At 68.4% G+C, this 57,513-nt stretch carries 51 protein-coding genes, 1 pseudogene and 1 riboswitch (1 of these 53 only partly in view); of the genes and pseudogenes, 24 read left to right on the top strand and 28 right to left on the bottom strand.

Going from position 1 to position 57,513, the window contains the following annotated elements; all coding sequences use genetic code 11:
* The 7 genes from DIE23_RS30610 to DIE23_RS30580 form a co-directional block, all read left to right on the top strand.
* Window positions 1-443 carry the final stretch of a substrate-binding domain-containing protein gene (locus DIE23_RS30610; RefSeq protein WP_124615538.1) on the top strand. Its footprint begins 583 nt before the window's first position, so 443 of the gene's 1,026 nt are visible here — the last part of the coding sequence; the start codon falls outside the window, past its left edge; its stop codon occupies window positions 441-443.
* Between the two features lie 64 nt (window positions 444-507).
* Window positions 508-1,536, top strand: a complete 1,029-nt coding sequence (locus DIE23_RS30605) for an ABC transporter substrate-binding protein (protein ID WP_124615537.1) — start codon at window positions 508-510, stop codon at window positions 1,534-1,536.
* Between the two features lie 16 nt (window positions 1,537-1,552).
* A complete protein-coding gene (locus tag DIE23_RS30600) occupies window positions 1,553-2,377 on the top strand; it encodes an ABC transporter permease (RefSeq protein WP_124615536.1) in 825 nt (274 codons plus the stop codon).
* A gap of 10 nt (window positions 2,378-2,387) precedes the next feature.
* Window positions 2,388-3,284: an ABC transporter permease gene (locus DIE23_RS30595; protein WP_124615535.1), complete on the top strand. Its 897-nt coding sequence runs from the start codon at window positions 2,388-2,390 to the stop codon at window positions 3,282-3,284.
* Between the two features lie 13 nt (window positions 3,285-3,297).
* On the top strand, window positions 3,298-4,329 hold the full coding sequence (locus tag DIE23_RS30590; protein WP_124615534.1) for an ABC transporter ATP-binding protein: 1,032 nt from the start codon (window positions 3,298-3,300) through the stop codon (window positions 4,327-4,329).
* Between the two features lie 38 nt (window positions 4,330-4,367).
* Window positions 4,368-5,192, top strand: a complete 825-nt coding sequence (locus DIE23_RS30585; RefSeq protein ID WP_124615533.1) for a phosphodiesterase — start codon at window positions 4,368-4,370, stop codon at window positions 5,190-5,192.
* A gap of 230 nt (window positions 5,193-5,422) precedes the next feature.
* Window positions 5,423-6,622: an MFS transporter gene (locus DIE23_RS30580; protein ID WP_124615532.1), complete on the top strand. Its 1,200-nt coding sequence runs from the start codon at window positions 5,423-5,425 to the stop codon at window positions 6,620-6,622.
* A gap of 21 nt (window positions 6,623-6,643) precedes the next feature.
* Here DIE23_RS30580 and DIE23_RS30575 read toward each other — a convergent pair whose 3' ends face one another.
* Entirely contained in the window at window positions 6,644-7,834 is a 1,191-nt protein-coding gene (locus DIE23_RS30575; protein WP_124615531.1) for an EamA family transporter, read from the bottom strand.
* A 471-nt stretch (window positions 7,835-8,305) separates the two neighbouring features.
* On the opposite strand from DIE23_RS30575, the pseudogene DIE23_RS30570 reads away from it, so the two are divergent.
* Window positions 8,306-8,542, top strand: a pseudogene (locus DIE23_RS30570) (helix-turn-helix domain-containing protein); the annotation flags it as partial.
* Window positions 8,543-8,588: 46 nt separating this feature from the next.
* Here the strand turns inward: DIE23_RS30570 and DIE23_RS30565 are convergent.
* The 3 genes from DIE23_RS30565 to DIE23_RS30555 all read right to left on the bottom strand — a co-directional run bounded on the left by DIE23_RS30565 (window position 8,589) and on the right by DIE23_RS30555 (window position 10,421).
* Window positions 8,589-9,377, bottom strand: a complete 789-nt coding sequence (locus DIE23_RS30565) for a molybdopterin-dependent oxidoreductase (RefSeq protein ID WP_124615530.1) — start codon at window positions 9,375-9,377, stop codon at window positions 8,589-8,591.
* A gap of 29 nt (window positions 9,378-9,406) precedes the next feature.
* Window positions 9,407-10,039, bottom strand: a complete 633-nt coding sequence (locus DIE23_RS30560) for a cytochrome b/b6 domain-containing protein (protein ID WP_124615529.1) — start codon at window positions 10,037-10,039, stop codon at window positions 9,407-9,409.
* Window positions 10,040-10,142: 103 nt separating this feature from the next.
* Window positions 10,143-10,421 (bottom strand): pentapeptide MXKDX repeat protein, encoded by a 279-nt coding sequence (locus DIE23_RS30555; RefSeq protein WP_124615528.1) that lies wholly within the window; start codon window positions 10,419-10,421, stop codon window positions 10,143-10,145.
* A 268-nt stretch (window positions 10,422-10,689) separates the two neighbouring features.
* A riboswitch (TPP riboswitch) is annotated at window positions 10,690-10,806 on the top strand.
* A gap of 123 nt (window positions 10,807-10,929) precedes the next feature.
* On the opposite strand from DIE23_RS30555, the gene thiC reads away from it, so the two are divergent.
* The 6 genes from thiC (at window position 10,930) to DIE23_RS30525 (ending at window position 16,600) form a co-directional block, all read left to right on the top strand.
* Entirely contained in the window at window positions 10,930-12,861 is a 1,932-nt protein-coding gene (thiC, locus tag DIE23_RS30550; protein WP_124615527.1) for a phosphomethylpyrimidine synthase ThiC, read from the top strand.
* 253 nt (window positions 12,862-13,114) lie between these two features.
* Window positions 13,115-13,330: a glycine zipper 2TM domain-containing protein gene (locus DIE23_RS30545; protein ID WP_124615526.1), complete on the top strand. Its 216-nt coding sequence runs from the start codon at window positions 13,115-13,117 to the stop codon at window positions 13,328-13,330.
* A 63-nt stretch (window positions 13,331-13,393) separates the two neighbouring features.
* Entirely contained in the window at window positions 13,394-13,552 is a 159-nt protein-coding gene (locus tag DIE23_RS39740; protein ID WP_185646566.1) for a hypothetical protein, read from the top strand.
* Window positions 13,549-13,797: a hypothetical protein gene (locus tag DIE23_RS30540; protein ID WP_124615525.1), complete on the top strand. Its 249-nt coding sequence runs from the start codon at window positions 13,549-13,551 to the stop codon at window positions 13,795-13,797. The genes DIE23_RS39740 and DIE23_RS30540 overlap by 4 nt, the downstream gene beginning before the upstream one ends.
* A gap of 142 nt (window positions 13,798-13,939) precedes the next feature.
* Window positions 13,940-14,869, top strand: a complete 930-nt coding sequence (locus tag DIE23_RS30535; RefSeq protein WP_124615524.1) for a DMT family transporter — start codon at window positions 13,940-13,942, stop codon at window positions 14,867-14,869.
* Window positions 14,870-15,319: 450 nt separating this feature from the next.
* Window positions 15,320-16,600, top strand: a complete 1,281-nt coding sequence (locus DIE23_RS30525) for an EAL domain-containing protein (protein WP_124615523.1) — start codon at window positions 15,320-15,322, stop codon at window positions 16,598-16,600.
* A gap of 51 nt (window positions 16,601-16,651) precedes the next feature.
* On the opposite strand, the gene arfB is transcribed toward DIE23_RS30525, so the two are convergent.
* Genes arfB through recC form a run of 4 tightly spaced genes read right to left on the bottom strand, consistent with a single transcriptional unit; the run spans window position 16,652 to window position 26,392 of the window.
* The gene (gene arfB / locus DIE23_RS30520) at window positions 16,652-17,056 is read right to left on the bottom strand and encodes an alternative ribosome rescue aminoacyl-tRNA hydrolase ArfB (protein WP_124615522.1); all 405 of its coding nucleotides are present in this window, start codon (window positions 17,054-17,056) and stop codon (window positions 16,652-16,654) included.
* Complete coding sequence (locus DIE23_RS30515; protein WP_124615521.1) at window positions 17,053-19,356, bottom strand: AAA family ATPase; 2,304 nt, start codon at window positions 19,354-19,356, stop codon at window positions 17,053-17,055. Before DIE23_RS30515 ends, arfB begins: the two co-directional genes overlap by 4 nt.
* Window positions 19,353-23,057, bottom strand: a complete 3,705-nt coding sequence (gene recB / locus DIE23_RS30510) for an exodeoxyribonuclease V subunit beta (RefSeq protein WP_124615520.1) — start codon at window positions 23,055-23,057, stop codon at window positions 19,353-19,355. Before recB ends, DIE23_RS30515 begins: the two co-directional genes overlap by 4 nt.
* A complete protein-coding gene (gene recC, locus DIE23_RS30505) occupies window positions 23,054-26,392 on the bottom strand; it encodes an exodeoxyribonuclease V subunit gamma (protein ID WP_124615519.1) in 3,339 nt (1,112 codons plus the stop codon). Before recC ends, recB begins: the two co-directional genes overlap by 4 nt.
* A 181-nt stretch (window positions 26,393-26,573) precedes the next feature.
* Here recC and DIE23_RS30500 point away from each other — a divergent pair, with 181 nt between their 5' ends.
* Both DIE23_RS30500 and DIE23_RS30495 read left to right on the top strand, forming a co-directional pair.
* Window positions 26,574-28,865 carry an FUSC family membrane protein gene (locus tag DIE23_RS30500; RefSeq protein ID WP_124615518.1) on the top strand — a complete coding sequence of 764 codons (2,292 nt, stop codon included), beginning with the start codon at window positions 26,574-26,576 and terminating at the stop codon, window positions 28,863-28,865.
* Between the two features lie 302 nt (window positions 28,866-29,167).
* Window positions 29,168-30,535, top strand: coding sequence for an amino acid permease (locus tag DIE23_RS30495; protein WP_124615517.1), 1,368 nt, complete (start codon window positions 29,168-29,170; stop codon window positions 30,533-30,535).
* Between the two features lie 170 nt (window positions 30,536-30,705).
* On the opposite strand, the gene DIE23_RS30490 is transcribed toward DIE23_RS30495, so the two are convergent.
* Window positions 30,706-30,867 (bottom strand): hypothetical protein, encoded by a 162-nt coding sequence (locus DIE23_RS30490; RefSeq protein WP_006476417.1) that lies wholly within the window; start codon window positions 30,865-30,867, stop codon window positions 30,706-30,708.
* A 241-nt stretch (window positions 30,868-31,108) separates the two neighbouring features.
* Between DIE23_RS30490 and DIE23_RS30485 the strand changes: the two genes are divergently transcribed.
* From DIE23_RS30485 to DIE23_RS30475, 3 genes are read left to right on the top strand one after another with little or no spacing between them, the layout of a single operon-like run.
* Window positions 31,109-32,152, top strand: a complete 1,044-nt coding sequence (locus DIE23_RS30485) for a Fe(3+) ABC transporter substrate-binding protein (RefSeq protein WP_124615516.1) — start codon at window positions 31,109-31,111, stop codon at window positions 32,150-32,152.
* Window positions 32,142-33,818: an iron ABC transporter permease gene (locus DIE23_RS30480; protein ID WP_124615515.1), complete on the top strand. Its 1,677-nt coding sequence runs from the start codon at window positions 32,142-32,144 to the stop codon at window positions 33,816-33,818. Before DIE23_RS30485 ends, DIE23_RS30480 begins: the two co-directional genes overlap by 11 nt.
* A gap of 4 nt (window positions 33,819-33,822) precedes the next feature.
* Complete coding sequence (locus DIE23_RS30475) at window positions 33,823-34,596, top strand: ABC transporter ATP-binding protein (RefSeq protein ID WP_124615514.1); 774 nt, start codon at window positions 33,823-33,825, stop codon at window positions 34,594-34,596.
* Window positions 34,597-34,682: 86 nt separating this feature from the next.
* Here the strand turns inward: DIE23_RS30475 and DIE23_RS30470 are convergent, their stop codons facing one another.
* The 4 genes from DIE23_RS30470 to DIE23_RS30455 form a co-directional block, all read right to left on the bottom strand.
* Window positions 34,683-35,153: an Lrp/AsnC family transcriptional regulator gene (locus DIE23_RS30470; RefSeq protein WP_124615513.1), complete on the bottom strand. Its 471-nt coding sequence runs from the start codon at window positions 35,151-35,153 to the stop codon at window positions 34,683-34,685.
* Between the two features lie 288 nt (window positions 35,154-35,441).
* Window positions 35,442-36,083 carry an NAD(P)-dependent oxidoreductase gene (locus DIE23_RS30465; RefSeq protein ID WP_124615512.1) on the bottom strand — a complete coding sequence of 214 codons (642 nt, stop codon included), beginning with the start codon at window positions 36,081-36,083 and terminating at the stop codon, window positions 35,442-35,444.
* 138 nt (window positions 36,084-36,221) lie between these two features.
* Window positions 36,222-36,677 (bottom strand): Rrf2 family transcriptional regulator, encoded by a 456-nt coding sequence (locus DIE23_RS30460; protein ID WP_124615511.1) that lies wholly within the window; start codon window positions 36,675-36,677, stop codon window positions 36,222-36,224.
* Between the two features lie 102 nt (window positions 36,678-36,779).
* Window positions 36,780-37,208: a hypothetical protein gene (locus tag DIE23_RS30455; protein ID WP_124615510.1), complete on the bottom strand. Its 429-nt coding sequence runs from the start codon at window positions 37,206-37,208 to the stop codon at window positions 36,780-36,782.
* A gap of 192 nt (window positions 37,209-37,400) precedes the next feature.
* Between DIE23_RS30455 and DIE23_RS30450 the strand changes: the two genes are divergently transcribed.
* The 3 genes from DIE23_RS30450 to DIE23_RS30440 all read left to right on the top strand — a co-directional run bounded on the left by DIE23_RS30450 (window position 37,401) and on the right by DIE23_RS30440 (window position 41,343).
* Window positions 37,401-37,736 (top strand): hypothetical protein, encoded by a 336-nt coding sequence (locus tag DIE23_RS30450; RefSeq protein WP_124615509.1) that lies wholly within the window; start codon window positions 37,401-37,403, stop codon window positions 37,734-37,736.
* A gap of 263 nt (window positions 37,737-37,999) precedes the next feature.
* Complete coding sequence (locus DIE23_RS30445; RefSeq protein ID WP_124615508.1) at window positions 38,000-39,193, top strand: ammonium transporter; 1,194 nt, start codon at window positions 38,000-38,002, stop codon at window positions 39,191-39,193.
* A gap of 191 nt (window positions 39,194-39,384) precedes the next feature.
* A complete protein-coding gene (locus tag DIE23_RS30440; protein ID WP_124615507.1) occupies window positions 39,385-41,343 on the top strand; it encodes a PhoX family phosphatase in 1,959 nt (652 codons plus the stop codon).
* Between the two features lie 191 nt (window positions 41,344-41,534).
* Here the strand turns inward: DIE23_RS30440 and DIE23_RS30435 are convergent, their stop codons facing one another.
* From DIE23_RS30435 to DIE23_RS30375, 13 genes are all read right to left on the bottom strand, one after another.
* Window positions 41,535-42,146 (bottom strand): type II secretion system protein, encoded by a 612-nt coding sequence (locus DIE23_RS30435; RefSeq protein ID WP_124615506.1) that lies wholly within the window; start codon window positions 42,144-42,146, stop codon window positions 41,535-41,537.
* Window positions 42,143-42,550 carry a type IV pilin protein gene (locus DIE23_RS30430; protein ID WP_124615505.1) on the bottom strand — a complete coding sequence of 136 codons (408 nt, stop codon included), beginning with the start codon at window positions 42,548-42,550 and terminating at the stop codon, window positions 42,143-42,145. Before DIE23_RS30430 ends, DIE23_RS30435 begins: the two co-directional genes overlap by 4 nt.
* Before the next feature lie 9 nt (window positions 42,551-42,559).
* Window positions 42,560-43,093 carry a type II secretion system protein gene (locus tag DIE23_RS30425; protein WP_124615504.1) on the bottom strand — a complete coding sequence of 178 codons (534 nt, stop codon included), beginning with the start codon at window positions 43,091-43,093 and terminating at the stop codon, window positions 42,560-42,562.
* Window positions 43,094-43,096: 3 nt separating this feature from the next.
* Window positions 43,097-45,454: a type IV pilus secretin PilQ gene (locus DIE23_RS30420; RefSeq protein WP_260436213.1), complete on the bottom strand. Its 2,358-nt coding sequence runs from the start codon at window positions 45,452-45,454 to the stop codon at window positions 43,097-43,099.
* Window positions 45,455-46,054 carry a hypothetical protein gene (locus tag DIE23_RS30415; RefSeq protein WP_124615503.1) on the bottom strand — a complete coding sequence of 200 codons (600 nt, stop codon included), beginning with the start codon at window positions 46,052-46,054 and terminating at the stop codon, window positions 45,455-45,457. It abuts the gene before it with no gap.
* Window positions 46,051-46,617: a hypothetical protein gene (locus DIE23_RS30410; protein ID WP_124615502.1), complete on the bottom strand. Its 567-nt coding sequence runs from the start codon at window positions 46,615-46,617 to the stop codon at window positions 46,051-46,053. Before DIE23_RS30410 ends, DIE23_RS30415 begins: the two co-directional genes overlap by 4 nt.
* Window positions 46,614-47,144, bottom strand: a complete 531-nt coding sequence (locus DIE23_RS30405) for a hypothetical protein (RefSeq protein ID WP_124615501.1) — start codon at window positions 47,142-47,144, stop codon at window positions 46,614-46,616. The genes DIE23_RS30410 and DIE23_RS30405 overlap by 4 nt, the downstream gene beginning before the upstream one ends.
* On the bottom strand, window positions 47,141-48,007 hold the full coding sequence (locus tag DIE23_RS30400) for a hypothetical protein (protein ID WP_124615500.1): 867 nt from the start codon (window positions 48,005-48,007) through the stop codon (window positions 47,141-47,143). Before DIE23_RS30400 ends, DIE23_RS30405 begins: the two co-directional genes overlap by 4 nt.
* Window positions 47,988-49,706: a GspE/PulE family protein gene (locus tag DIE23_RS30395; protein ID WP_124615499.1), complete on the bottom strand. Its 1,719-nt coding sequence runs from the start codon at window positions 49,704-49,706 to the stop codon at window positions 47,988-47,990. The genes DIE23_RS30400 and DIE23_RS30395 overlap by 20 nt, the downstream gene beginning before the upstream one ends.
* Before the next feature lie 18 nt (window positions 49,707-49,724).
* Window positions 49,725-50,927, bottom strand: a complete 1,203-nt coding sequence (locus tag DIE23_RS30390; RefSeq protein WP_124615498.1) for a type II secretion system F family protein — start codon at window positions 50,925-50,927, stop codon at window positions 49,725-49,727.
* A 48-nt stretch (window positions 50,928-50,975) separates the two neighbouring features.
* Window positions 50,976-51,392, bottom strand: a complete 417-nt coding sequence (gspG, locus tag DIE23_RS30385) for a type II secretion system major pseudopilin GspG (protein WP_185640619.1) — start codon at window positions 51,390-51,392, stop codon at window positions 50,976-50,978.
* A gap of 213 nt (window positions 51,393-51,605) precedes the next feature.
* Window positions 51,606-52,280, bottom strand: a complete 675-nt coding sequence (locus DIE23_RS30380) for a response regulator transcription factor (protein ID WP_124615497.1) — start codon at window positions 52,278-52,280, stop codon at window positions 51,606-51,608.
* A gap of 30 nt (window positions 52,281-52,310) precedes the next feature.
* Window positions 52,311-52,883, bottom strand: coding sequence for an SCO family protein (locus DIE23_RS30375; RefSeq protein WP_260436215.1), 573 nt, complete (start codon window positions 52,881-52,883; stop codon window positions 52,311-52,313).
* Window positions 52,884-53,583: 700 nt separating this feature from the next.
* Here DIE23_RS30375 and DIE23_RS30370 point away from each other — a divergent pair.
* Window positions 53,584-54,702, top strand: coding sequence for an ATP-binding protein (locus DIE23_RS30370; protein ID WP_124615496.1), 1,119 nt, complete (start codon window positions 53,584-53,586; stop codon window positions 54,700-54,702).
* Window positions 54,703-54,715: 13 nt separating this feature from the next.
* Here the strand turns inward: DIE23_RS30370 and DIE23_RS30365 are convergent, their stop codons facing one another.
* On the bottom strand, window positions 54,716-55,489 hold the full coding sequence (locus DIE23_RS30365) for a response regulator transcription factor (protein ID WP_124615495.1): 774 nt from the start codon (window positions 55,487-55,489) through the stop codon (window positions 54,716-54,718).
* 539 nt (window positions 55,490-56,028) lie between these two features.
* Between DIE23_RS30365 and DIE23_RS30360 the strand changes: the two genes are divergently transcribed.
* On the top strand, window positions 56,029-56,652 hold the full coding sequence (locus tag DIE23_RS30360; protein WP_124615542.1) for a lytic transglycosylase domain-containing protein: 624 nt from the start codon (window positions 56,029-56,031) through the stop codon (window positions 56,650-56,652).
* 129 nt (window positions 56,653-56,781) lie between these two features.
* On the opposite strand, the gene DIE23_RS30355 is transcribed toward DIE23_RS30360, so the two are convergent.
* Window positions 56,782-57,291, bottom strand: coding sequence for a DUF1269 domain-containing protein (locus DIE23_RS30355; RefSeq protein WP_124615494.1), 510 nt, complete (start codon window positions 57,289-57,291; stop codon window positions 56,782-56,784).
* Window positions 57,292-57,513 lie beyond the last annotated feature (222 nt).

Genomic DNA, 57,513 nt, shown 5'->3' with positions numbered 1-57,513 from the left:
GTCACCTCGGCTACGCACAGGCACTCGAGGAAGCCGGTGTCGCGACGCTGCCGCCGGTCGAAGTCGACTTCAACGCAGCCGAACTGCCCGACGCGGTGCTCGCGCATCTCACCGCGCAAGCCACGCGCCCGACCGCCCTCTTCTGCAGCAACGACCTGCTCGCGATGGTCGTGATGCGCGGCCTGCGCCGCGCGGGCTTCTCGATTCCCGACGACCTGTCGGTGCTCGGCTTCGACGGCATCGCGATCGGCGAGCTGCTCGCGCCGCCGCTCGCGAGCGTCGCGACGCCGAACCAGGACATCGGCCGCCATGCATGGCGGCGCCTCGTCGAATGCATCGGCGGCGCGACGATCGAGCGCACGTCGCTGATCCTGCCGCACACGGTGCGCGACGGCGCGACGGTCGCGTCGCCGGCCGCCGACCTGCAGTTGCGCCACGCCTGAACGCACGCGCCGCGCCATCGTGCGCGGCGCGGCGAAATACCCACACCCCGCCCGGAGACCCACCGTGTCCTTTCGCCTGACCTCGCTGCTGCGCGTGCTCGCAGCACCCGTCGCCTGCGCCGCGCTCGTCGCGTTCGCGCCTGCCGCCCATGCCGACGAAACCGCGATCTGCTACAACTGCCCGCCCGAATGGGCCGACTGGGCCGCGCAAATCGCGGCGATCAAGCAGAAGACCGGCATCCGCGTGCCGTTCGACAACAAGAACTCGGGCCAGGCGATCGCGCAGCTGATCGCCGAACAGAAGAGCCCGGTCGCCGACGTCGTCTATCTCGGCGTGTCATCCGCATTCCAGGCGAAGGACAAGGGCGTGATCGCACCGTACAAGCCCGCGCACTGGAACGACATCCCCGCGAACCTGAAGGACCCGCAAGGCTACTGGTTCGCGATCCACTCGGGCACGCTCGGCTTCTTCGTGAACAAGGACGCGCTCGAAGGCAAGCCGGTCCCGCGCTCGTGGTCCGATCTGCTCAAGCCCGAATACAAGGGCATGGTCGGCTACCTCGATCCGTCTAGCGCGTTCGTCGGCTATGCAGGCGCGGTCGCCGTCAACCAGGCGCTCGGCGGCAGCCTCGACGACTTCAAGCCGGGGCTCGACTGGTTCCGCAAGCTGAAGGCGAACGCACCGATCGTGCCGAAGCAGACCGCGTATGCGCGCGTGCTGTCCGGCGAGATTCCGATCCTGCTCGACTACGACTTCGATGCGTATCGCGCGAAGTACAAGGATCACGCGAACGTCGAGTTCGTGATTCCGAAGGAAGGCACGATCGCGGTGCCCTACGTGATGAGCCTCGTGAAGGGCGCGCCGCACGACGCGAACGGCAGGAAGGTGCTCGACTTCGTGCTGTCCGACGAAGGCCAGAAGCTGTGGGCCAACGCGTACCTGCGTCCGGTGCGCGCGCAGACGCTCGGCGCCGACGTCGCCGCGAAGTTCCTGCCGGCGAGCGAATACGCCCGGGCGAAACCGGTCGACTTCGGCAAGATGGCGGCCGGCCAGCAAGCGTTCGGCCAGCAATACCTGCAGGTGATGCAGTAAGCGCCGGACCCACGCCATGCTCGACCTGACTTTCCCGCTGCGCTGGCGTGTCGCGCTCGTCGCGCCGGCGCTCGCGATGTTCGCCGCGTTCTGGCTACTGCCGATGGCGGCACTCGTGCAGGTGTCCGCCGACGGCGCGTTCTTCACGCAGTACGCGGCGCTGCTCGGCAACGCGCGCTACATGAAGAGCCTCGGCGAGACAGTCGCGTTGTCGGCCGGCGTCACGCTCGCGACGCTCGCGCTGTCGACGATCTCGGGCCTGCTGCTCGCACGCCGTGAGTTCGCGGGCAAACGCGTGCTGCTCGCGCTGCTCACCTTTCCGCTCGCGTTCCCGGGTGTCGTGGTCGGCTTCATGGTGATCATGCTCGCGGGCCGGCAGGGGCTGATCGGGATGCTGTCCGCGAAGCTGACCGGCGACAAGTGGGTGTTCGCGTATTCGGTTGCCGGGCTGTTCGTCGGCTACCTGTACTTCTCGATTCCGCGCGTGATCGTCACCGTGATCGCGGCTGCGTCGAAGCTCGACGCGTCGCTCGAGGAAGCCGCACGCTCGCTCGGCGCGTCGCCGTGGCGCATCTTCATCGACATCGTGCTGCCGGCGCTCGCGCCGGGCCTGATCGCGGCCGGCGCGATCTGCTTCGCGACCGCGATGGGCGCGTTCGGCACCGCATTCACGCTCGCCACCGACCTGAACGTGCTGCCGATGACGATCTACACCGAGTTCACGCTGAACGCGAACATCGCGACGGCGGCCGGCCTGTCGATCGTGCTCGGCATCGTCACGTGGGCCGTGCTCGCGCTCGCGCGCCGGTTCACCGGCCATACCGCCGCCGCCGCGGCCTGAGGATTCCTACATGCAATCGCTTTCCGGTTCGTCCACGCCGTCGCCGGCGCCCGCTCCGTCACATGCGAACGGAGCCGCACGACGCGCGCCGCGTGTGTCGGGCGCGCGCGCGATCGCCACGCTGCAATGGGGCGTCACGCTGCTGCTGTGCGCGTTCCTGATCGTGCCCGTCGTGATGTCGGTGCTCGCGGGCCTCACCGTCAACTATTTCCGCGGGCTGTCGAGCGGCCTCACGCTGCGCTGGCTCGAACAGGTGTGGCAGCAGTACCAGGGCTCGGTCGCGCTGTCGCTCGGCGTCGCGTTCGCGACGCTCGCGATCGTGCTCGTCGTCGGCGTGCCGGCCGGCTATGCGCTCGCGCGCAGCAAGAGCCGCATCGCCCGCGTGATCGAGGAAGCGCTCGTGCTGCCGGTCGCGCTGCCGGGCCTCGCGTCGGCGCTCGCGCTGCTGGTCGTGTACGGCGGTTTCACCGCGTTCCGGATGAGCCTGTGGTTCATCGTCGTCGGCCACGTCGTGTTCACGCTGCCGTTCATGGTGCGCGCGGTCGCGGCCGTCGCCGCCGGGGCCGACCTGCGCACGCTCGAGGAAGGTGCGGCGAGCCTCGGCGCGTCGTTCGTCACGCGCTTCGTCACGATCGTGCTGCCGAACCTGCGCCCCGGCATCGTCGCGGGCGCGCTCGCGGTGCTCACGCTGTCGATCGGCGAATTCAACCTGACGTGGATGCTGCATACGCCCGACACGAAAACACTGCCCGTCGGGCTCGCCGATACCTATGCGTCGCTGCGTCTCGAAGTCGGCAGCGCGTACACGATCGTGTTCCTGCTGATGACGCTGCCGCTCCTCGTCGCGATGCAGTGGCTCGGCGTCGATCCGTCCGGCACGCGCGCGTTGAAGCGCCGGCCGCGCTGAACCTACCGCTCCCATGAAACTCGATTCCACTCCCATCACCCTGACCCGCTGCGCGAAGACGTTCCGCGGCACACGCGTGCTCGAACCGCTCGACCTGTCGATCGGCGCGGGCGAGACGCTCGTGCTGCTCGGCCCGTCGGGCTGCGGCAAGACGACGACGCTGCGCCTGATCGCCGGCCTCGACACGCCGGACGCCGGCGGCACGATCCTGTTCGGCGGCGACGACGTGACGCTGCTTCCGATCGAGCGCCGCCAGGTCGGCATGGTGTTCCAGAACTACGCGCTGTTCCCGAACCTGACGGTACGCGGCAACGTCGGCTACGGGCTGAAGATTCGCAAGACCGAGCCGCGCGCGCTGCGCGAACGCGTCGACGAATTGCTCGCGATGATGCGGCTCGACGCGCATGCGGACAAACCGGTCGATCAGCTGTCGGGCGGCCAGCGCCAGCGTGTCGCGCTGGCGCGCGCGCTCGCGGTGCGCCCGCGCGTGCTGCTGCTCGACGAGCCGCTGACCGCGCTCGACGCGAAGCTGCGCGACGTGCTGCGCCGCGAGATGAATGCGCTGTTGCGCGAACTCGGCGTGACGACCGTGTACGTGACGCACGACCAGGCCGAGGCGATGGAACTGGGCGACCGGATCGTCGTGATGGGCGCGGGCCGCATCGAGCAGATCGGCACGCCGCGCGACATCTACTACCGGCCGGCGAACCGCACGGTCGCGCAGTTCATCGGCACGCTGAACCGGCTTGCGGGACAATGGCGTGACGGCGCGCTCGTGACGACGGGTGGCTCGATCGTCACGCCGCATGCCGCCGACGAGTGGTTCTTCCGCCCGGAGGACGCGCAGCTCGCCGATCCCGCGCATGCGCCGCTGCGCGGCGCGATCGGCGCGTGCGCGTTCCTCGGCGAGCGCACGCGGCTCACGATCGAGCATGCGGCGCCCGACGCGCTCGTGATCGACGTGCCGGGCCGCATCGAGCTCGCGCGCGGCACGGCGGTCGGCCTCACGATCGCGGCGGAAGGCCTGATCGCACTCGCCGCGTAACACCGCCCCACAATAATCAGACATTCCGAGGAACGACGATGCTGCTTGCTCAAATCAGCGATCTTCACATCAAACGTCCGGGCCAGCTCGCGTACCGGCGCGTCGACACCGCCGCCGCGCTCGCGCGCTGCATCGCAAAGCTGAACGCGCTGGTGCCGCGCCCCGACGCGGTGCTCGTCACGGGCGACCTGACGGACTTCGGCCACGACGACGAATACCGCCACCTGCGCGACCTGCTCGCGCCGCTCGAGATTCCGTACTACCTGATGGTCGGCAATCACGACGATCGTGCGGGGCTGCGCCGCGTGTTCGCCGACCGCCCCGAATTGCAGGACGGCGAGTTCGTGCAGTACGCGCTCGACCTCGGCGCCGTGCGCGTGCTCGCGCTCGATTCGCAGGTGCCCGGCACGAGCCACGGCGACCTGTGCGATGCAAGGCTGGCGTGGCTCGCCGCGCAGCTCGACGCCGCGCACGACCGGCCGGTGATCGTCGCGCTGCATCATCCGCCGTTCGCGTCCGGAATCGGGCACATGGACGCGCTGCGCCTCGCACCCGCCGCCGCCGAAAAACTCGATGCGCTGCTGCGCGGCTATCCGAACGTCGAACGCGTGCTGTGCGGCCACGTGCACCGGACGATGTTCACGCGCTTCGGCGGCACGCTCGCGTCGGCCGTGCCGGCGCCCGCGCACCAGGTTGCGTTCGACCTGCGCGCGGACGCGCCGTCCGCGTTCCGGCTCGAGCCGCCCGCGTTCGCGGTGCACGCCCATACGCCTGAAACGGGGATGACGTCCCATCACGTGTACGTGGACGAAGGCGACGGGCCTTATCCGTTCTATGAACCGAACGGGAACCTGGTCGACTGACGGCGCGCAGCGCGGGCGAATGACGGGCGACAGCGGCCGATCGGAACCCGTCGCGGCCGAGCGGCACAGCCGGCATCCCGTCATGCCCCGATCGCGCCGGCTGCCTGGCCGCCCGGCCGGCAGGATTCACGGTGCTCCGGTATGATCGGCACCCTCGATCGGCGCCCGGCCGCCTGCGCAACCGATGCCGCGCCGCGCGCCATGCCGCCCAACTCCGTTCCGTTGCCGCCATGTCCGTCGCCTCCACCGACCGTCCGACCGACGCCGCCTCGCCCCACTACTCGCGCAGCCTGCTGTTGCTGCTCGCGACGATCGCGGGCGTGTCGGTCGCGAACATCTATTACAACCAGCCGCTGCTCGACAGCTTCCGCTCGGCCTTTCCCGACGGCGCGTCGTGGATCGGCGCAGTGCCGACCGCGACGCAGCTCGGCTATGCGGCCGGCATGTTCCTGCTCGCGCCGCTCGGCGACCGTTTCGATCGTCGCCGACTGATCCTGCTGCAGATCGCGGGCCTGTCGATCGCGCTGATCGTCGCCGCGACCGCGCCGTCGCTGGCGGTGCTCGCCGCGGCGAGCCTCGGGATCGGCGTGCTCGCGACGATCGCGCAGCAGGCCGTGCCGTTCGCGGCCGAAATCGCGCCGCCGGCCGAGCGCGGGCATGCGGTCGGCACCGTGATGAGCGGCCTGCTGCTCGGCATCCTGCTGGCGCGCACGGCAGCCGGCTTCGTCGCCGAATATTTCGGGTGGCGGGCGGTGTTCGGCGCGTCGGTCGCGGCGCTCGTCGCGCTGGCCGCGGTGATCGTGCTGCGGCTGCCGCGCAGTTCGCCGACGTCGACGCTGTCGTACGGCAAGCTGCTCGGCTCGATGTGGCACCTGGCGGTCGAACTGCGCGGGCTGCGCGAGGCGTCGCTGACGGGCGCCGCGCTGTTCGCCGCGTTCAGTGCGTTCTGGCCGGTGCTCACGCTGCTGCTCGCCGGCGCGCCGTTCCATCTCGGCCCGCAGGCCGCAGGTCTGTTCGGCATCGTCGGCGCGGCCGGTGCGCTGGCCGCGCCGTACGCGGGCCGTTTCGCGGACAAGCGCGGCCCGCGCGCGATCATCTCGCTCGCGATCGCCCTGCTCGCGGTGTCGTTCGTGATTTTCGCTGTGTCGGGGACGAGCCTCGTCGGGCTCGTGATCGGCGTGATCGTGCTGGATGTCGGCGTGCAGGCCGCGCAGATCTCGAACCAGTCGCGCATCTACGCGCTGAAGCCCGAGGCGCGCAGCCGCGTGAATACCGTGTACATGGTGTGCTATTTCATCGGCGGCGCGCTCGGCTCGTCGGCCGGTGTCGCCGCGTGGCGCGCGTTCGGCTGGACCGGCATGTGCGCGGCCGGGCTGTTGTTTACCGCGCTCGCCGGCTGGTTCCATCATCGCGGCGCACGGCGCGGCTGAACGCCGCCGCGCGCGCCGGCATCATGCGTCGGCGCGCGATGCGGCCGGTTCGCCGGCAGGCGGCGGCGCGAATGCCTGCACGGGATCCATGACCGCGGCCGGGGCCACGACGGCCGCCGGTGCCGGCACCGCAAGCGGTACCGCGGACGGCGCGAGGATCGGCGCCGGCTCCGGCATCGCGGCCTGATCCGGTGCGGACGCCGCACCCGCCGCCGATTCGGCGGCTACGGTTGCCGCGGTCGCCACGACCGGCGAAGCATCGGCTGCCGCGCGCGTCACGGGCCGGCGCGCCGGATCGAACAGGAACGACAGCCCGACGCTGCCGAGGATCGCGACCGTCGCGATCACGGTCGCCATCGTCACGGGCTCGCCGAGCATCAGCGCGCCGAGCGCGACCGCGACGATCGGGTTCACGTACATGCAGCTGCTCGCGATGATCGGGCTCGTGTGGCGAATCAGGTAGCCGTAAGCGACGTACGCGGCCATCGTGCAGAACACCATCAGGTACACGAACGCGAACACCGGCACGACCGCGACCTGTTCGATGCGCTCGCCCATCAGCCACGCGGCGATCGTGGACATCAACCCGCCCAGGCCGATCTGCAGTGACGTCGACAGGAACAGGTCCGACGGCAGCTTGAGCCGCGTCGCGAGATGCGCGCCGCCCGCCCAGAACAGCGCGCCGGCCAGTACGCAGACCGTGCCGAGCGCCGAGTTCGCGGCGGCCGCGCCACCCGAATTCAGCACGACGATGCCGACCATCCCGAGCGCGACGGCCGACCACTCTCCTTTCGCCACCGGGCGCCCCGCGACCGCCGCGATCACGGTCGCGAACAGCGGCACCGTGGCGACCATCACCGCGGCCGAGCCGCTGCCGACCGTGCGCATCCCGAGCGCGATCGTGCCGGACGACAGCGCGACCAGCATCGTACCGACGATCGCCGAGTTGCGGATTTCCAGCAGCGTCGGCCATTCGGGCTTGCGTCGCAGCGCGAAGATGAACAGGCCCATCCCGCCGAGCAGGTTGCGCAGCCCCGACAGCAGCAGCGGCGGGAACGACTGCAGCGCGAAATGCAGGCCGCTGTAGGTCGAACCCCAGACGAAATAGATGAATACGAGGGCCAGCGCGACGCGGCCGCCGCGGCTTTGCGGCAGGCGGATCCGGATCGGCAGGCGAGCGAGGAAATCGAGGAGGCGGTCGAGCGGTGTCATTGTTCAGCCCGCCCGCACGACGTGGCGCGTGCTCCGCTGAAAGACGCCGGAGAGGCCGGCAAACGGCCCTGACGGGACCGGGAAGGCGGAGACGGACGTGCGGAACGACATGGCAGTGCGAACGGCGACGAATAAGAACCGGCAAGCGGCGGCAGAGGGTCAGTGCGCAAACGGCTTCGTCAACGCACGCTCGGCATTATGGCATCAAGGATTCGAAAGCATCGTCAGACCAGACTGAAAGGATATCGACTGACGTTTCGGCGCGACATTTTTCGGCATCCGCCCGAACGGAATCCGGGGCCGGATACTCGCCGCACGGGCTCCGCGAGCCCCTATTCAAGCCCCTCCCGCACATCGAGATCGGTACCTCGGCCTGATGGCCGGTCATGCGCTTCAGGTGCCGCTTCGCGCTTAGCGCGGCAGTCGGCCGGCCCTCCGGCCGCCGACGCTCCGCTCGTCCGACCCGCACGCCAGCCGGCCGAGGCCGAGAACATGAAGCTGCGCTCCGAACTGATGATGGCGCTCAAGCAGCGCATCGCGCAGCTCGAACTCAGCCAGGCCCAGGCCGCGAAACAGCTGGGTGTCACGCAGCCGCGCGTGTCCGATCTGCTGCGTGGCAAGATCAACCTGTTCGGGCTCGACGCGCTCGTGAACATGGCGGCGGCGGTCGGCCTGCGCGTCGACCTGCAGGTGCGCGAATCCGCGTAAGGCGCCGTGAATCAGGGCAACGCGCGCTTGCGTGTGCCCCCGCCGTTCACGATCCGCCGAACCAGTTGTACCCCTGATCGACCCAGTAGCCGCCCGGGAAAGTATCGGTCACGAAGATTTCCATGATGTGCTTCGGATTCTTGTAGCCGAGCTTGGTCGGCATCCGCAGCTTCATCGGAAAGCCGAATTCGGGCGGCAGGCGATGGCCGTCGTAGTCGAACGCGAGCAGCGTCTGCGGATGCAGCGCGGTCGGCATGTCGATGCTTTCGTAGTAGTCGTCCGCGCATTTGAAACCGACGTATTTCGCGTGCGTGTCGGCACCGGCGCGTGCCAGAAACGCGCCGAACGGCGTGCCGCCCCAGCGGCCGATCGCGCTCCACCCTTCCACGCAGATGTGCCGCGTGATCTGCTCCGCGTGCGGCAGCGCATACAGTTCGTCGAGCGTCCACACGCGCTTGCCCGTCACGCGGCCCGACAGCATGAGCCGGTAGGTCGACGCATCGACGTGCGGCACGTCGTCGATGCCGTAATACGCATTGAACGGGAACGGCCGCGTGATGTCGGCTTCGGTATAGGTCGGCGCGAGCCGCTCGCCGCTGAACAGCCAGGCCTGCACGCGATCGTTCATGCGCGACACCTTCTCGAGGAACGTATTGACCGACGCGTCGTCGTGCAGCGTGCAGCCGGTCAGCATCGTCAACCCGCCGAGCGTCAGGATGCGCCGGTTGAACAGCCGCCGCGACGGCATCTCCAGCTCGCGGCGCACGTCGAGCTCGAGCGACTTGCGGTCGAGCGTCCAGCGCGAACCATCGCGCTTGTATTCGGATTCCGACATGATGATTTCCTTCACCCGGAGTTGACCGGTCAGCGCCCGCGCAGCATCGCGAGCAGCGAACGCGGCACCAGCAGCGCCATCGCGACGTGCACGACGAAGAACGCGACGAGCAGCGACATCGCCCAGAAATGCACGACGCGCGCATTGTCGTAACCGCCGAACAGTTCGCGCAGCAGCGGAAACTGCACCGACTTCCAGATCGTCAGCCCGGACAGCACCAGCACGATCAGATCGACGATCGCGACCAGGTACGCGGCACGCTGCACCGCGTTGTAGACGCTCAAGTCGTCGTGCGCGAGCCGGCCGCGCAGCGCGGCGCGCACGTCGCGCCACACGGACGCCGGCGTGACGGGCAGCATCTTGCGCGCGAGGCGTCCCGTCGCGATCGACATCGTCAGGTAGAACAGCCCGTTGCCAACGAGCAGCCACATCGCCGCGAAATGCCATAACAGCGCGCCGCCGAGCCAGCCGCCGAGCGTGATGCCGTGCGGAAACACGAATGGCGGATAAATCGGCGACGCATCGTAGATGCGCCAGCCGGACAGCACCATCAGGATGGCCGCGAGCGCGTTGAGCCAGTGGCTCACCCGCACCCACAGCGGATGGATCGGGCGCGCGGGCGGCGTGGCGGCCGCGCGCCCGGTGGCGGGAACGGTTTGCATGATGAGGACTCCCGGAACGCGTCGACGAGACGAGACAACACGAGACACGGGCGGGCGGCCGTCGTCCAGCACACGCGCCGGCCGCGCCCCTTGCACGGCTCCGTCAGTTCGACGGCGCCATCTTGTCGCCCGACGACTTGCCCATCGCGTCGTGCGACATCGCGTCCTTCTTCATCGGATGTTTCTTCATGGCGCCCTTCTTCATCGCGCCATCCTTCGCCATTGCGTCGTGGCCCATCGCGTCCTTCGCCATCGCGTCGTGGCCCATCGCGTCCTTCGACATCGACGCACCGTTTTGCGACATCGCGTCGTTCTGCGCATACGCGCCCGCTGCAAAGGTGGCGAAAGCAGCAACACAGGTGGCGATCAGTACGTTTTTCATGACATCTCTCCAAAACACGGGTTTAAGGAGCCGAATAGACGGACGACGTCGCGTGAAATGACAGCCGCTGCGAAATTTTTTTTTAGGCTGCGCGAAGGCGCGCCATGTTGCACCGCTTCGCCGCTGTCGGCCGAGCCATGGGGCCGTGCGGCGGCGACGCGCGCTGCCATTTCGACGGGCCATCGTACCGCCCGCCATGCTGCGGTCGCACCGGGGTGGCCGATCCCCTCCCGGTTGAAACCGCCGCCAAGCCAGTGTATCGTGTGCGCTGCTAACGCGGGGGTCCTGCAATGCGCCCGGTCAAACAACCGGCATTGCGGGTGAGAAATACCCTTTGAACCTGATCTGGATAATGCCAGCGCAGGGAAGCGTACGGATTTCACGCCATCCTTCTGACGAAATCCGCCGCCTCACCAAGCCTCGTCTCCTGCTTAGCGCGAGCCCCACATTCGTCAAGGGCTCCGGGCAAGCGCCGAAGCGCCTGTCCGGCGCTCACACAGGAGATTGCATGAACGCCAATCCGAAGTTTCTGTCTGCCGACGCCCACGTCGACGCCGCTGCCGTCGCGCCGCTGCCCAATTCGCGAAAGGTTTATGTAACCGGCTCGCAGCCCGACATCCGCGTGCCGATGCGTGAAATCACGCAGGCCGACACCCCGACCGGCTTCGGCGGCGAAAAGAATCCGCCGATCTACGTGTACGACACGTCGGGCCCCTACACCGATCCGGACGCGAAGATCGACATCCGTGCGGGCCTGCCCGCGCTGCGCCAGCGCTGGATCGAAGCGCGCGGCGACACCGAAGTGCTCGACGGCCTGTCGAGCCAGTACGGCCTCGAGCGCGCAGCCGACCCGGCCACCGCCGACCTGCGCTTCCCGGGCCTGCACCGCAACCCGCGCCGCGCGCAGGCCGGCAAGAACGTCACGCAGATGCACTATGCGCGCCAAGGCATCATCACCCCGGAAATGGAATACATCGCGATCCGCGAGAACCAGCGCCGCGCCGAGTACATCGAGAGCCTGAAGTCGAGCGGCCCGAACGGCGCGAAGCTGGCCGCGATGATGGGCCGCCAGCACCCGGGCCAGGCGTTCGGCGCTGCGGCCTTCGGCGCGAACGCGCTCGCCGAGATCACCCCCGAGTTCGTGCGCGACGAAATCGCGCGCGGCCGCGCGATCATCCCCGCGAACATCAACCACCCGGAATCCGAGCCGATGATCATCGGCCGCAACTTCCTCGTGAAGATCAACGCGAACATCGGCAACTCGGCCGTCACGTCGTCGATCGGCGAGGAAGTCGACAAGATGACGTGGGCGATCCGCTGGGGCGGCGACACGGTGATGGACCTGTCGACCGGCAAGCACATCCATGAAACGCGCGAGTGGATCATCCGCAACAGCCCGGTGCCGATCGGCACGGTGCCGATCTACCAGGCACTCGAAAAGGTCAACGGCAAGGCCGAGGACCTGACCTGGGAAATCTTCCGCGACACGCTGATCGAACAGGCCGAGCAAGGCGTCGACTACTTCACGATCCACGCGGGCGTGCGCCTGCAGTACGTGCCGCTCACCGCGAACCGGATGACGGGCATCGTGTCGCGCGGCGGCTCGATCATGGCGAAGTGGTGCCTCGCGCATCACAAGGAAAGCTTCCTGTACGAACACTTCGAAGAGATCTGCGAGATCATGAAGGCGTACGACGTGAGCTTCTCGCTCGGCGACGGCCTGCGTCCCGGCTCGATCTACGACGCGAACGACGAAGCGCAGCTCGGCGAACTGAAGACGCTCGGCGAGCTCACGCAGATCGCGTGGAAGCACGACGTGCAGGTGATGATCGAAGGCCCCGGCCACGTGCCGATGCAGTTGATCAAGGAGAACATGGATCTCCAGCTCGACTGGTGCAAGGAAGCGCCGTTCTACACGCTCGGGCCGCTGACCACCGACATCGCGCCGGGCTACGACCACATCACGTCGGGCATCGGCGCCGCGATGATCGGCTGGTTCGGCACCGCGATGCTGTGCTACGTGACGCCGAAGGAGCACCTTGGCCTGCCGAACAAGGACGACGTGAAGGAAGGGATCATCACGTACAAGCTCGCCGCGCACGCAGCCGACCTCGCCAAGGGTCATCCCGGCGCGCAGGTGCGCGACAACGCGCTGTCGAAGGCGCGTTTCGAGTTCCGCTGGGAAGACCAGTTCAACATCGGTCTCGATCCGGACAAGGCGCGCGAATTCCACGACGAGACGCTGCCGAAGGATTCCGCGAAGGTCGCGCACTTCTGCTCGATGTGCGGCCCGCACTTCTGCTCGATGAAGATCACGCAGGACGTGCGCGAGTTCGCGGCGCAGCAGGGCGTGTCGGAAAGCGAAGCGCTGAAAAAGGGGATGGAAGTCAAGGCGGTCGAGTTCGTGAAGACCGGCGCCGAGATCTATCACCGTCAGTAAGCCAGCAAGCGAACGCGGCGGTCCGCACGGACCGCATCGTGGCCCACTGCACGAAGCCCGCTTTCGAGCGGGCTTCTTTTTTGTGCTCGCGCATGCGTTGTGCCTGCCGGCGCAAGGGAAACAATTGATTACGAAACCGTCCGCGCCTTAACAAGTCCTTACAGCAGCCCCACGGGACGGCAGGTAGATTGGTTTCATGCACGGCCGCCATGCGGTCACGCGATCTCTGTTCACTACCACAAGGACAACGATCATGAATGCTTCGATTCGGCGTTTTGGGGTATGCGCGCTGCTCGTCACGACGGTGGCCAGCCTGTCGGCTTGCGATTCGATGACACGGCGCCAGCGCGATACGGCAATCGGTGCGGGTGTCGGCGGCGTCGCCGGCGCGGCGATCGGCGGCAACGCGCTGTCGACGCTGGGCGGCGCGGCAGCCGGCGGCATCATCGGCAACCAGATCGGCAAGTAAGCCGGCCCGGCGCCCGCCTGCCGCGCGACGCGCGGCACGTTTCGACCAGACGGCGCTTCCGCGATGCGGAAGCGCCGTTTTCGCATCCGGCGGCGGCGTTCGCCGGGCGTGCCGGATCCGTATGCGGAAATGATCCGTTACCGTTTTGCGCATCTTGTCATCACCGCGCGGCCTAAGCTTAAGCATCTGCCGATTGCCGGCGCCGCCGGAGAAACATCATGAACAGGACCCTCGTCGCCGCGACGCTCGCGTGCGCGACACTCGCCGGCTGTTACTACCCTTACGGCTACTATCCGTCCGGCTATTACGCGGCGGCGCCGGTGCAGCCCGCGCCCGTGTACGTCGACCCCGGCCCCGTGTATTACTATCCGGCCCCCGCCTATGCCCCGGCCTGGGGCGGTTACTGGGGCCCCGCGGTGTCACTGAACTTCGGCTTCGGCGGACGCGGCGGCCGGCGCCATCATTGAACGGCCGCGCCGGCCGCCCGGCCGGTTCGCGGCGACGGAGAACGGATTTCCCGTTTCTTGTCGTTTCATCCGATCGTGAAACGACGGCGCGGTCACGCGGTGTAAGATCCTTCGCATCCCGTCCCCTCGCCCGCCACGCTCGATGTCGCCCAAGAACGCCTTTCTGCTGACCATCCTCGCCGCCCTGTGGGGCGCGTCGTTCCTGTTCATCCGGATCGGCGTCGCCGACTTCGGCGTCGCGCCGCTGATGGCGCTGCGGGTGGGTATCGGCGCACTGTTCCTGACGGGCCTCGCGCTCACGCGCTTCAAGCCAGCCGACCTCGGCGCGCGGCTGCGCCGGCACGCGTGGCCATTGTTCGTCGTCGGCGTACTGAACTCGGGCGCACCGTTCTGCCTGTTCGCCTATGCCGAACTGACGCTGTCGGCCGGCGTGACATCGGTGATCAACGCGACGACGCCGCTGTGGGGCGCGCTCGTCGCGTACCTGTGGCTGAAGGACAAGCTGTCGCTGCCGCGCGCACTCGGCCTCGTGATCGGCTTTGCCGGCGTGCTCACGCTCGTGTGGGATCAGATCGCCCACGCACACGGCAGCACCGGTGCCAGTGCGACCGCGCTGGCCGCCGCCGCCGCCGCGCTCGGCGCGACGCTGCTGTACGGCATCGCGGCCAACTATACGAAACGCAAGCTCAGCGGCGTCGATCCGCTCGTCAACGCGACCGGCAGCATGATCGGCTCGACCGTGCTGCTGCTGCCGTTCGCGATCGCGACCTGGCCCGCGGCAGCCGTCAGCACGCATGCGTGGGGCGCCGTGCTCGCGCTCGGCATCGCGTGCACCGGCATCGCATATTTCATCTTCTTCTATCTGATCGCGCATGTCGGGCCGGCTCGCGCGATTACGGTGACGTTCGTGATCCCGGTGTTCGGCCTGCTGTGGGGCGCGCTGTTCCTCGGCGAACATGTATCGGTCGTGATGATCGAAGGCTGCGCGATCGTGCTCGTCGGCACCGCGCTTGCGACCGGCGTGATCAAGCGAATTCCGGGGCTCCGTCCGCGCGGCGGCGAAGCGGCCTGAGCGGCGGTCGGGGCCGGCACCCCGCCAGCCCGGGTTCCCCGCGACGCGCCGGCCGCCGATCCGCATGCGCCGCACGTCGGCCGGTGCGCGACGGCGCTGATCGTTTTTCACCCGATGCCGATGCAGCCGCCCGGCTTCCCGGTTTTCCCGCTCCCCCCATTCTTCGCACGCAATGCACGCGGCACACGCGGCGCTGTCGCCGCTTGCAGGACAGCGGCCCTTGCGTGTCGCGCGCTTCCGGGCGAACAGCCACCGTTCAGGCGCCGGTGTAGCGTTTGCGTGTGGAGTTACCCTGATACGCGTGCCGCGCCATTCCCGTTACACTCGTAACACTCATCCGCAGAAGGCGGTCACGATGCACCACGTTTTTTCGCGTCCACCTGCGCGTGCGACGGCTTCTGCGTGGCGCGCACGATACCGCCCCCCCGATCGCCCCAGGGCACCGTTGACATGAAGCCCTCCCGCGACCTCTCGCTCGATTCCCTGCTCGAACGCCTGACACCGACGCCCAGCGGATGGATCGCCACGTTTCGCGACACGACGCTGCGCAGCGTGTTTCAACCCGTGCTGTCGATCACGCACAAGCGCGTGGTCGGCTATGAAGCGCTGCTGCGCGTGGTGGACGAGAACGGCACGCTGGCTTCGCCGGTCGCGCTGTTCGACAAGACGCGCGCCGCCGCCGACGCGTTGCTGCTCGACCGGCTCGCCCGCTGCCTGCATACGGCCAACTTCGTCGCGCAAGGCATCGGCGACGGTTGGCTGTTCCTGAACGTGACGCCGCGCGTGCTCGATACGGGCCTCGTGCAGCGCGAATTCGTCGAGGCGCTCTGCCGTCATTTCGCACTGCCGCCGAACCGCATCGTGCTGGAAGTCGTCGAGCAGCCGGCGCGCGACGAAGCCGCGCTCGCCCGCACGATCGACATGATCCAGCATCGCGACTTCCTGATCGCGATCGACGATTTCGGCACCGGATTCTCGAATTTCGATCGCGTGTGGCGCGCACGGCCCGATATCGTCAAGCTCGATCGATCGCTCGTCGAGCGCGCGAACGCGTCGGCCGAGGATCGCCGCATCATGCATCACCTGGTATCGATGCTCCACCAGGCCGGCGCGATGGTGCTCGCCGAGGGCGTCGAAAGCGACGATGCGCTGCAGGCGCTGATGGAGGCCGATATCGATTTCGTCCAGGGCTTCCAGTTCGGCCAGCCCGATGCGTCGATCGCACACGCGAGCGCCGCGGCACCCGCGATGCTCGACGCCGCGTGGCAACGCTTCATCGCCAACCGGCATACGCCGGCGATCGCCGAGCAACCGGGCTTCGACGCGATCGAGCGCCTCGTGCTCACCGGCGCGGCCGCGTTTTCCGCGAGCGGCAACCTGCACGACGCCGCGCAGCGCGTATTCGCGGTGCCGGCCGCACGCCGCGTGTTCGTCACGGACGAGATCGGCGAACAGTTCCTGCCGTCGATCGGCGCACGCCCCGAGGACGGTCAGGCGAGCGGCACTCGGCTCGCGCCGCTGTTTCCGGAGACGCACAGCAACTGGTCGCGGCGCCCGTACTTCCAACGCGCGATCGCGGCGCCGGGGCGCGTCGCGCTGATGGGCCCGCACTTCTCACTGACCGAAGGCCGCGACTGCTATACGGCGGCCGTCGCGATTCGCGCGCAGAGCCGTCTCGTCGTGTTCTGCGTCGACTTCGTGCTCGACAGCGCGGGCACCGTGATGCGATAGCGGACGCGGCGGCACGGGCTCGCCCGCCACACCGGCCGGCTCGGCCTTTCGTCAGTCGATCACCTTCCCTCTTCCGGACTTCACCACGCTGCGGCGCGACTTGTGTTCGAGCCGCCGCTCCTTCGATGCGCGCGTCGGCCGTGTCGCGACCCGCGCGCGCGGCGTGAACGCGACGCCGCCGATCAAAGCATCGAGCCGCGCGAGCGCCGCCTCCCGGTTTTTCTCCTGGGTGCGGTATTCCTGCGACTTGATCACGACGATGCCGTCGCGCGTGATGCGCTGGTCGGACAGCGCGAGGAGCCGCTCCTTGATGACGGGCGGCAGCGACGACGCGCGGATGTCGAAACGCAGGTGAATCGCGCTCGACACCTTGTTGACGTTCTGGCCGCCGGCGCCCTGCGCGCGCACGGCGGTCCATTCGACTTCGGCCGGATCGAGCGTGTAGCGGATCATCATCGCAACGTCTCCTTGCGGCGCCGCGCGAGCGCCTCGTCGACGCGGGCCGCGAGGCCCGAATCGCGTTGCGTGCGCGTCGCGACCGCCTGCGCGAGCACGCGTCGCGGGCCGATCACCTGCACGCGCGTCCGCGCGCGCGTGACGGCCGTATAGACGAGCTCGCGCGTAAGCACACGGCTGAACGAAGCCGGCAGCACGAGCGCGGCCTCGTCGAATTCGGAGCCCTGCGATTTGTGGACGGTCAGCGCGAACGCCGTTTCGTGCGGCGGTAGCGCTGCAGGCGACACGGCGCGCGCGGTACCGTCCGCGCGGCGGAACCACACGCGCAGCACGCCGTGCGCGTCCGGCAACGCGATGCCGATGTCGCCGTTGAACAGCCCGAGCGCATAGTCGTTGCGCGTCACCATGATCGGCCGCCCGGTAAACCAGTGTGCGCCGACCGCGAGCGGAACACGCGCGGCATGTCGCACATGCGTGGCCACCAGCGCATTGACGTGCTCGGCGCCGCGCGATCCGGTGCGCGTCGCGCACAGGATCCGGAAGCGGTTGAGCGCATCGAACAAGGGCAACGGATCGGGCACCGGCTCGGACAACGCGGCGCGCAACGCGTCGAGGTAGGCGCCGAACCGGCGCGCGAGCCGCTCGACCGTCGACGCCGCAAGCATGTCGCCCCCATCGTCATGAAACGACGCGGCAGCGGCATCGTCCGTCGGCAACGCGTCGAGCGCGCCTTGCACGTCGCCGCGACGGATCGCGAGCGACAGACGGCCGATCGCCGAATCGAGACCGAAACGGTAATTGCGCTCGAGCCACACGACGCAGTCTGCGAGCGGTGCGGGCGCGGGAGACGCGGCGGCAATGCCGTCGTCGGCTTGCTTTGCAACGGTCGACGCCCATGCCGAATCTCCCGCATTGGCCGGATCGAACGGCGTGAGCTCGACCGCGTCGAGCCACGCGAGTTCGTCGGCCTCGATCCAAGCACGATCGGTGGCCGCAGAGGCGCTCTCGGTATCGGTCGGGGCAAGCGCCGCAGGCGGCAACGAAGCCGCTGGTGGCGCCGCATCAGCCGGGGAAACCGCTTCGTCCTGCGGGTCGTCGTCGAACAGCGACGCCTGGCGCGTATCCACGTTCCGCCGCGCCGACGGCTTGCGCGCGGCAGTCGCCGATAACGGAACAGATGCTGGCGCTGGTGCTGGAATTGGCGCGGCAACCGCCCCCGCCGCCTCGCCGTCCGGCACCGGCAACGCCGCGACGAACGCCGCTTCGTCGATCCCGAGCGCACCCGCGATGCGCGTGCGCGCCGTGGCGGTAAACGTCGGCCGTGCGCTGAGTTCGGCGAACACGGCACCGGCTTCGACCGCTGCAAGCTGATCCTTGTCGCCGAGCAGCACGAGCCGTGCACCGGGCGCGAGCGCATCGAGCAGATGCGCGGCGAGCGCGACGTCGATCATCGACGCCTCGTCGACCACGATCAGGTCGTACGGCAACGGATTGTCGCGATGATGGCGGAAGCCCGCCGCGCCACCGCCGCCCAGCAGGCGGTGCAGCGTGTACGACGTGTCGGGCAGGCGCGCGGCAAGTTCCGGCGGCAGGTCGCCTGCCCGCGCGTGCAGCGCTTCCTGCATCCGCTGCGCGGCCTTGCCGGTCGGTGCCGCCAGCGCGATGCGCAACCCCGGATGCGCGTCGAGCAGACAAGCCAGCACGCCGACGACGGTCGTCGTCTTGCCGGTGCCGGGGCCGCCGCTGACGATCGTCACGCGCCCTGTCAGCGCGACGATCGCCGCGACGCGCTGCCAGTCCACGTCGCCCGTCGCGGGCCCGAAGTAACGCGCGAGACTGTCGCGCAACCGGTCCGGCGACAGCGCGTCGCCCGGTGCGGCAACGCCGGCCTGCGCGACGAGGGCATCGGCGAGCCGTCGTTCGTAGTCGAAGTAGCGCGACAGATACAGGTGGTCGTGCCGGTCGACGATCAGCGGCCGCTCGTCGCCGCGCGCGAGCGTGCCGAACGCCACCACGCCGCTGGCGGCAAGCGCCGCGCGCACGTCTTCGACCGGTTCCTCATAGCGCTGCGCGAGCGCGCCGAGCGACACGCACACGTGACCGCCTGCGGTCGCCCGGCTCGTCGCGAACGCGGCACGCGCCGCCCAGCGCGCGGCCGCGGCCGGCGCACCCGCACGGCGCGACAGGTCGCCGATGCGCCGCGCGAATCCTTCCGCGAGCGCGATGCCGAAATCAGCCGGCTCTGGCAAGCGCGCGACGAGGCCGCCGGTGAATTCGAGCGTATCGTCGGACACGTTCATGCGCGGCCCCCTTCCATCATCCGGTCGAGCGCGTCGACGAGTTCGCGCGAGGGCCGCCGCGCATGCACGCCGGCCGGTTCGCCGCCGCTGCGCCAGCCGGGCCGCACGCCGCGCACGAACAGGTACAGGTAGCCCGCCATGTGCGTGTCGTAGTCGTAGTCGGGCAGCCGCCCACGCAGATAGCGATGCAGCGCAACCGTATAGAGCAACGCCTGCAGGTGATACGCGTGATCGGCCATCGCGACGTCGAGCGCGCGCGGGCCATAGGAATCCGGCGTATTGCCGAGATGGTTCGACTTCCAGTCGACGATCCAGAAGCGGCCGTCGTGTTCGACGATCATGTCGATGAAACCCTTGATGAAACCGGCGAGCATGCCCGCGTCCAGCGCAACGTCCGGATAGCCGTGCGCGACCAGCAACCGGCGCAGCGCGCCCAGCTCGAGCGACGGCGCCGGGAACAGGAAACCCATTTCGTCGAGCCGCTTGGCGGGATCGAGATTCGCAAGCCGCATGCCCGGCACGAGCTCCGTGCGCACGACATCGTCGACGAGCCGCGCCATCATCGCCGGCAGGCGCGTCGCGAGTTCGGGCTCGGCCTCGACCGGCCGGTCATGCAGCGCGCCGAGCGCCGCCTGGTGCCACGAGTCGGGCTCGGTGAACCGGCTGAGTTCGAACAGGCGGTGCAGGCACTCGCCCGCCGCCGCGCCGCGCGGAAACACGAGGATGTCGTCGTCCGGCGGCTCGACCGCAACCGTGTCGGAAGCGGCAAACGCGCCGTCCGCCGCCACGGCGGCAAACGCATCGTGATCGGGCCGCAGCTCCTCGTCCGGCACGACCGCAACGCCTGCCTCCTCGCGTGCCATCGACGCGGTCAGTGAACTGAAGCTCGCCATCCGCCATGCGTCGCGCAGCACGCGCGTCGCGTGGCGTGCGGTGAGCGTCTGCGACGCATCGTGCCCGGCCGCGAGCCGCTCACGGCGCGCCGGCACCGGCAACGGTGCAACGCTCACCGGCCCGCTCGCGAGCGCTTGCCACGCGGCGTCGAGCGCCGCTTCGTCGGGCGGCTCGTCGAGCCACGCGTCGAACGACTGGCCGGCGCCGGCCACAAGCCAGTTCAGCACGCTGCGCCGCGCCTCGCGGGTCGAGCGCGACGACAGATAAGGCCCGGCGACGAGATAGCACCGATAGACCGCGCGCGTGAGCGCCACGTAGACGAGCCGCGCGCGTTCCGCCGCCTGTTCACGCAGCGCCTGGCGCGCGGCATGCTCGGCGGCTTCGTCGTCGCACCCGTAATGCAGCACGGCGTCGCCCGCGTCGTCGTGATACTCGCGCGCGTCGGGCAGCGCCGACGCGGGCGGCTCGCGCAGCCCGCCGTCGTTCAGGAACGGACAGAACACGACCGCGTATTCGAGGCCCTTTGACTTGTGCACGGTCACGATCTGCACGAGGTTGCGATCGGATTCGAGACGCAGCTGCGCTTCCTCGCCGCCGCCATCGAGCCGTTGCGCGGCGAGCCAGCGCAGCGTCGGCGCGATGCCCGGCTGCGCGGACGCGCGCGCCTGCGTCAGTTCGGCCAGATGGTTGATGTCGGTCACGCGGCGTTCGCCGTCCGCGCCGGCCATCAGCCGCTCGGCGATCCGCAGCTCGCGCGTGAACGTGCGCCACATCACCGCGAAGCCGCGTTCGCGCCACAGCAGCCGATAGCGCGAGAAGCGCTCGACCCAGCTCATCGCGTCCGCGCTGTCGGCCGCCTCGCGCGACGCGTCGCCGTCGCCCTGCTCCATCCGCCACAGCGCCCCCGCATCGAGGCCGAACCAGTCGGCCGCCAGCGCCGCACGCAGGCGCCGCAGATCGCCCGGCGCATCGATCGCCGCCAGCACGCGCTCGAGCTGCTCCGCATCGCCGGTCGAAAACACCGACGCCTGCGCGAGCTCGACACTGCCGATGCCCCACGTGGCGAGCACGCGCTTCACGAGGCTGCCCTGGCGGTGCGTCTGCACCAGCACCGCGATGTCGCCCGGCGACAGCGGCGTATCGCCGAGCCGCACATGCCCTTCGCGCGCGCCGCGCATCAGCCGGGCAATCTCGGCCGCGCACGCCTGGGCAGCCTGTGCCTGCGCGTCGCGCTTGAGCAGCGTGCCGTCGCCTCCCGGCAGCGCCCAGATCCGGAAATCGCCGGCCGGGCCCGGATCGGTCCCGTCGACGAACGGTGCGCGCACGCGCGTGCCGGCCCGCACCGCGTAATAGTCGAGCCCGTCGAGCACGAACGCGCGCGGGTTCGACATGAAGAAGCGATTGCACGCATCGACGACCGCCGGCGTCGAGCGCTGGTTGACCGCGAGCGTGTAGCACGCGCTCGCGCTTGCCCGCGCGGCGAGATACGTATGGAGATCGGCCGCGCGGAAGCTGTAGATGGCCTGCTTCGGATCGCCGACCAGAAAGAGCGGCCCGCCCGGCGCGAAGATCCGGTCGAAGATCGCGAACTGCAGCGGGTCGGTATCCTGGAATTCGTCGATCAGCGCGGCCGGATAGCGCGCGCGCAGTGTCTCGGCGAGCCACGGATGCGCATGCAGCGCGTGATACAGGTTCGCGAGCAGGTCGTCGAACGACACGACGCGGCGCGTACGCTTGCGTTCGGCCAGCGCGCCCGGCGCCGTGTCGAGCCAGTCGGCGATCAGCGCGAGCCAGCGCGCGCGCTGCGCGGCCTCGGCCGCCGCCACCGCCGCTTCGAGCGCGTCGGCCACGTCGAAGAACGGGTGTTCGGGGGTCACGCCGCCCTTTTTCGTTGCCTTCGCGAGCGCGGTGCGCGTGAGCTTGAGCGCCGCCTTCGGCAGCGCGGCCGCGGCATTGCCCTGCGCGAAATGCGCAGACCACGCTGCGAGCGCATCGGCGACCGCGTCGGGCTTGTGCGAGCGCTGGTTGAGCACGGGCTGCGCGGTGTGCAGCAACGCGTCGATCGCCTCGCGCTCGTCGGCCCACATCCGCGCGGCCTCCGCAAAGCATTCGGCGGCAGCGGCCTCCGCCGATTCGTCCGGTTCGACGACGCCGTCCCAGCGCAGCGCGGCGAGCGGCTTCTTCAGCCGGCGCGCGAGCTGCGCATCGAGCGCGGCCGGGCCCGCGCCCGAATCGACGAGCCACGTCGCGAAGCCCGGCCAGCGCGCGGCCATCGGTTCGACGCGCGTGCGCCAGAAGTCCGCCGCAAGCTCGAAGCGCAGCGCCGCATCGTCGGCCTGCATGTCGAACGCGAACGGCATCGCGGCCGCGAACGGCGCTTCCTGCAGCGCACGCTGGCAGAACGCGTGGATCGTGTGGATCGCCGCCTGGTCGAATGCGCGCAGCGCACGCCGGATCCGCTTCGCGGCGGTCTCGGGATCGAGCGCGCCGGCTTCGCCGAGCGTCGTCTCGAGCAGGCGCGCGACGAACGGATCGCCGCCGTCGTCGCCGGTATCGAGCGCGTGCGCGAGCTGCGCGAGCCGCCCGCGAATCCGCTCGTGCAGTTCGGCGGTCGCCGCCTTCGTGAAGGTCACGACGAGGATTTCATCCGCGCCGAGATCCTTCTCCAGCAACAGGCGCACGTAAAGCGCGCAAATGTTCCACGTCTTGCCGGTGCCGGCCGACGCCTCGATCTGGTTGACGCCGTCGAGCGGGCACGCGAACACGTCGAGTTCGAGCGCCGCCTGCGGCTGGGATGCGGCGCTCATGCGACCTCCTTCAGGTGTTCGAGCATCGGCTCGAACACGAGCCGCGCGAGCGTACCGAACGGCTCGTCGAGCGACGGATGCGCACCGCGCCATGCGATCGCGATGGCCGGATCGTCCGCTTCGCTTGCCACGCGCTCGTTGATCCACACGCTCGCGGCCTTCGCCTCGCCGTCGGAAACGCGCGCCCATGCGCTGCGCGGGAAGAACCGCAGCGGCATGCGCCGCCCAGCGCGAAACAGCGCGGCGAGCGGCGCAAGGCGCTCGAGCGGCGCCGCGACCGGCGTGAGTTCGAAGGCACCGCCGCTGCCGAACCACAGCGTGCGGCGCGGACCGTCGGGCTCCACCGCGCAGTAGACGAGGTGCGCGAGCCACGCGGACAGGTAGTCGCGTGCGCTCGGCCGTGCATAGCGATAGATGATCTGGCCCGCCGGCGTGAGCCGGTTCAGCGTACCGTGCAGTTCGAGCGGCGCACTCACCGCATCGCCCGACAGCATCGCGTCATCGGCGCCGAACAGCGTCTGGTCGGTATCGGGCCATGCGGGCGCGAGCGAGAGCGTGAACGGCCGCCGTTCCATGCCGTCGGCCAGTGCACGCCGCACGTTCGACGCAAGCTGCGTCATCGAGCCGAGCGCCTGGTCGCGCCAGACGGCGCCCGTCGCGCCGCCCGGCAGCTCCGGGCTGGCGTCCGCGATACGCAGCGCATGATCGTGCACGCCCCCTTCATCCGATTCGATCAGGAGCGGCAACACGCGCTCGGCGAGCGCGTCGCTGCCCGCGAAGTCGAGTGCGAACGGCTCCGTGTCGAGCAGTTCGGCCTGCGCGTCGGACAGCACGATGCCGAGCCGCGCGCGCAGCAGCGCGCGGGCCGGATGCCGCCAGAAACGTTCGAATTCGCTGAACGCGACGGGCTCGGCCTGCTCGGCCGGCAGCGGCTGCGCGAAGAACGGCTGCTCGCGGGTCGCGTCGCGCGCGGCTTCGGCTGCCAGCAGCGACGCGAGCGTCGCGCGCTCGGCGTCGTACGAAGCCAGTTCGCTGCCGGGCCTGAAATACTCGGCCGCGAACGGTTGCAGCGGATGCTCGACGATGAACGCGCGCCGCGCGGCGTCGACCGCGTCCGGCGCGGCGTCCTCGCCGGCCGTGACGAGCGCGAGATGGTCGAGCAGTTCGTCGACGAGCGCCGCTGGCGGCAACGGCGCGTTGTCGCGAATGCTGCGCCCCGTATAGGCAATCAGCAGCCGGTCGCGCGCGGCGAGCAGCAGGTCGAGGAACAGGTTGCGCTCGTCGTCGCGGCGCTGCCGGTCGCCGAGCTTCGGCAGCACGGCCATCAGGTCGAACTCGTCCGCGCGGGCGAGGCTCGGCAGCACGCCGTCGTCCATCCCGAGCAGGCACACGACGCGATACGGCAACCCGCGCAAGCTCGTCAGCGACGAGAACGTCACGCCGCCCCACGGCACCCCGCCGCGCGCCGGATCGTCGAGCGCGGCTGCCAGCCCCGCGCGCACGACGGCGGCGGGCAGGGCCTCGTCGGGCGCGCCTTCCGTCATCGCGGCGAGCATCGCGTCGAGCGCGTCGCGCACGCCCGAGAGCGCATCGGCATATGCGGCGCCGGAGTCGAAGAACCGCGCGAGCGCGTCGGCGAACAGTTCGCTCCATGCGCGCGGCGTGTGCGCGTCGGCAAGCCGTCGCGAGAAGCCGTCGAGATCGTCCGTGAAGCGCGCGAGCCGGCCGAGCAGTTCGGCCTCGCTGCCGGTGGCCGCCTCGATCGGCAGCCACGCGCCGACCGGTGCGGCGCCTTCGGGCATCGCATAGCCGAGGAAGAGTCGCGCGAGCGCATCGGAAAACGTATGGCGTGGCGCAGGCACCGCCGCATCGTCGCTCGCCACCGGCGACAGCCCGCGCCGCGCGCCGGCGGCCGCAAGCCAGGTCTGCACCGTCTCGAGCGCGGCTGCGTCGATGCCGTAACGGGCCGCCACCGCGTCGACGCGCAGCCATTCGACCAGCTCCGGCGCGCCGACCTGCCGCTCCGGCAACGCGAGCCATTCGAGCAGCACGCGCGCGACCGGGTTCGCCTGCGACGGCGGCAGGCCGGTGATCCGGTAAGGCACGCGCGCGCCGCCGGCGCCCGCCGTGCCGAACACGGCATCGATCAGCGGCCCGGCCGCCGCGAGATCGGCGACCGCCACCAGCACATCGGACGGCTGCAGCGTCGCGTCCGCATCGAACCACGCGAGCAGGCGGTCATGCAGCACCTCGAGCTGGCGCGCGAGGCTGTGGCACACGTGCACCTCGATCCCGCGCTCGGCCGGCGCTTCGCCGAGCTCGGCCTCCGGCTGCAGGTCGAGGATCGCGTTCTGCACGCGCGCGAGCCAGGTCGGCGCGGGGTTCCCGACGAACCGCGACGCATCGCCTGACGCGGCGCTTTCGGTCAGTTCGTGCAGCATGTGCAGTTGCGCCTGCGTTTGCCGGCCCCACTCCGCGAGCAGCGGATGGCCGACTTCCTGGTAGTCGAGCCGGCCGGCCGCGTCGAGCGCCTCGGCATGCGCGGCGGTGACGATGTCGAACCAGAATTCGCGGCACGGGTTGAGCGCATAGACGCGCACGTCGATCCAGCGCGACAGCTCGCGCAGCAGCGCGACGTGCAGCGGCGGCATCGTCGGCAGCGCGAACACGCTGACCGATTCCGGCCAGTCGGCACGCGCGACGGTTTCGGGATCGAGGTTGCGCGCCTCCACGAGGAAGCGATGTGCGGGCGGCGTACCGCTGTCGCTCAGCTCCGCGAGCAGCGCGCGCCACAGCGCGGCCTGCCAGTGCTCGTCGTCGCGTGCGGCATCGCTGACGCCGCGCGGCGCGGCGTCGCCCGCGAGCACCGACTCGCCGGCCTGCCACGCGGCCAGCCATTCGGGCCGGTAGGTCAGGTAATGATCGAGCACGGCCGCGACGCGCTGCGCGAGTTCGTAGCGCATCGCGTCGTCGGACGCGGACAGATACGCGGCCAGCCGCGGCGACGCGCGCCACGGCGCGCCGCCCGCGCCCTGCGCGAACATCCGGTAGCAGCGCCACACGAGGCGATCGGGTGCGAACGGCGAGCGTGCGGGCACCGTCAGCACGCGGCCGATCTGCGCCCACAGCCATTGCGCGAGATACGTGAACTCGACGTTCGCGCACACGCCGTGGCGCGCGGCGATGTCGAGTTCCAGACGACGGCGCAGCGCCGCGCTCGGCACGATGACCTGTTGCGGCGACCACGGGCCGTTGCGGGCCGGGAACGCGGCCAGGTCGTCGAGCAGCGCGTCGGCCAGCGTTTCGTGACGGTTCGAATAGAAGAGATGGAGCATGAAGCGGGTGTCGGAGCCTCGCGCCGGACCGGCCGGGCGAACGGGAGCACCAAGGATAGCAAAAGGACCGTCGCGATGAACCTCATCCGAAAGGCCAGGTTTTGCGGGCCGCGAAATACGATAGACTCGTCGCCAGTCAATACGCCGCCCCGGGCGTCTTCGTCTGTCATTCAACCCATCGATGCGCTATTCGGTCGAAATCAGAAAGTTTTTCTACAGCCAGTACTTTTTCGGCGGCCTGCGGATCGCGGTCGGCGTATCGCTGCCGGCCGTGCTGAGCCTGATCGTGTTTCACAACCGGGAGCTCGGCTTCACGATCGCGACCGGCGCGCTCGGCGCGTGCGTCGTCGACATGCCGGGCCCGCTGAAGTACAAGCACAACGAAATGCTCGCGTGCAGCGTGATCGGCTTCCTGGCCGCGCTCGCGACCGGCCTCGCCACGCCGAACATCTTCGCGCTGTGGCTGACGATCGTGCCGCTCACGTTCGTGCTGTCGCTGATCGTCGTCTACGGCAACCGCTGGCCGCAGATCAGCTTCGCGACGCTGTTCATGATGGTGATGACGCTCGAGGAGAAGTTCACGCCGCTGCAGGCGTTCATCAATGCCGGCTGGATTCTCGCGGGCGGCCTCTGGTACACGTACTGGGCAACGCTCGTGTCGCAATGGCAGGCGCGCCGGATCGAGCAGCAGGCGCTGGCCGAAAGCCTGTTCGCGTGCGCCGACTACCTGCTCGCGCGCGCGCAGTTCTACGATCTCGACGCCGATCTCGACGAGTGCTACCGCAATCTCGTCGCGAAGCAGATCACCGCGGTCGAAACGCAGGAAACCGCGCGCGACATCGTGTTGCGCAACCTGCCGAAGCTGCGCCGCGGCAAGCTCGATCCCGGCCGCACGACGATGTACAACCTGTTCATCAACAGCGTCGACCTGCACGAACTGTTCGTCGGCGCACACACCGACTACCCGCTCGTGCGCAACACGTTCGGCGGCTCCGACCTGATCATTTTCTATCGCGACCTGATCCGCAAGGCGGCCGCCGATCTCGAGGAGATCGGCCTCGCGGTGCTCGAGAACCGCGCGCCCCATTCGCGGATCAGCGTGAAGGCCGAACTGCGCGCGATCGAGTACGAGATCGAGCTGATGCGCAAGAAGAACTTCCCGGCCACCAACGCGGAAGCCTACGCGGCCGTCCTCGCGACGTTCCGGCGCATCTGGAGCGCGACGCGCCTGATCGACCGGATGCGCCGCAACCTGTCGGGCCATGCCGACCCGCAGCAGACCGAACTGAAGATCGACAAGGCGCTCACGCGCTTCCTGCAGCGGCGCCGGATGTCGCCGCTCCTGATCTTCTCGAACCTGAACATGGGCTCGCCGAGCCTCCGCCACGCGCTGCGCATGACGATCGCGGTCGCGGTCGGCTTCTGGCTCGGCCGGCTGCTGCCGCTCACGAACGCCTACTGGATCGTGATGACGACCATCATCATCCTGAAGCCCGGCTACTCGCTCACCAAGCAGCGCAACGCGCAGCGTATCGTCGGCACGCTGATCGGCTGCGCGGCGAGCATTGCGCTGATCTACACGGTCAAGGAGCCGCACCTGCTGATCGCGATCATGTTCGGGTCGATGGTCATGAGCTACAGCCTGCTGCTGTTCAATTACGCGGCGAGCGTCGTGTTCACGTCGTCTTACGTGCTGCTGATGTTCCACCTGCTCGCGCCGGGCAGCATGCGGATCATCGGCGAGCGCGCGATCGACACGGTGGTCGGCTGCATGATCGCGATCGCCGCGAGCCGCCTGTTCCCGTACTGGGAATACCGGCTGATGGGTAAGCTCGTCACCGACATGCTGACGTCGACCCGCAAGTATTTCGAGGCCGTCTGGCGTGCCGGGCGCGGCGCATCGACACCGCCCGTGCCGGCCGCCGACGGCGCGGCGGTCGTGCCGGTCGTCGCCGCGGCCATCGAGACACCGGCCGCCGCCCTCGACGACGACTACCGCTACCGCCTCGCGCGCAAGGACGTGCACATCGCGTTCGCGAACCTCGGCCAGGCGTTCCAGCGGATGATGATCGAGCCGAAGGCGCACCAGCGCTTCGTGCCGGAGCTGAACGACCTGCTCGTGCAGACGCACGTGCTCGGCGCGCAGATCACCGCCGCCGCGCCGCTGATCCGCAGCGCGTGCGTGGCCGACGAGAACCTCGTCCACGACGACGCGCTGCACCGCGGCCTGTTCGCCGTGCTCGAGAATCTCGAGAAGGCGGAAGCCGGCGAGGCGCCGCCGGCCGACCAGCTCGACGCGACGAAGCAGATCACGCGCGACCTCGACGCGATGGTCGTGTCCGCGGAAAAATCCGACGCGGTGGGCGCCGAGCTCACGCACGACCTGAAGGTGCTCGCGCACCAGTGCAAGCAGATGCTCGCGTCGTCGTTGCTGATCCGCAAGGACGCAAGCGTCATCCGCCTGCCCGCATGACGGCATGAAGCTGTCCCGCCGCCGGCCGCCCGCGCATGCAAGCGGGCCGGCCAGCGGCGCGTCCCCGCTCCCGCAACGCCGCCCCCCACCGAAGCATGTCCCGCCCGCCCCGCACGGCCCGTGCGCACGCCGGGCGATGGCCCCACCCCGATTCCGCCGGCTGCGCCAGTCAGGGAATACCCGATTCCGGTCACACGGCCCGGCTTGTTATCATTTGTTCACATTCAAGTTGTATATACAACTTGAGCCAGCCGGGCCGGCCCCGCTTGACCGGTCCGTCGCATAACGATATCGGAGACTCGATGAAGAACTTGCAGCGCCACCTGAGCGCGCGGCACATCCGCTTTCTCGCGCTGGGCTCGGCGATCGGCACCGGCCTGTTCTACGGCTCGGCGTCCGCGATCCAGCTCGCGGGCCCGGCGGTGATCCTGGCCTACATCCTGGGCGGCGCGGCCGTCTACATGGTGATGCGCGCACTCGGCGAGATGGCCGTGCGCGAGCCCGTCGCCGGCTCGTTCGGCCACTACGCGACCGAAAACCTCGGCCCGTTCGCGGGCTTCGTCACCGGCTGGACCTACACGCTCGAAATGGTGATCGTCGCGATCGCCGACATCACCGCGTTCGGCATCTACATGGGCTTCTGGTTTCCGGATGTCCCGCAATGGATCTGGGTGCTCGGCGTCGTCGCGGTCATCTGCGGGCTGAACCTGTGCCACGTGAAGGTGTTCGGCGAGCTCGAGTTCTGGCTGTCGATCATCAAGGTCGGCGCGATCGTCGCGATGATCGGCGGCGGCGTCGCGATCCTGCTGACCGGCATGCATTTCGGCCATTCGGCCGACGTGCCGACGTTCGCGAACCTGTGGAACCATGGCGGCTTCTTCCCGAACGGGATCGGCGGGCTGATCGCGTCGCTGTCGGTCGTGATCTTCGCGTACGGCGGCATCGAGGTGATCGGGATGAGCGCCGGCGAGGCGAAGGACCCGGAGCGCGTGATTCCGCGCGCGATCAACGCGGTGCCCGCGCGCATCCTGCTGTTCTACGTGCTGACGATGGTCGTGCTGATGTCGATCAGCCCGTGGACCGGCGTCGGCAGCGACGGCAGCCCGTTCGTGCAGATCTTCTCGGCGCTCGGCGTGAAGTCGGCCGCGACGATCCTCAACCTCGTGGTGATCAGCGCGGCGATCTCGGCGATCAACAGCGACATCTTCGGCGCGGGCCGGATGATGTTCGGGATGGCGCGGCAGGGCCACGCGCCGCGCGTGCTGATGACGACGTCGCGGCACGGCGTGCCGTGGGTCACGGTGCTCGTGATGGCCGGCGCGCTGCTGGTCGGCGTGCTGCTCAACTACCTGATGCCGAAGGACGTGTTCCTGGTGGTCGCGGCGATCGCGACGTTCGCGACCGTGTGGGTGTGGCTGATGATCCTGCTGTCGCAGGTCGCGATGCGCCGTCGCCTGTCGAGCGCGGAAGTCGCGGCGCTGAAGTTCAAGGTGCCGCTGTGGCCCGTCGCCCCCGTGCTGACGATCGCGTTCATGGGTTTCGTGATCGTGATGCTCGGCTGGTTCGACGATACGCGCGTCGCACTCTACGTCGGCGCGGCATGGCTCGTGCTGCTCGCGGTCGTGTTCTACGCACGGATCCGCCCGAAATTCGCGCCTGCGTCACGATGACGCACGACTGACCCTTCCATGCGGCGCGCCGGCTTCGGCGCCCGCGTCTCTCCCGGCGTAACGCGACGCCTCGCGCGTCGCCCGCCGCCGGGTCTACCCTTCCCGCCATTCCCGCGCATCGCCGGCTGCCCGGCCGGGCCGCGCAGCGATCATGCGCATCCGCACCGGCGTCAGTGCGACGCGGCGCTAGCGGCCTCGGCCGGATGGGCCTCGTCGTACGCGTGCTTCTGCGAGATCGCGTTGTACAGGATCGTCCCGATCACGAGCAGCACGGCCACGACGATCAGGATGCTCACGTTGCGGACAGGGTTCTTCTTGCGCTGATCGTTCATGGTCGGTGCGGCTCCGTCGAATTCGTTGAAGCGGGCATTCTACGCGCTTGCGCCCGCGCTGCGACGCCCCGTTGCGCACCCTCCTCCCGCCTTCCACCCTGCCTTCCATCACCTTTCATTTGATAATCATTCCCATTCCGATCTAGAATCCGAAATCTTTCGCTTTGTGATGTTTCGGGTCGCTCGGGCGGCAGGCACGCCCCGGAACGCTTCTTCGTCCGCCTGCCTCACCGGAGTCTCCATGTCGAATCCGCGCACCCGCCTGCTGCCGCTCGCCGGCGCCCTCGCCCTTGCCGCCGCCGCGTTCGCGCCGCTGGCCCACGCGGCCGAGGAAGTGAGCCTGTACACCACCCGCGAACCGAAGCTGATCCAGCCGCTGATCGACGCGTTCACGAAACAGAGCGGCGTCAAGGTCAACACGGTGTTCGTGAAGGACGGCCTGCTCGAGCGCGTGAAGGCGGAAGGCGCGCAATCGCCGGCCGACGTGCTGATGACGGTCGACATCGGCAACCTGCTCGACCTCGTCGACGGCGGGCTCGCGCAGCCGGTGCGCTCGAAGGTGCTCGACGACGCGATTCCCGCGAACCTGCGCGGCGCGCAAGGCGACTGGTACGCGCTGTCGCTGCGCGATCGCGTGCTGTACGTGGAGAAGGACCTGAAGGTCGACGCATTCCGCTACGAGGATCTCGCCGATCCGAAACGGAAGGGCAAGGTCTGCATCCGCTCGGGGCAGCACCCGTACAACACGGCACTCGTCGCGGCGATGATCGCGCACGACGGCGAAGCCGCGACCGAAAAGTGGCTGCGCGGCGTGAAGGCGAACCTCGCGCGCAAGGCGACGGGCGGCGACCGCGACGTCGCGCGCGACATTCTCGGCGGCATCTGCGACGTCGGCCTCGCGAATGCGTACTACGTCGGTCACATGAAGAACGCGGAAGCCGGCACCGATGCGCGCAAGTGGGGCGACGCGATCAAGGTCGTGCGGCCGACGTTCGCGAACGCCAGGAGCGGCGGCACGCACGTGAACGTCAGCGGTGCGACGGTTGCGAAGCACGCGCCGCACAAGGCCAACGCGGTGAAGCTGCTCGAATACCTCGTGTCGCCGGAAGCGCAGGCGCTGTATGCGCAGGCGAACTACGAGTACCCGGTGCGCGCGAACGTGAAGCTCGATCCGGTGATCGCGAGCTTCGGCACGCTGAAGGTCGACCCGCTGCCGCTGACCGACATCGCGAAGCACCGCAAGGCGGCCAGCCAGCTCGTCGACAAGGTCGGCTTTGACAACTGATGCATCGGTCGTCCGCGCGCGCCGCCAGCCGCTCCGTTCGCGCGTGGGCAGCCTCTGGCTGGGCGCGGCCGTCGCGATCGCCGCGGCGGTCGCGGCGCCGCTCGCGGTGCTGGTCGCCGCCGCATTCGGCGCCGATCTCGCACACTGGAAGCATCTCGCCGAATTCGTGCTGCCGCAGGCGCTCGTCAACACGCTGCTGCTGCTCGCGGGCGTCGGCGCGATCGTCACGGTAATCGGCACCGGTTGCGCGTGGCTCGTCACCGCGTACGATTTTCCCGGCCGCCGGATGCTGACCTGGGCGCTGTTGCTGCCGCTCGCGGTGCCCACCTATATCGTCGCGTTCGCGTATCTCGACCTGCTCCACCCGATCGGCCCCGTGCAGGGCGCGATCCGCTGGCTGCTCGGCTTCGACAGCCCGCGCCAGTTCCGCCTGCCCGACCTGCGCGCGCTGCCCGGTGCGATCTTCGTGCTCGGCTTCGTGCTGTATCCGTATGTGTACCTGAGCACGCGCGCGATGTTCGTCACGCAGTCCGCGAGTCTTCTCGAAGCCGCGCGCACGCTCGGCGCGGGACGCATCGCGACGTTCTGGCGCGTCGTCGTGCCGCTCGCGCGGCCCGCGATCGCGGTCGGCGTGAGCCTCGCGCTGCTCGAAACGCTGAACGACATCGGCGCGTCGGAATTCCTCGGCGTGCAGACGCTGACTGTATCGGTCTACACCACGTGGATCACGCGCTCCGATCTCGCCGGCGCCGCGCAGATCGCGCTCGCGATGCTCGCGATCGTCGTCGGCATGATCGTGCTCGAACGCTACGGGCGCCGCCGCCAGCGCTACGCGCACGGCCGGCGCATGCGTCCGGTCGAGCCGCGCAAGCTGACGGGCGTGGCCGCGTGGAGCGCCGCCGCGTTCGGCTGGCTGCCGGTGCTGCTCGGCTTCGGCGCACCGGCCGCGTACCTCGCGGTCGAGACCGGCAAGCGGCTGCATCTCGTCGGCGGCGTCTCCGCGCAGTTGCTGACCGGGCTCGCGAACACGCTGACGATCGCCGCCGCCGCAACGGTCGCGACGCTCGTGTGCGGGCTGGTCGTCGCGTGGGCGGCGCGCGCGCAGCGCGACAGCGCGCGTGCGGGCCCGGCCCGCGTGTGCGCGCGGATCGCGAGCCTCGGCTACGCGGTGCCGGGCACCGTGCTCGCGATCGGCCTGCTGATCCCGTTCGCGACGGCCGACCGGCTGCTCGGCGCGGCGCTCGGCCGCGACGGGCTGCTGCTGATGGGGTCGGCGGCCGCGCTCGTGATCGCATACACCGTGCGCTTTCTCGCGATCTCGGCCGGCAGCATCGAAGCCGGCCTCGCGCGCATTCCGCCGTCGCTCGAACAGGCCGCGCGCTCGCTCGGCGAGACGGCCGGCGGCACGCTGCGCCGCGTGCACCTGCCGCTGCTGCGGCCCGCGCTCACGACCAGCGCGCTGCTCGTCTTCGTCGATGCGATGAAGGAGCTGCCGGCGACGCTGCTGCTGCGTCCGCTGAATTTCGACACGCTCGCGACCTGGCTGTACGCGGAAGCCGCGCGCGGCACCTATGAGGAAGGCGCGGTCGCCGCGCTCGCGATCGTGCTGGCCGGGCTCGTGCCAGTGATCCTGCTCGCGCGCACCCGTCACAAGATCGGAGCCTGATATCGTGAACCTGCTCGAACTCGACGACCTCTGCGTCGCCTACGACACGCCGCATGGCCGCCGCACGGTGGTCGACGGGCTGAGCCTCGCGCTGCCGCGCGGCGACATCGGCTGCCTGCTCGGTGCCTCCGGCTGCGGCAAGACCACCGTGCTGCGCGCGATCGCGGGCTTCGAGCCCGTGCGCATGGGGCGCATCATGCTGGACGGCACGCCCGTCGCGGCGCCGTCGCTCGACGTGCCGCCCGAGCGGCGGCGCATCGGCATGATGTTCCAGGACTATGCGCTGTTCCCGCACTTGAGTGCGGCCGACAACGTCGCGTTCGGCCTGCGGCGCCTGCCGAAGGCCGAGCGGCGCGCCCGCGTCGCGGACATGCTCGAGCTCGTCGGCCTCGCCGCTTCAGGCAGCGCGTATCCGCACGAACTGTCGGGCGGCCAGCAGCAGCGCGTTGCCCTCGCCCGCGCGCTCGCGCCGTCGCCGGAGCTGCTGCTGCTCGACGAGCCGTTCTCGAATCTCGACGTCGACACGCGCGAGCGGCTCGCGTTCGAGCTGCGCGACATCCTCAAGCGCACGGGTCACACCGCGATCCTCGTCACGCACAACCAGGCTGAAGCGTTCGCGATCGCCGACCGGATCGGCGTGATGAAGGATGGCCAGCTCGCGCAATGGGACACGCCGTACGCGCTCCACCACCATCCGGCCAGCCCGTTCGTCGCGGAATTCGTGCGCCGCGACGCGCTGGCGGACGAACGCGCACGCGCCATGGCGCGCGGCCGCTGAGCGGGCAATCACGACAACGGCGCGCCTCGGCGGCGGGTACACGTAACACACGCCCGCATCGACGCGATGCGCTGCCGTCCCGCGCGCTACGCCGGCTCGGACAGATCCCGCACCGGCAACGCGGTCGAATACTTGATCTGCTCCATCGCGAACGACGAGCTCACGTCGAACAGCGGCACCGCGCGGATCAGTTGCTTGTACACGCGATCGAAATCGTCGATGCCGGCCACCACGACCCGCAGCAAATAGTCGGTCTCGCCGCTCATCCGGTACACCTCGACGACTTCCGGCATGTCGCGCACGGCCTGCGTGAAACGCTGCGCCCACTCCTCGGTATGCTGGTTCGTGCGGATCGCGACGAACACGGTCGTGCCGACCCCGAGCTTGCGCGGATCGCACAGCGCGACCTGCGCGCGGATCGCGCCGGTTTCCTTGAGCCGCTGCACGCGCTTCCAGCAGGGCGTCTGCGACAGGTTCACGCGCTGCGCGAGTTCCGCGATCGGCAACGTGGCATCTGCCTGCAACAGCTCCAGCAGCTTGCGATCGATGGCATCCATTTACCCGGTCCCTCGTAGATAGAAATTTTTTCTATGCATCCTGCATGACGGGGAACAATATGTAAACCGATGCGCGGCGTCGACCGGGATAAATACCAATCAGGCCGGGAAGGATCCGCGTCACGCACGATCCCGTGCGCATCGGTCCATCGATAACCGGCACCCCAGACGAAACAGGCGATTCCACCCGTCGAGGTGGAATCGCCCGAAGCTACCGCGACTGCGCTGCCTGCCGCGAGCCACTCACGGCGAATACGGCACTGGCGTGCCGCCTCGCCGCGATGCCGTTCAATACGCGACCGTCGCGATCTCACGCACGAAGCCGTGTTGCTCGAGCGCATCGACGAACGCGACCGCGTAGTCTTCCGCCGAGATCTTGCTGTTGCCTTCCGCGTCCACGATCAGCTTGCCGACGCCCGTGCGGAACGTGCCCGTGCGCTCGCCCGGCGCGATCAGGGCGGCCGGCGCGAAGAACGTCCAGTCGAGATCGCCGACCGTCTTCAGATAGTCGAGCGCATCGCGGTGCGCGAGCGCGACCGCCTTGTACACGTCCGGGAAACCTTCGGTGTCGACCAGTTGCTTGCCCGGCGCGACTTCGAGCGAACCGGCGCCCCCCACGACGACGAGTCGCTTCAGGCCTGCCTGACGCACGCCGGCAACCAGCGCCTTCGCCACCGCAGCCACCTTGGCGGCATCCTCCTGCTTCGGTCCGTAGGCACTCGCGACGACGTCGTGCCCCGGCAGCGCGGCCGCGATGCTGGCCGCATCGAACAGATCGGCCGCCTTGGCAGTGATGCCGTCGCCGGCCGCGCCCGGACGGCGCGACAGCGCGGTCACGCGATGGCCGCGGCGCACGGCTTCCGCGGCGATGCGCGAGCCGATCATCCCGGTGGCGCCAAACAGTGCGATGTTCAAGGTACGTTGCGTCATGTCGATTCTCCAGAAAGAAAAAAGTAACTAAAGCAATTACATATAAGACCGAAAAAAAACGGAGCAACCCTCCGTCGTGCCGGTCGCCGCGCGTGCGCGCCACCCGGCCTCCTGCCCTGCAGCATCCGTTGCCTGCGCTCACCCGCTGGCGCTTCCCGCCGGCCGGCCACGCTGCTCCGATTCGAGCACGTCGGCCGTGACGTCGGCGAGCGTGCGCGTGGCGAGCGATGCTTCCATCGCACGCTGCGCGTCGCCGATATAGTCGGTCAGCACACCCTGGATGTGCCGCCCGACGAGACACGCGGGATTCGGCGCCTCGCGGTGCAGCGCGAACAGCTGCGCATCGTCGACCGCGCGATAGACGTCGAGCAGCGTGATCTCGCCCGGCTCGCGCGCCAGCAGCGCACCGCCACCCGCGCCGAGCTGCGACGTGGTCAGCCCCGCGGCCGCCAGCATCGACAGCAGACGGCGGATCAGCGCCGGATTCGTGTTCACGCTGCCCGCGATGATGTCGGACGACAGCGGCGCGCCCTCCTGCATCGACAGCAAGGCAAGCACGTGAACGGCAAACGCGAACCGGCTGCTGGTATTCATTCCTCACTCACTCGGCGACGCCGGCCCGAACAGCAGCCGGCGACAATGTGCAACTACTATAATTACATTTCACGGATTGCGCAAGGCCCTTTGCAAGGCCCGTTACTCGCCGCTGGCCGGCTTCGCACCCGACGCGTTCTGCTGGCTCCACTGCTGGAGCTTCTTGCCGGCCTCCGCCATCTTCGCGCCCGCTTCCGATGCCGCGTGGGCGACGACCGCGGAAGCGGCCGCGTCGATCTGCGCCTGCGCGGCGGACGCGAGGCCGCTCGCGGACAGCGGCGGCACGGCCGATGCCGCGCTCGCGAGGCCGGCCTTCGCGGCATTGATCTGCTGGTTGACGGTGCTCGCCACCTGGTCGAGCGCCTTCGCCGCGTTGTTCGCGGCATCGGCGGCCGCGCTCGCGGCCGTATCGGGTTGCGTGGCCGGCATGCCGGACTTCTCGCAGCCTGCGAGCAACAGCACCGCACCGACGGCCGCGGCCGCCAGCACGGACCCGGGCACGCGACGCGCCCGCGAAGTCTTCATCTTCATCAGCAATCTCCGGCCGTGCACGCACGGCCTGAATGGTTGGACCGATGTCGATGATACCGCCTGTGGAACAGGGTCAATGACGACTTCCGATTAAAAATGCCTTTCAATTTCGGATTCGTCTGATTCAATCGCAGGCGCGCCGACACTAAAGTGGGCAGGCTTCCATCCGCTCCGTCCGCTTCCCGGTTCTTCATGGCTTTCCTCATCGACTGGTTCATCGCGCTAGCCGCCGTGCTCGCCGCCACCCTGTTCCTGTGTCTTCGTTCACCGTCCGCGCCGCGCCTGCGTGCAGTCGGGCGCTCGCGCCGCGTGGCGTGCGCGCGCCTGCTCGCCCAGGCGGTGATCGGCTTCTGGATGGCGGCGCTGATCGTCGCGCAAGGCATCCTCGGCCCCGGCGGCGATGGCCAGTCGCACGCCGGCTTCGCGGCGCTCGCATTCGCCGCGCTCGGGCTTGCCACCGCCGCCGCCTACTGGTCCGCCTGCGCGCTGCGGCTGTGTCGGCCACGCGTGCTGTTCGCGCGCCGCTGACGCGCCAGACCGGTGCATCTCGGCGCACCATGTCGCACCATGTCGCACCGCGTCGCTTATCACGCGCACCAGCAGCGCACACGTCGCACCACACACGTGCACCTGCGGCGGCATCCGCGCCGCCGGCGACATGCCCCGCCAGGGTGCACACGTCACGGGAATGCCGCACCGCGCGGCCTTCCGCACCAATTTCACGCAACCTTTCACCAAGTTGGCTCGATACTTGCATTCCTCGCCCGTTTTTTGCGCAAGGAAGCCACGGCATGGATGGTCTGAAATCCGGCGTCGACACACTGTTCCTGTTGATCGGCGCCGTCATGGTGCTCGCGATGCACGCGGGCTTCGCATTTCTCGAGCTCGGCACGGTCCGCAAGAAGAACCAGGTCAACGCGCTCGTGAAGATCCTGGTCGACTTCTCCGTGTCGACGCTCGCGTACTTCTTCATCGGCTATACGATCGCGTACGGCGTCGAGTTCTTCGACGACATCGGCACGCTGTCGCAGCACAGCGGCTACGCGCTCGTACGTTTCTTCTTCCTGCTGACGTTCGCGGCGGCCATCCCCGCGATCGTGTCCGGCGGCATCGCGGAGCGCGCGAAATTCAATCCGCAGCTTGTCGCGACGCTGATCATCGTCGGCTTCATCTATCCGTTCTTCGAAGGGATCGCATGGAACGAGCGCTTCGGCGTGCAAGCGTGGCTCACGCATGCATTCGGCGCGCCGTTCCACGATTTCGCGGGCTCGGTCGTCGTGCACGCGTTCGGCGGCTGGGTCGCGCTGCCGGCCGTGCTGCTCCTCGGCGCCCGCCACGGCCGCTATGCGAAGGACGGCCGGATCGCCGCGCATCCGCCGTCGAACATCCCGTTCCTCGCGCTCGGCGCGTGGGTGCTCGCGGTCGGCTGGTTCGGCTTCAACGTGATGAGCGCGCAGACGCTCGACAAGATCAGCGGCCTCGTCGCCGTGAACTCGCTGATGGCGATGGTCGGCGGCACGCTCGCCGCGTGGATGGCCGGCCGCAACGATCCGGGCTTCACGTACAACGGCCCGCTCGCGGGCCTCGTGGCGGTATGCGCGGGCTCCGACGTGATGCACCCGATCGGTGCGCTCGTCACCGGCGCGGCAGCCGGCGCGGTGTTCGTCGCGATGTTCACCTGCGTGCAGAACAAGTGGCGCATCGACGACGTGCTCGGCGTGTGGCCGCTGCACGGGATGTGCGGCGCGCTCGGCGGCCTCGCGGCCGGCGTGTTCGGGCAGCCCGCGCTCGGCGGCCTCGGCGGCGTGTCGTTCGTGTCGCAGCTGATCGGCACGCTCGGCGGCATCGCGATCGCCACCGCGGGCGGCACGCTCGTGTACGGCGCGCTAAAGGCGACGGTCGGCCTGCGTCTCGATCACGAAGACGAATTCGACGGCGCCGACCTGTCGATCCACCGCATCTCGGCGACGCCCGAGCGCGACTGAGCGCAATCGCTTGCAACCGGCGTCCGGCAGTTCACCTGACGGACGCCCGGCAAATCATTACGTTTCCAATTCAAAAAACTTTCATCGAGCATCCTTACACTTCGGTCCAGTTTTCAACTTGCCTTCGCGTTGCTTGCTGATCGCCTGCTTCGCGACAAGCCATTCTTCCAACATTAGAAACTGGACTCCACATGCCCGCGTTGCCCAATGCTTCCCGTCGTCAGGCCCTGAAGATCCTCGCCGGCGCGCCCATGCTGCCCCTCTCCGGCCTCGCGCTGCCGGCCCTGCTGACGGGCTGCGGCGGCGACGACAATCCGGCGGCGACGCCGGCCGCCGCCGCATACGCGTCGGCGGCGTTCTCGGCAATGGCCGCGCCCACGCTCGACAACGCGGCCGCGATGGCCACGACGACGGTCGGCTCGACGCTGTCGGTATCGTTCTCGGATGGCTCGTCGCGCAACTTCAAGCTCGCGTACCGGCCGTTCTTCGTGACGGGCGACATGGTGCCGGACGGCAAGGGCGGCACGACGCTCGCAGGCGGCTACTACGACATCAACAACCAGCCGATCATCGACCGCTCGGTGGCGGGCAAGGAGCGCCAGTTCTATTCGGACTGCCCGGACGGCAGCTCGCTGCTGACGCTGAAGAACGCGAGCGTCGCCGGCGTGAAGGGCAACACGGTCTTCGCGGTCGTGCAGTTCGAATACACGACGCGCGACCAGGCGAGCGCGTCGCAGTATGGCCAGCTGCCGTCGCCGATCGCGGTGATCACGCTCGACCAGGATCCGTCCAGCGGCGCGCTGAAGGTCGTCAAGTACCACAACGTCGACACGTCGAAGGCGCACGGCCTGTGGATCACGTGTGGCGCGAGCCTGTCGCCGTGGGGCACGCACCTGTCGAGCGAGGAATACGAGCCGGACGCGACGAAGGCGGCGACCGACGCGCAGTTCAAGGCATTCAGCAAGAACACGTTCGGCGACGAGACGAAGGCGAACCCCTACCACTACGGCCACCTGCCCGAGATCACGGTGAACCCGGACGGCACCGGCACGGTGAAGAAGCACTACTGCCTCGGCCGCATCTCGCACGAGCTGATCCAGGTGATGCCGGACCAGCGCACCGTGATGATGGGTGACGACGCCACCAACGGCGGCCTGTTCATGTTCGTCGCCGACAAGGCGGCCGACCTGTCGGCCGGCACGCTGTACGTTGCGAAGTGGACGCAGACGTCGTCCGCCGGCGCGGGCAGCGCGACGCTCACGTGGCTCAGGATCGGCCACGCGACGAGCAGCGAGATCGAGACGCTCGCGAACACGCTGAAGGCGTCGGACATCATGGACCTGACGACGACCGACCCGAACGACGCGAGCTATACGAAGATCCACTTCGGCGGCAAGTTCAACTGGATGCGCGTGAAGCCCGGGATGGAAAAGGCGGCCGCGTTCCTCGAGACGCACCGCTACGCGGCGCTGATCGGCGGCAGCATGGCGTTCACGAAGCTCGAAGGCACGACGGTCGACGCGAAGGACAAGATCGTCTACACGGCGATGTCGCGGGTCGAGACGTCGATGGTCAAGGGCAATGCGGTGTCGCGCGACGTCGCGGTGGACAAGAAGATCGCCGCGGGCGCCGTCTATGCGCTGAACCTGAAGGCCGGCCAGCGCGACACGTCGGGCGGCGCGATCGACAGCGAGTGGGTGCCGGTCGACATGAGCGCGCCGGCCGCGCTCGTCGGCGAGGACCTCGCCGCGGCCGATGCGCTCGGCAACCTCGCGAACCCGGACAAGATCGCGAACCCCGACAACCTGAAGTTCTCCGAGAAGCTGCGCACGCTCTTCATCGGCGAAGACTCGGGCATGCACGTGAACAACTTCCTGTGGGCGTACAACGTCGACACGAAGTCGCTCGCGCGCGTGCTGTCGTGCCCGGCCGGCGCCGAATCGACGGGCCTGCACGCGGTCGACGAGATCAACGGCTGGACCTACATCATGAGCAACTTCCAGCACGTGGGCGACTGGGAGACGCCGCTGCACGACAAGGTCAAGGCGACGCTCGATCCGCTCGTGCGCGCGAACTACAAGGACCGCTTCGGCGCCAGCGTCGGCTACCTGACGGCCGAGCCGACCAGCATCAAGCTCGCGAAGGCCTGAGCTCCCTGGGCCGGGCGCCGCTAGCCGGGCGTCCCTAACCGGGCGTCCCTAGCCGGGCGCCCCTAACCGGGCGTCCCTTTCCTCATCACGTTTCATTCGTCGGCGCTCCACGCCGTTTTACGCGCGATGCCCGTTGCGGGCGTCGCGCTTTTTTTCGCGCGCGGTCTGCATCGCGTGGTGCCGAACCCGCGTCAACGCAAGCCGGCCGGCACCCGTCCGGGCAGCGAGCCGCCCGCAAAACCGGACAGGCTCGGCGCACTGGCCGGCAGCGTCGGCACCGCCGCCGACGCGTCGCCAGCCGGCACGGCAAGACCCGGCGCGAGGTAAATAAACTTCCATTGCCGATAGGTTTCGACGCCCTCGAAGTCCTTGTATCGATCCGGAAATCCCGCGCGCTTGATCGTCGCGCCATCCGAGCTGCTGTATATGCCGTAGAAACGGTCGGCCCGCCACAGGAACGACCAGTCGTTCTTGCCGCTGACCGGATCCGGATACGCGCGGCGCAGGTGAGGCATGGGCTTCGCGAAGCGGGTATCGTCAAGCAGGTCGTCGACCGTTTGCGGGTACGCGCGCGCGAGACGGTAGTACCCGACGATGGCCCTCCGGTACTGGTCGCCGACGAACAGCAGTTGCCGCTCCTGTTCGCGGCGCCGCTGCAACGACCAGACATCCAGTGCGCCGGCCAGCGCGATCGACATCAGCATCAGCGCGATCAGCAGCGCAAGCAGCACGAGCCCGCGCTGCCGCCCGCCGCGCCGGCAGGCAGGCATCGCACGCGCGACGCCGCGCCCTGCCCGGTTCATTTCGCCGCTCCGGCGGCGGCCGCCGTCCCCGCAACGCCCGGCAGCACGCCCTGCGCGCTGCTCGCGGGCCCCACATCGTAGACGCCCGGCTTGGTCTCGTCCGGCGATGCAAGCGTCGCCCATTTGTCGTCGCCATTCACCGGATCGACCGGAACCGCACGCAAATAGTGCTTCGCGACCAGCTCGTCGAGCGTCTCGGGGTACTGCCCGTTGTCGCCGTAATACTGGTCGATCGCGTTGCGCATCACCGCGAGGTTCTGCCGCCGCACCTGCTCCTTGCCGCGCTCGATGCTGTGCATGTAGCGCGGCACGGCCAGCGTCAGAAGCAGCCCGATGATGGCCATCACGACCACGATTTCGATCAGCGTAAAGCCGCGGATCCTGCGGATGCGAGCGGGTGTCATGATGAACCGTCACCATTGTTTGTACGGAATGCCGTTGATGCCGACGCGAGCGGATTTCGACGTCACGTCGAACACGTCGTTGCCGGACTCGATCCCGGCAGGCGCCGCGTCGGCCGCCGGATCCGGCGGCGTGCCGTACGCGCGCACGTCCCAGGTGTCCTCGGCCCGCGTATCGGGATCGCCGGTGAAGAACGGATCGCGCGGCACCCGGCGCAGGAACATCACCAGGCCGCCCTTCGGATCGCGGGCGTTTTTCACGCCCGTCACGAGCACGGTCAGCGACGGCGGATAGCCGGACGCTTCCGCCTCCTTCTCGATCTGCCCCGTATCGCTCGCGTCCTTGTACGCATCGAGCGCGGTGCGGATCTCGCGCAGCGCGGCGCTCAGTTCCTGCTCCTTCTGACGCTGCACGATCAGTTCGGAGAACGGCATGATCGCGAGCGCGAGGATCGCCACGAGCGCGAGCGTGATGACCATCTCGATCAACGTGAAGCCGCGCCGGCCGATACGGCCGACGCGCGTTGCCGCGTTACGGGCAGCCACGGCTCACTTCCCGACCGGGCGAAGCGGGTTTTCGCTCGGGATATCGCCCGCCGGCATCTGCAGCGTCGCGGGCGCGGCGGCCGGTGCGGCGGCTGGTGCGTTGACCGCCGCGGCAGCCTGCTCGGCCGGCGCCGGCGACGCAACCGGCGTCACGGTCGTGCCCGGCGCGGGCGCCACTTCATTGCCCGCCGGCGCCGCCGCCTGCGCAGCACCGCCCGCCGGCTGCTCCGCCGCGGCGGCCCCGGTGGACGGCGCCGGCGACGCCGGCTGAGGCCTCGAGAAGCGCCCGCCGTAAGGGTCGGGCGGCGGCGTCGTGCGCGGGGCGGCCGGAAGTTGCCCGAACGCGCCGCTCCCCGGCGACGGCTGCGCACGGTTCGCCGCGGCCTCCAACGGCGACGGCGCCGCGCCACCCGACGTCCCGCCGCCCACGCTACCCGGCACGACCTTCGCCTCCGGCGCCGCAGGTGCCTCCTTCGCGTCCTTCGCGTCCTTCGCGTCCTTCCCCTCCTTCGCCTCCGGCGCCGCGGGCGCCTCCGCGTTCAGCGCCACCGGGTCGAGTCGCAACTGGTCGGCGTGCACGTTGACGTCGGTGCCCGACCACACTTCCTGCATGTCCGCATCCGCCGCCACTTGCGGCCGGATGACATGCGGCGTGATCTGCAGCACGATCTCGGTCTTCTTGTGATCGCCGCCGTGATCCGAGAACAGGCGGCCGAGCACCGGCAACTGACCAAGACCCGGCACCTTGTTCGCGTTGCGGCGGTCCTCGTCCGAAATCAGGCCGCCCATGATCTGCGTTTCGCCGTCCCGAAGCCGCAGGCTGGTCGACGCGCTGCGCGTGCCGATCTGATAGGCAAGCGAGCTCAGCCCCTGCGAGTTGCCGCTCGAGATCGTGTTGGTGATGTTGCTGACTTCGAGATTCAGCTTGATGCCGACGTCGCCGTCGCGATAGACCTGCGGCTCGACCTCGAGCTTGATGCCCACGTCGAGGTACTGGATCATCTGCGTAAACGACGGTCCACTGGTGCTCGGCGTGCTCGAACTCGAAATCACCGGCACCTTGTCGCCGATCATGATGCGCGCCTTTTCCTTGTTGCGCGCGCGGATGCGCGGACTCGCGAGCAGATTCGCGTCGGTATCGGTCAGCTTGAAATCCGCGGTGGCCGACAGGCCGCTGACGTTCAGCGCATTGACCGGCAGATGGTGCAGCGCCCCCCAGGTATCGACCGAGCTCGGCGTCGACACCGTAAACGAGTTGGGCCAATTGATGCCCAGTTGCGACATCCGGTCATGCGATACCTCCAGCACCTCGACCTCGAGCATCACCTCCGGCTCGGGCAAGTCCTGGGCGGCAATCATCTCCTCGGCGACCTTGATCGTGTCCGGCGTGCCGCGAATCGTCACCGTGTTCGCGCGCTCGTCGATCACGGCCTCCTTCACCTTCAACAGGCTCTTCAGCAGCGACTGGATCTGCTTCGCGTCGACGTTCGACAACTGGAACGTGCGCACCTTGAGCTCCTGGTATTCGAGCTCCTTGGCCGGCGTCGCCGGATAGATGAACAGCGTGTTCGCATTCATCTGCTTCTTGTCGAGCTGGTTCTGCAACAGGATCATGTCGACCGTGTCCTGCAGCGACGCGTTCTGCACGAAGATCGTCGTCTTCAGGTCGGCGCGCACGTCGCGATCGAAAATGACGTTCAGCCCGGACGTCCGCGACAATGCCTCGAACACCATCCGCACGTTCGCGTCGCGGAACTGCAGCGACACCGGCGTGCGCATGATCGACGACGCCGCGAGCTTGTCGTCGCGCTCCGCGTGTTGCTGGCGGCGCTTTTCGTCGAGTTCCGCCTGCATCCGCGTCGCCATCGCATTGGCCGGATCCTCGACCAGCACGCGATGCACGCGTTCGGCCGCCTGCGCGTACGAACCGCGCTTCATCATGCGGTCCGCCTCCTGCAGGATCGCGAGATGCTTGCGGTCCTGGTCGATCATCGTGCCGATCCGGCGCGCGCGCTCGCTGGTCGGATCGAGCTGCTTCGCCATGTAGACGGAGCGCGCCGCGTCGTCGAACGCGTTCTGCTGGCGAAACGTGTCCGCGTTGTCGAGCAGCTGGTCGACCGCGTCGTTGCGCTCGTGCAATGCGTCGATCCTCACCTGCGCGTTGGTCGGATCGTCCTGAAGGTTCGGCACATGCGCGCAGCCGCCGCATGCGAGCAGCGCCGCCGCGATCGCCAGCGCGCGCTTCGTCGCAAGCCGGTTCGGTGATGCCGGCCGCGCGTCGTCCGTCGCGACGGAACAATGGCGTATCGGCCGGCCGCCGTCCCCATCGCGGCACGCATCCCGTGTACGTATGGTTTCCATTTACTTTCCTTCCACTGGAATGGGCACCATCTGAATCTGGTTCAGCGGCAGATAGGTGAGCACCACGTTCGACTCGGACACCGACTCGACCCGATACTGGCTGTCGATCACGTCACCCGGCGAAACGATCAGCAACTGATCTCCGTTGCCGAGAAACACCTGCGGCTTCGCCGACCTGGCATCCTGCTGGCCGAGATAGACGAACGGTACGGGCGGCGCGGTCGGCGGCGCCGGACGCGTTTCGGGCGGCGGCGGCACGACGGGAGGCGGCGGCAACCATGACGACGCCGTGAATGGATCATGCGCCGCGTCGACGGACACGGGCGCACGCAATGCGGCGAGCCTTTCCCGCGGGGTCGCCGCCGCTTCATGCGACGCGGGTGCGGGCGCCGCGGCATGAGAGGCCGCCGCGATGCGCGCGCGTGCCGGCGCGGGCGCCACGCGCGCACTGTCGCGATGGACGATGCCGCTTGCGGCAGCCGGCGCCGGCTGCTGCATCGCCGCCACCAGCACGCGATATCCGGTACCGGCGACGACGAGGCAACCCAGCACGAGCGCGAGTCGAATGCGCGAAGCGGGTTTCGTGACGGCGGAGATCATGGCTGGGCGCTCCGATAGACGAGTTCGAAACGCACCCGCGCGTCGAGAATGCTGCTGCCCACCGCCGGACGCTCGACGTGGATCTCCTGCAACGCCGCGTTCGGCACGTTGTTCAGCACCGAGGCGAGAAAATGCCGGATCGCACCGTACTCATCCTTCACCGGCAGCAGCACCTGGTAGCGCGCGAAGCGCGCACCCGACTCGGTCGTCATCTGGTACTCGGCGGACCCGAGCGCCAGATGGCTGTCGCGCGCCTGCTCGAAGATCGATGCGATGTCGTCCGCGCTTTGCGAAAAGCGCGGGAAGAGCTCCGGCAACGTGTCGAGCGTCGCCACGTCCACAGCCGTGCCGCGCACGTCGGCCGGACGATGGCCGCGTGCGGCGCGCACCACGCCGAGCGGCGCCTGCATCGCGCGCGTGTCGGACTCCACGCTGGCGATCGCCGCGTACGTGATGCCCGCGGCACCGAGCATCAGTATCCCGGCGAGCCCGGGCAGACCGAATGCGCGCCGCCACGCGAAACGAAGCGTGAGCAGGCCGTCCGCGACACGATCGGCTTTCATGATTTCCTCCAGACGGCCGTGATCTGGAAACGCACCGGCTTGCCCGCCACGTTTTCCTCGACGAGATGACCGTTGAGCGTCGCCTCGCGCAGCATGACGCTCGTCTGCAAGTACTTCAGGTACGCGATCATCGCGTCCGGGTCCTTCGCTTCGGCCGTGATGCGAATCTGGCCCTGTGCCGGATTCTGGTCGATGCCGATCAGCGCGACGTCATGGCCCGGATAGTCCTCCACCAGCGAGAAGAGCGTCTGCCATGGCACGGTCAGTTCGCGCAGCACGGCCTGGCTCTGCTTTTCCGCGAGCCGCGCGGCCGCGGTCGGCGGCGGCTTCGCGACGTGTTGCTGCGCGAATGTGCGATGCTGGACGACCGCCAGACGCTCCCGGATGCGATCGTTTTCCGCATACGCATGCCAGAGCCGGACGGCGCACGCGCCCCACAGCAACGCGGCGACGCCGAGCAGGATCACGCCGCTCGTGCCGATGCGCGTGCGGCGCCGGCAAAAATCGATGTCGAGCGTGCGGATCATGATGCGTACTCCAGCAACCGGCACGCAGCTGAACCGTCGAGCGCCGCGCGGCGCGGCGGCACGACCGCGGCAAAACGCGCCTCGAACGGCGCGGCATCCGTGTCGACACCGGACAGATAGACCTTGCAGTCGTCGCGCTTCAGGCCCGTGCGCGTCGCCGAGCGCTCGAACAGTTGCTCGGCGAGTTCGGCAAGCCGCGACGCATCGCCGGACTCGCCCGGAAAGAGGCGCTGCGCATCGTACGCGGTCCACTCGCCGCGTTCGATCATCACAGCCTGCAGCAACGCTTCGCCGACGACGAGCAGCATCGCGTCGCCGTCCGACTTCACCGCGACCCGATTGAGCGTTTCCGGAAGCCCCGCGCGAAGGCAGCGGATGCGGACGTCGCCGGATGCGCTCGTCGCGAGAATGCCGTCGTACAGCGTGCGCGGCAGCGCGCTTGCAAAGAGCGCACGGCCGCCATGCCGGACGTCGAAGCGCGTGACCAGCGACTCGACGGCGACCCCGTACGTGTCCGAGAAATGCGCGAGCGCGATTTCCTCGAGTTCGCGTGCGTGCAGCGCGCGGAAATCGCCGCGCAGGATCGCATGGCAACACCAGAAATCGTCGAGCACGATGTGCGCGCCGCGCGCGGGCGGCCGCTTTGCGCCGCCGTCGCTGCCGGCCGTCGCGGCCAGCGCGGCACCCAGCGCGTCGAGCACCCCCGTCTCGCTCCCGAAGTGTGCGTCGGGAATGACGACGCTGAGCGGATCGGCGACGAACCCCTGCCGGCCCGGCCGCCACAGTGCGGGCGAGCGGATGCCGACGACGATCTCGCGCGTACCGACGCCGACAGCAAGCCGATCATTCGACCATGGTGACACGATTGATCTCCTCGAGCGTCGTTTCGCCGCGCTTCACCAGATCGATTGCCGACGCCCGCAACGTCGTCATGCCGTAGCGCAGCGCCGCCGCCTTGATGTGTCCGAGCGGCGAGCGCTCCGACAGCAGTTGTCGCAGCTCGTCGTTCATGCGCAGCGCCTCCGCGATCGCTCGCCGGCCGCGATAGCCGCTGCCGCGGCACATCGCACACCCGGTACCGCGGCGAAACAGGTAGCTGCCGGCCGTGTCCGGGTCGATACCCGAGCGAGCGAGCGCATCCGCGTCGACCGTGTCCTCGTCCAGGCAGTCCGGGCAGCACTGGCGCAGCAGTCGCTGCGCGATCACGCCGTTCAACGCCGATACGAAGCTGTACGGGTCGACCTCCATGTTGGTGAAACGGCCGATCACGTCGAACACGTTGTTCGCATGCACGGTGGTGAACACCTGGTGACCGGTCAGCGCGGCCTGCACGGCGATCTGCGCGGTTTCGGGATCGCGGATTTCGCCGACCATGATCTTGTCCGGATCGTGCCGCAGGATCGACCGCAATCCGCGCGCGAACGTCAGGCCCTTCGCCTCATTGACCGGAATCTGCAGGATCTCGCCCAGCTGGTATTCGACCGGATCCTCGATCGTCACGATCTTCTCGAGCCCGTTGTTGATTTCAGTGAGGATCGCGTAAAGCGTCGTGGTCTTGCCGCTGCCGGTGGGGCCGGTGACGAGCAGCATGCCGTACGGCATCGACGCGACCGACCGCATGAAGCACGTGTCGGCGGGCTGGAACCCCAGCGCCTCGAGCGTCAGGCCGCCCGACGCCTGTGAAAGCTGGTAGCGGTCGAGAATCCGCAACACCGCGTCCTCGCCGAACTGGTTCGGCATGATCGACACGCGAAAGTCGATCTCGCGTCCGGCGTACATCGCCTTGAAGCGCCCGTCCTGAGGAATGCGGCGCTCCGCGATATCGAGCTCGGAGATCACCTTCACGCGCGACAGCACCTGGTCCGCGACGTCGCGGCCCTCCACGCGCCCCACCACCGTCAGCACGCCATCGACCCGGCACTTGATCATCAATCCGTTCGCCCGGCATTCGAGGTGGATGTCGCTCGCCAGCATCTTGAGCGCGTCGTAGATCGTCGAATTGAGCAGACGCACCACCGGGCTGTCGTCGCTGCTGATGCCCTGCAGCGTCAGTGCGAGCGACGCCGGATCGGGCGCGCTCTCGATCGGATCGTCGAACGCGAGCGAATCCATCGCGCGGATGTCCTTCTCGCGCACGGCGAGATAGGCGCCCAGGTCGCCCGCGCTCGCGAGCGCCCATCCGTACGGCAGCGCCGGGTGCGCACGCATCCGGTGCTCGACCCAGCCGCGCGTGCGGGCATCGAGCGGATCGGCGATCGCGAACAGCAGCGCGCCGCAGTCGGGATCGCGCAGGCACACGCAGAGGCGTGCCGTCGCCTCGACGAACGGCACCAGCTCGAAATCCGGCTCCAGGCGGTTCAGTTCGCGGATGCCGATCGGCTTCATCCGGAATTGCGATGCGAGCCGCTCGCGCATCTCGTCCGCGCCCAGCGCCGTCTGCGCCGTCAACGCCTCGAGCGCGCGGATGCCGGAACCGTGCCGTTCGCCGAGCGTGCGAAGCAGGTCGCGCAGTTCGGCGTCCGCGTCGGGACGGTTGTCGGGGGAGGATGTGACGGTGTCCACGCGCGCCTCCAGGACGGCCTACTGAATGCTCGACGCGATCTCGAAGATCGGCATGTACATCAACACGACGATGCCGCCGATCACCACGCCGATCACGATCATCATCGCGGGCTCGATCAGGCGCGAAATCAGGTCGATCGTGCGCGATACCTGCGCTTCCTGAAACGCGGCGATCCGGTCGAGGACGGGGCCGAGCCCGCCGGTCTTCTCGGCCACCGTCAGCAGGCGGTAGCCGATCGCATTCGCGAGACCGGCCTGCTGGAACGCATCGGACATCTTCGCGCCGTTGCGGACCTGCTGCAGCGCGCGCGCAAGCGCGGCCTGGTCCGCGCGGCCGACCAGGCCGCGTGCGAGATCGAATGCGCGAATGGCGGGAATGCCGCCGTCGACCAGCATCGCCGTCGTGCGATAGAACTGCGACTGGCGAAACACGCGGAAGTGTTGCCCGATGCCGGGCAGCGCCAGCAGACGATCGGCGAGCCAGATTCGCAGTGCCGGACGCCGCAGCGCGATACCGGCGGCCACCGCCAGTACCGCGAGGCCTCCCGTCAGCTCGGCACCGTGCGCGTGCACCATGCCGCCCCACGCCATCAGCAGCCGCGACATCAGCGGCAGTTCGCGCCCGCTGTGTTCGAGCAGCGTCGCGAAGCGCGGCACCACGAAGCCGAGCAGGAACAGCACGACGGCCGCACCGACGAACAGCAGCACCGTCGGGTAGATCGCGGCCGACACGACCCGCGCGCGCAACTCGCGCAGCGTCGTGCTATTGAGCGAATAGCGCGTCAGGCTGTCGGCGAGGCCGCCGGTCTGCTCGCTCGCCCTCACGCACGCCACCAGCACCGGCGGAAAGATCGGGCTCGCGTGCTCGAGCGCCGTCGACAGCGACTGCCCTTCCTCGAGGTGGCGCAGCAGGTCGCGGCACACCTGTGCCGACGCTTCGCGCCGCGCGTTGCCGCCGAGCGTGCGCAATGCGTCGACGAGGCCGACACCCGCATCGAGCAGCGCCGCCAGCTCGCGCGCGAACATGTCGACGTCGAACCGTGCACCCGGCATCCCGAGCCGGTTCGCGCCGCGCCGCTGCCGCCCGGCGTCCGTGCTGACCGAGACGACGCGAAGGCCGCGCGCTCGCGCGAGCGACGCGGCGTTCGCCGGCGAATCGCTGTCGATGCGAAGCGTCTGTACCGAGCCGCTCGTATCGAATACCCGCAGCACGAATTTCACGTCGACTCTCCTTGCGGACTGCTCACGACGCGCGCGGCAGCCGCCCCCCTACCACGACGAGATCGTCACGTTCTCGCCGGTACCGCTGCCGCGTCCATCCTTGCCGAGCGAAAACAGGTCGTAGTCGCCGTGCTCGCCCGGTGAACGATACTGATAGGGCCGATCCCACGGATCCACCGGTACGGCCTTCTGCAGATAGGGGCCGCTCCACCGCGACTCGCTTTGCGGCTTGTTCACGAGCGCATCCAGCCCCTCCTCCGTCGTCGGATAGGCACCGACGTCGAGCCGGTATTGATCCAGCGCCTGGCCGAGCGACACGATCTGCGCACGCGCGATCTTCACGTTCGACTTGCCGACCTGTTCGAAATATCGCGGCGCGACGAGCCCCGCGAGCAAGCCGATGATGACCATCACGACGAGCAGCTCGAGCAACGTGAAGCCGCGGCTCGCGCACGCGCGGCACACGCGTCGTTCGTCACGCTGCCGCTGGCCCGGCCCGCCGGTCGGGATCGACGATTCATGGCTCACGGCTCCCTCCCTGTATCGACCCGCGGCGTCGGCACTGCCGATGCCGTTGACTGCATTCTTGTTCACGCCGGTACGCGTCAGAAGTAGGGAGTGCCGTCCATCCCCATGGGTAAATCCCCCCCAGTTGGGCCATGCCGCGATGGGGGGTGTTCACATACGGTCGTCGTCGTTCAGCGCGAGTACGCCGATGTCGATCGCGAAGTGGACCAGGCCGGTCAGGTTCGCGATGCCGAGCTTGCGCATGAGATTGGCACGGTGCTTGTCCACCGTTTTCGGACTGACCTTCAGGCACTCGCCGACCTGCCGGCTCGTGTGTCCCTCGACGACGAGGCGCAACACCGTGCGCTCGCGATTCGTCAGCGCATTCCACAATCGCGCCCTGTGCGCGTTCGCGTCGCGCAGCCCTTGCAGGCCGGCGCGGGCCCGATACGCGTCGAGGCTGACCACGCACTTGCCCTGCATCACGAAGCGCATCTCGCGAACCAGGTCGGCGAACGGCGAATCCTTGACCACGTACCCGTCCGCGCCGGCGGCAAACGCTTCCCTGACGTTGTCTTCGCTGCGATGAACCGTGAGGACGATGATTCGCGCATGCGGCACGTCGCGCTTGATCGTCGCGATCGCCTCGAAGCCGCTGCCGCCCGGCATGGACAGATCCATCAGGATCAGGTCGGGCCGCGTCTTCTCGGCGAGACGGCAGGCCTCGACCCCGCCGCTCGCCGCGCCGACGATGCAGTAGTCGGCCAGCTCGGCAACCAGATGACTCAGGCCGACTCGCAACAGATGCTGGTCCTCGACGATCAGCACACGATGCTTGTTGTCCAATTTCGACGCTCCCTTGCAGAGACGCGGCACCTAGTTGGACGCGACGACATCGCGATAGGCCGCGAGCAGTTCGGTCGGCGTCGCGAAGCCGTCGATACGCAGCCACGGCTGGCCCGGCGCGGCCCGCACGAACGTCACCGGCGTGTGGTTCATCTTGTCGCCGCGATACACGTTGAACGCGCGCTGCGCGGCAACGCTGGCGTCGACGGTACCCGTGTAGTGCTGCCATTCGGGGCCGGCGTCGAAGTGCGCCGCGTAGGTCCTGAGCCGCTCGGGCGTGTCCGCCTCCGGATCGATCGAGATCGACATGATGTGCACCTTGTCGCGGTCGACGCCGAGTTCGCCCTGCAGCTGTTCGAGCGTCTGGCTGATCATCGGGCAGATGGTCGTGCAACTGGTATAGATGAACGTCAGGATCACCGGCCGGCCGTCGTCGAGCTCCTTGGGCAGCGAGACGGCCTGACCGTCGTCGCGCACGAGCTGGACCGACGGCACCGCGTACTGGACCATCGTGTGCACGGTGCCCGGCATCACGGCGTGATGCATGTGCATGCCGGCGGCTTCGGTCGCACCCTCGGCCATGGGCGATTCGGTTTTGCTCACCGCGCTCTCGGTGGGTGCGGCCGGTGCGTGCTCCTTGGGGCTTTCGGTGGCGGGCTCCGTGGCGGGCTGCGTCGCCGGCTCGGTAGCGGGCTCCGTCGCGTGCTCCGCGGCGGGCTGCATCGCGGGCTCGGTAGCCGGCTCCATCGCGTGCTCCGCGGTGTGCGTCGCCGCGCTGTCGGCGGCACTCCCGTCGGCGCTGTCGGCGGCGTTCGTGACGGGATTTTCGACACCGTTCTGCATGTTCTTTTCCATCAGACTCTCGATGGCATCCGGCGCGGTATCCTGCGTGACGCTCGTGTTCGCGGCGGCGTTTTCCGCGGCCGCACCGCCGGCGTTCTCGATCGCGCTGCCATCGGGCGCACACCACGCGGGCGTCGCGGCAAGCGCGACGCCCGCGACCACGAGTGCGCCCATCGTCGATCTTCCGATCCTGTTCATACCAGCCTCCCTGACACGCGCCCTGGCAGCGGACAATTCCGTGCCCCGCCAATGCAGTGTCATGAATCCGATCGCGAGCGTCATGGGATGACGCCCCCCAAAGGTCGGTAGGACATGCCCGCTTGCCGGAATTCCCCACCGCACGCGGAAGGTATGTCCCTATGACGGACGCGCGAAATCCCCATGTTGCGGCCCGAGTCGGTCGCGTCCTAGAATGATCGAAAACTTACGGTTTCCTGAAAACTGCGCATCAGGAGCTGCCATGACTGAACGCCAGCCCGCAGGGCCACGGATCAGGTTGCTCGATCTGATCGATGCGATGCGCAAGCTGCGCAGTGCGCTTCGTCCCGACGATCGCCAGACCGCTGTCGTCACCGATGCACGTGGCGCGGCGCTCGCCATTCTCGCCGACGACGGCACCTTCGTATCGGTCAATCGCAGTGCCGCGGCGCTGTTCGGATATACGACCGCGGAACTCGTCGGCCGGCATCTATTCGATCTGGCGCCCGACGACGCCCACGCCGAGCTGGCAAACGATCTGTCCACGAGCGCCGCCCTTCAGCATCATTCGTTCACCGTGATGCTCAGCGGGCGAAGCGGCCATCCCGCGCGATTCGTCGTACATCAACAGGCGCTTCCCGACGCGCACCTGTCGCTGACGCTGTTCGAGGAACCGTCGACGCCCGAGCCCGAACGGCGCGGCGCCGCGGCGAACGATGCGGGCGTGCACGCCTGCCACACGTATCTGCTGATGGGCCAGCAGAAGGAACGACATCGGCTTGCCGCTGAATTGCACGACGGGCTCGGCCAGGCACTGACACTCATCAAGCTGATGAATGAGGACGCGCTCATGCGCATTCGCCGTGGCGAGATCGACGACGCGACGAATCTGCTCGACGTCGCCGTGTTGCGGATCCGCGAGACGATCGGCGAAGTGCGCCGGATCTGCGGCGAACTGAAGCCGCCCATGCTCGACAGGCTCGGGCTGCCGGCCGCGCTCGCCTCGCTGTGCCGCCGCATCGAGCGCGACGCGAACCAGCTGTCGGTCGAGTTCAATTGCGACGTCGACGACGACGACATTCCGGATCATCTGAAGGCGGACATGTTCCGGGTCGCGCAGGAGGCGCTGCACAACGTCGTCAAGCATGCACAGGCCACCGACATCGTGCTCGGCCTGCAACACGATGCGGGCGGCCTGCGGCTGACGATCGACGACAACGGTGTCGGCTACGAGCGTCACCCGCTTTCGACGGACGACGCGCGCGCGGCGGGGCTCGGATTGATCGGCATGCAGCACCGCATCGAGTCGCACGGCGGCACGTTCGCGATCCGGTCGTCCGCCACGACGGGTACGCACGTCTCGGCAACCTGGCCGCTCTGACGTACAGCCGCGCTCAGCACTTCGCGCTGCCTGCCGGATAGTCGTCCAGCCGCGCGACTGCGTCTGCCTCTCGGTCGACGACCGGGTGCGTCGGCACGTCATCCACGTTCGGTTCCGCGCATTTCGCCGCCAGCGTGGTCAACAGCCCCATGTTCATCGCGACGAGTACCAGTTCCGTCAGATTCGCGAGATGGAGCTTGTGCATCATGCTCGCCCGATACTTCTCGATCGTCTTCGGGCTCAGGTTCAGGTACTGGCCGACCTGCCGGTTGGTACGCCCTTCCGCGATCAGTTTCAGTACGCTGCGTTCGCGCGCGGTCAGGACGTCCCAGGCCTTTTTCGGCGCAGGCATTTCGCGACCGGTCACGAACGAGTCGACCATGTAGCCGTACACATCCGCACTCAGGTGCTTCTTCCCCTGCATGACCATGCGCATCGCGAGCAGCAATTCGTCAAACGAAACGTCCTTGAGCACGTAGCCGTCGACGCCCGCGCGCAGTGCCTCGCGCACGTATTCCTCGTTCTGATGCACCGTGAGCACGACGATCCGGATGGTCGGCGCTCGACGCTTGATCGTCGCGCTCGCATCGATGCCGTTCATCCCGCGCATCGACAGATCCATCAGGATCAGATCCGGCGCGAGCGTCATGGCTTGCTGGCATGCCTCCTTGCCGTCCCGCGCTTCTCCGACGACTTCATATTCGCCTTGTGCGCAAAGCATCGACCGGAGCCCGTTTCTCAGCAGATCGTGATCCTCTGCAATGATCACGCGATATTTAGTATTCACGACTTCCCCCAAGTTTTCCCGCGCTTGCACCACGTCGGACATCGATGCCCCGATTGCACGATTGCACGGTGCCGGACGCCTTTTTTTGATGCATTCCTCGGTCCGGTCTGGTGGCCCGTCTCGCGAGCGACTGGCCACGCCCGTGGTCCGAGCAAGGATCGCGCCACCGCGCTGCGCGCCAGCGCCCGCGCCGGGCACAGTCCTGCGACAACGTTGCGCAATGACGGGGATGTTTCAGGGTTGAATCGATTGGGTGTGCGCGTCGCATCCGTAGGACTACGGATGGCGGGACTATCCGATCGCTTCCGCAGCGCGGGAAATGGTTTCTTCTGCAACAACGGTTGCATTGAGCAGAAAACAACTGTTCCGCGTAAGGATCGTCAACTTCGCCGGATTACCTCCCGCTACCGTCGTTTACTTGTGTAACGGTTTTGCAGCGCCGCCGCGGGACGTCTCTTCCGGCATCGAAGTGTAGGAGGGTTCCCCATTGTCGATGCGATGACCCGGCCACGACAATGCAGATGCAGGAGGCCAGAAAGATGTACCGTTGCCGTTCATCCGGATTGTGCAAGACCGTCATTGCCGCATGCGTGGGATTCGGCTCGGCATGGTCATGCACCGCGCACGCGCAGATCTTCGGCACGGTGACGAGCAACGGGGTCATCGTCCTGACCAACGTGCCCGGCACGGTCAATCTGAAAGTGATCGTCGCGGCCGCCAGGCCGGCCGGATCGGCGACGAAGCGGGCCACGCCGAAACGGGCTGTCGCATCGTCGTTCTCGGACGTGATTGCCGAGGCGAGTCGGGCGTTCAATGTTCCGCCCGAACTCCTTCGCGCCGTGATCGACGTCGAATCGGGATACAACCCGAAGGCGGTATCGGACAAAGGCGCGCTCGGGCTCATGCAGTTGATGCCGGAAACGGCGCGGCGCTTCTCGGGCGGCGACATGTTCGATCCGCGTGACAACGTGCTGGCCGGCGCACGGTATCTGCGCTTCCTGCTCACCCTGTTCAAGGAGAACGTCGAGCTCACGCTCGCTGCCTACAATGCCGGAGAAAACGCCGTGATTCGGGCCGGGTATCGCATTCCGTCGCTGCCGCAGACGCGCGAATATGTGCCGCGCGTGCTCGCGCGCTACAAACGGCTGCTCGCCGCGAGTTGAAACACGCGAGACGCGCGGCGGCCTGCACGCGGCAACGCCGCCTGCGTCGTGCGCACGACGCATTGCCCGGCGCCATGAAGCGATGGCGTCCGGCAACGCGCGGCGGCCGGCGTTCGGCCGGCCGACGGTTCATGGAAAGGCCGGGACGGTCGGATCCTCTCCCTGCAGGTGCGCGTCCGTATGATGACGCCTGATCGCGTCCTCGATCTCGTGAACGCGGTCGGTCGGAACGTCGATCATCATCAGCAGTTCGCCGTGCTCGATGCCGTCCTCGAAGCGCTTCAGGCGCGTGCTGGGCATGTCGACGCCGATCATCGTCGCCACCCATGCACCGAAGGCCGCACCGAACAGCGTGATCGCCACGACGACGCCGCCGCCGATCGGCAAACCCGTGGGCGGGAACACCAGAAGGATCAGCCCCAGCAGCATGCCGGTTCCAAACCCGACCGCGGTGCCGCGCGCGAACGACGGCAGGAGGTCGCTGCGTTGCGCCAGCGTGGCTTCCGGCAAGCCGTCGCGCATGACATCGTGATTCGCGATGCAATGGATATGCCGCCACTCGATTCGGAGCGACAGCAGTTCGCCGACGACCGACTGCGCACAATGCGCCGTCGGCACTAGAAAATAGACACGTCTCATGGCAGCTCCTCCTACGTCACATCCGCGATGCGGCGATGCTCGTCAGGACATTGTGGTCCGGCACGCCTCCGGCTTGTAGTGGTAATGCCCGCCGAAGTGCATGGGTAGAACACGGTAGGAAACACTGCACGCGCTTCAGAGTTGTCCGTAGCTGTGCAGCCCGGACAGGAACATGTTGACGCCGAGGAACGCGAACGTCGTCACGAGCAGGCCCGTGAGCGC

It is taken from the genome of Burkholderia sp. Bp9143 (assembly GCF_003853645.1).
Classification (GTDB): domain Bacteria; phylum Pseudomonadota; class Gammaproteobacteria; order Burkholderiales; family Burkholderiaceae; genus Burkholderia.
Note: the sequence above shows the minus strand (reverse complement) of the source record. Positions and strands in the feature narration are given on the sequence as shown.

Coding starts and splice junctions, on each gene's coding strand:
- DIE23_RS30535 (WP_124615524.1), top strand. CDS start 13,940: ATGTCGCCCAAGAACGCCTTTCTGCTGACCATCCTCGCCGCCCTGTGG.
- DIE23_RS30465 (WP_124615512.1), bottom strand. CDS start 36,083: ATGACGCAACGTACCTTGAACATCGCACTGTTTGGCGCCACCGGGATG.
- DIE23_RS30600 (WP_124615536.1), top strand. CDS start 1,553: ATGCTCGACCTGACTTTCCCGCTGCGCTGGCGTGTCGCGCTCGTCGCG.
- DIE23_RS30585 (WP_124615533.1), top strand. CDS start 4,368: ATGCTGCTTGCTCAAATCAGCGATCTTCACATCAAACGTCCGGGCCAG.
- DIE23_RS30495 (WP_124615517.1), top strand. CDS start 29,168: ATGAAGAACTTGCAGCGCCACCTGAGCGCGCGGCACATCCGCTTTCTC.
- DIE23_RS30410 (WP_124615502.1), bottom strand. CDS start 46,617: ATGAAAGCCGATCGTGTCGCGGACGGCCTGCTCACGCTTCGTTTCGCG.
- DIE23_RS30490 (WP_006476417.1), bottom strand. CDS start 30,867: ATGAACGATCAGCGCAAGAAGAACCCTGTCCGCAACGTGAGCATCCTG.
- DIE23_RS30435 (WP_124615506.1), bottom strand. CDS start 42,146: ATGAACCGGGCAGGGCGCGGCGTCGCGCGTGCGATGCCTGCCTGCCGG.
- DIE23_RS30595 (WP_124615535.1), top strand. CDS start 2,388: ATGCAATCGCTTTCCGGTTCGTCCACGCCGTCGCCGGCGCCCGCTCCG.
- DIE23_RS30470 (WP_124615513.1), bottom strand. CDS start 35,153: ATGGATGCCATCGATCGCAAGCTGCTGGAGCTGTTGCAGGCAGATGCC.
- DIE23_RS30440 (WP_124615507.1), top strand. CDS start 39,385: ATGCCCGCGTTGCCCAATGCTTCCCGTCGTCAGGCCCTGAAGATCCTC.
- thiC (WP_124615527.1), top strand. CDS start 10,930: ATGAACGCCAATCCGAAGTTTCTGTCTGCCGACGCCCACGTCGACGCC.
- DIE23_RS30445 (WP_124615508.1), top strand. CDS start 38,000: ATGGATGGTCTGAAATCCGGCGTCGACACACTGTTCCTGTTGATCGGC.
- DIE23_RS30405 (WP_124615501.1), bottom strand. CDS start 47,144: ATGATCCGCACGCTCGACATCGATTTTTGCCGGCGCCGCACGCGCATC.
- DIE23_RS39740 (WP_185646566.1), top strand. CDS start 13,394: ATGCGGAAGCGCCGTTTTCGCATCCGGCGGCGGCGTTCGCCGGGCGTG.
- DIE23_RS30580 (WP_124615532.1), top strand. CDS start 5,423: ATGTCCGTCGCCTCCACCGACCGTCCGACCGACGCCGCCTCGCCCCAC.
- DIE23_RS30575 (WP_124615531.1), bottom strand. CDS start 7,834: ATGACACCGCTCGACCGCCTCCTCGATTTCCTCGCTCGCCTGCCGATC.
- DIE23_RS30450 (WP_124615509.1), top strand. CDS start 37,401: ATGGCTTTCCTCATCGACTGGTTCATCGCGCTAGCCGCCGTGCTCGCC.
- DIE23_RS30515 (WP_124615521.1), bottom strand. CDS start 19,356: ATGAACGTGTCCGACGATACGCTCGAATTCACCGGCGGCCTCGTCGCG.
- DIE23_RS30590 (WP_124615534.1), top strand. CDS start 3,298: ATGAAACTCGATTCCACTCCCATCACCCTGACCCGCTGCGCGAAGACG.
- DIE23_RS30555 (WP_124615528.1), bottom strand. CDS start 10,421: ATGAAAAACGTACTGATCGCCACCTGTGTTGCTGCTTTCGCCACCTTT.
- DIE23_RS30420 (WP_260436213.1), bottom strand. CDS start 45,454: ATGGAAACCATACGTACACGGGATGCGTGCCGCGATGGGGACGGCGGC.
- DIE23_RS30545 (WP_124615526.1), top strand. CDS start 13,115: ATGAATGCTTCGATTCGGCGTTTTGGGGTATGCGCGCTGCTCGTCACG.
- recB (WP_124615520.1), bottom strand. CDS start 23,057: ATGAGCGCCGCATCCCAGCCGCAGGCGGCGCTCGAACTCGACGTGTTC.
- DIE23_RS30355 (WP_124615494.1), bottom strand. CDS start 57,291: ATGAGACGTGTCTATTTTCTAGTGCCGACGGCGCATTGTGCGCAGTCG.
- DIE23_RS30430 (WP_124615505.1), bottom strand. CDS start 42,550: ATGACACCCGCTCGCATCCGCAGGATCCGCGGCTTTACGCTGATCGAA.
- DIE23_RS30565 (WP_124615530.1), bottom strand. CDS start 9,377: ATGTCGGAATCCGAATACAAGCGCGATGGTTCGCGCTGGACGCTCGAC.
- DIE23_RS30485 (WP_124615516.1), top strand. CDS start 31,109: ATGTCGAATCCGCGCACCCGCCTGCTGCCGCTCGCCGGCGCCCTCGCC.
- DIE23_RS30455 (WP_124615510.1), bottom strand. CDS start 37,208: ATGAAGATGAAGACTTCGCGGGCGCGTCGCGTGCCCGGGTCCGTGCTG.
- arfB (WP_124615522.1), bottom strand. CDS start 17,056: ATGATGATCCGCTACACGCTCGATCCGGCCGAAGTCGAATGGACCGCC.
- DIE23_RS30370 (WP_124615496.1), top strand. CDS start 53,584: ATGACTGAACGCCAGCCCGCAGGGCCACGGATCAGGTTGCTCGATCTG.
- DIE23_RS30525 (WP_124615523.1), top strand. CDS start 15,320: ATGAAGCCCTCCCGCGACCTCTCGCTCGATTCCCTGCTCGAACGCCTG.
- DIE23_RS30500 (WP_124615518.1), top strand. CDS start 26,574: ATGCGCTATTCGGTCGAAATCAGAAAGTTTTTCTACAGCCAGTACTTT.
- recC (WP_124615519.1), bottom strand. CDS start 26,392: ATGCTCCATCTCTTCTATTCGAACCGTCACGAAACGCTGGCCGACGCG.
- DIE23_RS30540 (WP_124615525.1), top strand. CDS start 13,549: ATGAACAGGACCCTCGTCGCCGCGACGCTCGCGTGCGCGACACTCGCC.
- DIE23_RS30415 (WP_124615503.1), bottom strand. CDS start 46,054: ATGATCTCCGCCGTCACGAAACCCGCTTCGCGCATTCGACTCGCGCTC.
- DIE23_RS30560 (WP_124615529.1), bottom strand. CDS start 10,039: ATGCAAACCGTTCCCGCCACCGGGCGCGCGGCCGCCACGCCGCCCGCG.
- DIE23_RS30460 (WP_124615511.1), bottom strand. CDS start 36,677: ATGAATACCAGCAGCCGGTTCGCGTTTGCCGTTCACGTGCTTGCCTTG.
- DIE23_RS30360 (WP_124615542.1), top strand. CDS start 56,029: ATGTACCGTTGCCGTTCATCCGGATTGTGCAAGACCGTCATTGCCGCA.